Source organism: Bacteroidia bacterium, from assembly GCA_016218155.1.
Taxonomy (GTDB): domain Bacteria; phylum Bacteroidota; class Bacteroidia; order Bacteroidales; family GWA2-32-17; genus GWA2-32-17.
The window spans coordinates 57,672-115,342 of the sequence record JACREQ010000059.1 but is presented as its reverse complement, the minus strand read 5'-3'; the positions used below and the strand labels follow the sequence as shown (position 1 = coordinate 115,342).

Annotated in this window: 50 protein-coding genes (2 of these 50 cut by a window edge); 16 read left to right on the top strand and 34 right to left on the bottom strand. The window is 31.9% G+C overall.

Annotated features, from left to right (window positions below; translation table 11 throughout):
- Both HY951_11305 and HY951_11300 read left to right on the top strand, forming a co-directional pair.
- Nucleotides 1-3,986 carry the 3' portion of a gliding motility-associated C-terminal domain-containing protein gene (locus HY951_11305; GenBank protein MBI5540638.1) on the top strand. The gene continues 1,603 nt to the left of window position 1, outside the view, so 3,986 of the gene's 5,589 nt are visible here — the last part of the coding sequence; its start codon lies off the left edge, out of view; its stop codon occupies nt 3,984-3,986.
- Nucleotides 3,987-4,010: 24 nt separating this feature from the next.
- Nucleotides 4,011-4,907, top strand: coding sequence for a type IX secretion system membrane protein PorP/SprF (locus tag HY951_11300; protein ID MBI5540637.1), 897 nt, complete (start codon nt 4,011-4,013; stop codon nt 4,905-4,907).
- 246 nt (nt 4,908-5,153) lie between these two features.
- On the opposite strand, the gene HY951_11295 is transcribed toward HY951_11300, so the two are convergent.
- The 7 genes from HY951_11295 to prmC form a co-directional block, all read right to left on the bottom strand.
- Nucleotides 5,154-5,777, bottom strand: a complete 624-nt coding sequence (locus HY951_11295) for a hypothetical protein (protein ID MBI5540636.1) — start codon at nt 5,775-5,777, stop codon at nt 5,154-5,156.
- A gap of 23 nt (nt 5,778-5,800) precedes the next feature.
- Nucleotides 5,801-6,511, bottom strand: coding sequence for a DUF2807 domain-containing protein (locus tag HY951_11290; GenBank protein ID MBI5540635.1), 711 nt, complete (start codon nt 6,509-6,511; stop codon nt 5,801-5,803).
- A gap of 192 nt (nt 6,512-6,703) precedes the next feature.
- Nucleotides 6,704-7,810: a hypothetical protein gene (locus tag HY951_11285; GenBank protein MBI5540634.1), complete on the bottom strand. Its 1,107-nt coding sequence runs from the start codon at nt 7,808-7,810 to the stop codon at nt 6,704-6,706.
- Nucleotides 7,788-8,507: a hypothetical protein gene (locus HY951_11280; protein MBI5540633.1), complete on the bottom strand. Its 720-nt coding sequence runs from the start codon at nt 8,505-8,507 to the stop codon at nt 7,788-7,790. The genes HY951_11285 and HY951_11280 overlap by 23 nt, the downstream gene beginning before the upstream one ends.
- Nucleotides 8,494-8,949: an RNA polymerase sigma factor gene (locus HY951_11275; GenBank protein ID MBI5540632.1), complete on the bottom strand. Its 456-nt coding sequence runs from the start codon at nt 8,947-8,949 to the stop codon at nt 8,494-8,496. Before HY951_11275 ends, HY951_11280 begins: the two co-directional genes overlap by 14 nt.
- A 168-nt stretch (nt 8,950-9,117) precedes the next feature.
- Complete coding sequence (locus HY951_11270; protein ID MBI5540631.1) at nt 9,118-9,549, bottom strand: RecX family transcriptional regulator; 432 nt, start codon at nt 9,547-9,549, stop codon at nt 9,118-9,120.
- 34 nt (nt 9,550-9,583) lie between these two features.
- On the bottom strand, nt 9,584-10,438 hold the full coding sequence (prmC, locus tag HY951_11265) for a peptide chain release factor N(5)-glutamine methyltransferase (GenBank protein ID MBI5540630.1): 855 nt from the start codon (nt 10,436-10,438) through the stop codon (nt 9,584-9,586).
- A gap of 24 nt (nt 10,439-10,462) precedes the next feature.
- Between prmC and ribD the strand changes: the two genes are divergently transcribed.
- Nucleotides 10,463-11,509: a bifunctional diaminohydroxyphosphoribosylaminopyrimidine deaminase/5-amino-6-(5-phosphoribosylamino)uracil reductase RibD gene (ribD, locus tag HY951_11260; protein ID MBI5540629.1), complete on the top strand. Its 1,047-nt coding sequence runs from the start codon at nt 10,463-10,465 to the stop codon at nt 11,507-11,509.
- Between the two features lie 76 nt (nt 11,510-11,585).
- On the opposite strand, the gene HY951_11255 is transcribed toward ribD, so the two are convergent.
- The 15 genes from HY951_11255 to HY951_11185 all read right to left on the bottom strand — a co-directional run bounded on the left by HY951_11255 (nt 11,586) and on the right by HY951_11185 (nt 25,211).
- Complete coding sequence (locus tag HY951_11255) at nt 11,586-13,049, bottom strand: DUF1566 domain-containing protein (protein MBI5540628.1); 1,464 nt, start codon at nt 13,047-13,049, stop codon at nt 11,586-11,588.
- Between the two features lie 3 nt (nt 13,050-13,052).
- Nucleotides 13,053-13,550 carry a T9SS type A sorting domain-containing protein gene (locus HY951_11250; protein ID MBI5540627.1) on the bottom strand — a complete coding sequence of 166 codons (498 nt, stop codon included), beginning with the start codon at nt 13,548-13,550 and terminating at the stop codon, nt 13,053-13,055.
- A gap of 15 nt (nt 13,551-13,565) precedes the next feature.
- Nucleotides 13,566-14,039 (bottom strand): VOC family protein, encoded by a 474-nt coding sequence (locus HY951_11245; GenBank protein ID MBI5540626.1) that lies wholly within the window; start codon nt 14,037-14,039, stop codon nt 13,566-13,568.
- Nucleotides 14,040-14,056: 17 nt separating this feature from the next.
- Entirely contained in the window at nt 14,057-14,482 is a 426-nt protein-coding gene (locus HY951_11240) for an SRPBCC family protein (protein ID MBI5540625.1), read from the bottom strand.
- 8 nt (nt 14,483-14,490) lie between these two features.
- The gene (locus HY951_11235) at nt 14,491-14,928 is read right to left on the bottom strand and encodes a VOC family protein (GenBank protein MBI5540624.1); all 438 of its coding nucleotides are present in this window, start codon (nt 14,926-14,928) and stop codon (nt 14,491-14,493) included.
- Between the two features lie 337 nt (nt 14,929-15,265).
- Nucleotides 15,266-15,763, bottom strand: a complete 498-nt coding sequence (locus HY951_11230; protein ID MBI5540623.1) for a hypothetical protein — start codon at nt 15,761-15,763, stop codon at nt 15,266-15,268.
- Nucleotides 15,764-15,829: 66 nt separating this feature from the next.
- On the bottom strand, nt 15,830-16,291 hold the full coding sequence (locus HY951_11225; GenBank protein ID MBI5540622.1) for a hypothetical protein: 462 nt from the start codon (nt 16,289-16,291) through the stop codon (nt 15,830-15,832).
- A 14-nt stretch (nt 16,292-16,305) separates the two neighbouring features.
- Nucleotides 16,306-17,448, bottom strand: coding sequence for a methyltransferase domain-containing protein (locus HY951_11220; protein ID MBI5540621.1), 1,143 nt, complete (start codon nt 17,446-17,448; stop codon nt 16,306-16,308).
- A 106-nt stretch (nt 17,449-17,554) separates the two neighbouring features.
- On the bottom strand, nt 17,555-18,031 hold the full coding sequence (locus HY951_11215; GenBank protein ID MBI5540620.1) for a DUF1801 domain-containing protein: 477 nt from the start codon (nt 18,029-18,031) through the stop codon (nt 17,555-17,557).
- A 68-nt stretch (nt 18,032-18,099) separates the two neighbouring features.
- Nucleotides 18,100-18,918, bottom strand: coding sequence for a hypothetical protein (locus tag HY951_11210; GenBank protein MBI5540619.1), 819 nt, complete (start codon nt 18,916-18,918; stop codon nt 18,100-18,102).
- Between the two features lie 281 nt (nt 18,919-19,199).
- The gene (locus HY951_11205) at nt 19,200-21,140 is read right to left on the bottom strand and encodes a right-handed parallel beta-helix repeat-containing protein (protein MBI5540618.1); all 1,941 of its coding nucleotides are present in this window, start codon (nt 21,138-21,140) and stop codon (nt 19,200-19,202) included.
- A 246-nt stretch (nt 21,141-21,386) separates the two neighbouring features.
- On the bottom strand, nt 21,387-21,812 hold the full coding sequence (locus tag HY951_11200; protein MBI5540617.1) for a hypothetical protein: 426 nt from the start codon (nt 21,810-21,812) through the stop codon (nt 21,387-21,389).
- Nucleotides 21,813-22,004: 192 nt separating this feature from the next.
- Complete coding sequence (locus HY951_11195) at nt 22,005-22,499, bottom strand: hypothetical protein (protein ID MBI5540616.1); 495 nt, start codon at nt 22,497-22,499, stop codon at nt 22,005-22,007.
- 178 nt (nt 22,500-22,677) lie between these two features.
- Nucleotides 22,678-23,754, bottom strand: coding sequence for a hypothetical protein (locus tag HY951_11190; protein ID MBI5540615.1), 1,077 nt, complete (start codon nt 23,752-23,754; stop codon nt 22,678-22,680).
- A 488-nt stretch (nt 23,755-24,242) separates the two neighbouring features.
- A complete protein-coding gene (locus HY951_11185) occupies nt 24,243-25,211 on the bottom strand; it encodes a T9SS type A sorting domain-containing protein (GenBank protein ID MBI5540614.1) in 969 nt (322 codons plus the stop codon).
- Between the two features lie 189 nt (nt 25,212-25,400).
- Between HY951_11185 and HY951_11180 the strand changes: the two genes are divergently transcribed.
- Both HY951_11180 and HY951_11175 read left to right on the top strand, forming a co-directional pair.
- Nucleotides 25,401-26,963 carry a HAMP domain-containing histidine kinase gene (locus HY951_11180; protein MBI5540613.1) on the top strand — a complete coding sequence of 521 codons (1,563 nt, stop codon included), beginning with the start codon at nt 25,401-25,403 and terminating at the stop codon, nt 26,961-26,963.
- Complete coding sequence (locus HY951_11175) at nt 26,953-27,648, top strand: response regulator transcription factor (GenBank protein ID MBI5540612.1); 696 nt, start codon at nt 26,953-26,955, stop codon at nt 27,646-27,648. The genes HY951_11180 and HY951_11175 overlap by 11 nt, the downstream gene beginning before the upstream one ends.
- A 39-nt stretch (nt 27,649-27,687) precedes the next feature.
- Here HY951_11175 and HY951_11170 read toward each other — a convergent pair whose 3' ends face one another.
- From HY951_11170 to lgt, 3 genes are all read right to left on the bottom strand, one after another.
- Entirely contained in the window at nt 27,688-28,596 is a 909-nt protein-coding gene (locus tag HY951_11170) for a hypothetical protein (protein MBI5540611.1), read from the bottom strand.
- Nucleotides 28,597-28,672: 76 nt separating this feature from the next.
- On the bottom strand, nt 28,673-29,572 hold the full coding sequence (locus HY951_11165) for a peptidoglycan DD-metalloendopeptidase family protein (GenBank protein MBI5540610.1): 900 nt from the start codon (nt 29,570-29,572) through the stop codon (nt 28,673-28,675).
- A 95-nt stretch (nt 29,573-29,667) separates the two neighbouring features.
- Nucleotides 29,668-30,456: a prolipoprotein diacylglyceryl transferase gene (lgt, locus tag HY951_11160; protein MBI5540609.1), complete on the bottom strand. Its 789-nt coding sequence runs from the start codon at nt 30,454-30,456 to the stop codon at nt 29,668-29,670.
- A 121-nt stretch (nt 30,457-30,577) separates the two neighbouring features.
- On the opposite strand from lgt, the gene HY951_11155 reads away from it, so the two are divergent.
- On the top strand, nt 30,578-32,293 hold the full coding sequence (locus HY951_11155; protein MBI5540608.1) for an Ig-like domain-containing protein: 1,716 nt from the start codon (nt 30,578-30,580) through the stop codon (nt 32,291-32,293).
- A 91-nt stretch (nt 32,294-32,384) separates the two neighbouring features.
- On the opposite strand, the gene HY951_11150 is transcribed toward HY951_11155, so the two are convergent.
- From HY951_11150 to HY951_11125, 6 genes are all read right to left on the bottom strand, one after another.
- Nucleotides 32,385-33,257, bottom strand: coding sequence for a hypothetical protein (locus tag HY951_11150; GenBank protein ID MBI5540607.1), 873 nt, complete (start codon nt 33,255-33,257; stop codon nt 32,385-32,387).
- 3 nt (nt 33,258-33,260) lie between these two features.
- Entirely contained in the window at nt 33,261-34,421 is a 1,161-nt protein-coding gene (locus HY951_11145; protein MBI5540606.1) for a T9SS type A sorting domain-containing protein, read from the bottom strand.
- Between the two features lie 149 nt (nt 34,422-34,570).
- Nucleotides 34,571-35,866 carry a TAXI family TRAP transporter solute-binding subunit gene (locus tag HY951_11140; GenBank protein ID MBI5540605.1) on the bottom strand — a complete coding sequence of 432 codons (1,296 nt, stop codon included), beginning with the start codon at nt 35,864-35,866 and terminating at the stop codon, nt 34,571-34,573.
- 28 nt (nt 35,867-35,894) lie between these two features.
- Nucleotides 35,895-36,548 (bottom strand): CoA transferase subunit B, encoded by a 654-nt coding sequence (locus HY951_11135; GenBank protein MBI5540604.1) that lies wholly within the window; start codon nt 36,546-36,548, stop codon nt 35,895-35,897.
- A 52-nt stretch (nt 36,549-36,600) separates the two neighbouring features.
- The gene (locus HY951_11130) at nt 36,601-37,305 is read right to left on the bottom strand and encodes a CoA transferase subunit A (GenBank protein MBI5540603.1); all 705 of its coding nucleotides are present in this window, start codon (nt 37,303-37,305) and stop codon (nt 36,601-36,603) included.
- 81 nt (nt 37,306-37,386) lie between these two features.
- Nucleotides 37,387-38,238: a hydroxymethylglutaryl-CoA lyase gene (locus tag HY951_11125; GenBank protein ID MBI5540602.1), complete on the bottom strand. Its 852-nt coding sequence runs from the start codon at nt 38,236-38,238 to the stop codon at nt 37,387-37,389.
- 124 nt (nt 38,239-38,362) lie between these two features.
- Here HY951_11125 and HY951_11120 point away from each other — a divergent pair, with 124 nt between their 5' ends.
- The 3 genes from HY951_11120 to HY951_11110 all read left to right on the top strand — a co-directional run bounded on the left by HY951_11120 (nt 38,363) and on the right by HY951_11110 (nt 46,845).
- Nucleotides 38,363-41,329, top strand: coding sequence for a right-handed parallel beta-helix repeat-containing protein (locus HY951_11120; GenBank protein MBI5540601.1), 2,967 nt, complete (start codon nt 38,363-38,365; stop codon nt 41,327-41,329).
- Nucleotides 41,326-43,359, top strand: coding sequence for a T9SS type A sorting domain-containing protein (locus HY951_11115; protein MBI5540600.1), 2,034 nt, complete (start codon nt 41,326-41,328; stop codon nt 43,357-43,359). The genes HY951_11120 and HY951_11115 overlap by 4 nt, the downstream gene beginning before the upstream one ends.
- 165 nt (nt 43,360-43,524) lie before the next feature.
- Entirely contained in the window at nt 43,525-46,845 is a 3,321-nt protein-coding gene (locus HY951_11110) for a T9SS type A sorting domain-containing protein (protein MBI5540599.1), read from the top strand.
- Between the two features lie 119 nt (nt 46,846-46,964).
- Here HY951_11110 and HY951_11105 read toward each other — a convergent pair whose 3' ends face one another.
- The gene (locus HY951_11105) at nt 46,965-48,497 is read right to left on the bottom strand and encodes a hypothetical protein (protein ID MBI5540598.1); all 1,533 of its coding nucleotides are present in this window, start codon (nt 48,495-48,497) and stop codon (nt 46,965-46,967) included.
- A gap of 245 nt (nt 48,498-48,742) precedes the next feature.
- On the opposite strand from HY951_11105, the gene amrB reads away from it, so the two are divergent.
- The 7 genes from amrB to HY951_11070 all read left to right on the top strand — a co-directional run bounded on the left by amrB (nt 48,743) and on the right by HY951_11070 (nt 56,434).
- The gene (amrB, locus tag HY951_11100; protein ID MBI5540597.1) at nt 48,743-50,158 is read left to right on the top strand and encodes an AmmeMemoRadiSam system protein B; all 1,416 of its coding nucleotides are present in this window, start codon (nt 48,743-48,745) and stop codon (nt 50,156-50,158) included.
- 89 nt (nt 50,159-50,247) lie between these two features.
- Complete coding sequence (locus tag HY951_11095; protein MBI5540596.1) at nt 50,248-51,402, top strand: peptide deformylase; 1,155 nt, start codon at nt 50,248-50,250, stop codon at nt 51,400-51,402.
- A gap of 32 nt (nt 51,403-51,434) precedes the next feature.
- Complete coding sequence (locus HY951_11090; GenBank protein MBI5540595.1) at nt 51,435-52,565, top strand: SPFH domain-containing protein; 1,131 nt, start codon at nt 51,435-51,437, stop codon at nt 52,563-52,565.
- 87 nt (nt 52,566-52,652) lie between these two features.
- Entirely contained in the window at nt 52,653-53,771 is a 1,119-nt protein-coding gene (locus HY951_11085; GenBank protein ID MBI5540594.1) for a hypothetical protein, read from the top strand.
- A gap of 8 nt (nt 53,772-53,779) precedes the next feature.
- On the top strand, nt 53,780-54,115 hold the full coding sequence (locus HY951_11080) for a hypothetical protein (protein MBI5540593.1): 336 nt from the start codon (nt 53,780-53,782) through the stop codon (nt 54,113-54,115).
- A gap of 60 nt (nt 54,116-54,175) precedes the next feature.
- Nucleotides 54,176-55,459 carry a phosphoribosylamine--glycine ligase gene (purD, locus tag HY951_11075; protein ID MBI5540592.1) on the top strand — a complete coding sequence of 428 codons (1,284 nt, stop codon included), beginning with the start codon at nt 54,176-54,178 and terminating at the stop codon, nt 55,457-55,459.
- A 3-nt stretch (nt 55,460-55,462) separates the two neighbouring features.
- Nucleotides 55,463-56,434, top strand: a complete 972-nt coding sequence (locus HY951_11070; protein MBI5540591.1) for a hypothetical protein — start codon at nt 55,463-55,465, stop codon at nt 56,432-56,434.
- Between the two features lie 134 nt (nt 56,435-56,568).
- Here HY951_11070 and HY951_11065 read toward each other — a convergent pair whose 3' ends face one another.
- Both HY951_11065 and HY951_11060 read right to left on the bottom strand, forming a co-directional pair.
- Entirely contained in the window at nt 56,569-57,231 is a 663-nt protein-coding gene (locus HY951_11065) for a response regulator transcription factor (protein ID MBI5540590.1), read from the bottom strand.
- An 11-nt stretch (nt 57,232-57,242) separates the two neighbouring features.
- On the bottom strand, nt 57,243-57,671 hold the 3' portion of the coding sequence (locus HY951_11060; protein ID MBI5540589.1) for a sensor histidine kinase. Its footprint extends 1,518 nt past the window's final position; only the last 429 of its 1,947 coding nucleotides appear in the window; the start codon falls outside the window, past its right edge; it ends in the stop codon at nt 57,243-57,245.

Sequence of the window (57,671 nt, the reverse complement as noted above, 5' to 3'; positions counted from 1 at the left end):
GAACAACTACTGTAACAGAGCCATCGGCGATTGCATTAGTTTTTGCAGTAACAGATACAAAATGTCCCTCTTCTACTGATGGAGCAATTGATTTAACTGTTGTAGGCGGAACCTCACCTTTTACTTATTTATGGACAGGTGGATTAACAACTGAAGACCTTTCTGCACTTGCTGCAGGAATATATGATGTTACTGTAACTGATGCAAATTTATGTGTTAAAACAGGAACTGCAACTATTGCAAACCCGGCAACAATGATCTTAACAGAAGTTACAACTCCTCCAACATGTGTTCCTGGCGGAGATGGTGCCATTGATCTAACGGTTATTAATGGAGCGGTTCCATATACATATGCTTGGTCAAACTTGGCATTAACACAAGATATTTCAACTTTGGTATCAGGGACATTTTCAGTAACTGTAACTGATGCAAATTTGTGTACTGTTACTGATAGTTACGATGTTGTAAACTCTAGTGCTCCTCAGGTAATTTCTTCAAAAACTGATTTGACTTGTGTTCCCGGAAATGACGGAGCAATTGATGTATTAGTAAGCGGAGGAACAATTCCTTACACTTATGTTTGGAGTGACGGACCAATTACAACTCAGGATAGAACAAATTTACCAGCAGGTAATTATATTGTTACTGTTACAGATGCTGCAAGCTGTTCTGCAACTACTGCTGCTATTGTACTTACAGTACCAACTTCACCAACTATTTCGTTTATTAATACTAACCCAACCTGTGCTCCGGGCAATGACGGCGCCATTGATTTAATTGTTTATTCTGGAAATCCACCATATACATATAACTGGACAGGTGCTATAACAACACAGGACCTTACTTCTTTATCTGAAGGGACTTACGATGTTACAGTAACTGACTCTAAAGGATGCTTTGTTACAGGTAGTTCTACAATTACGAGACAATTTCCTGCTGCAACTATTACCGCATCTGGCGCAACTACTATTTGTAGTGGAAGTTCTGTTCAGTTAAATGCAAATACAGGAACGGGACTTTCCTATCAATGGCAATTAGGAGGTGTTGATATTGCTGGCGCAATTGCAGGAAGTTATACTGCATCAATTGCAGGAAGCTATACTCTTGTTGTTACTGGTGAAAATGGCTGTGTAACAACTTCTGCAGCAACAATTGTAACTGTGAATCCTTTACCAACAGCAATAATAACACCTGCTGGACCTACCACTTTCTGTACAGGCGGAACAGTTCAGTTAGATGCAACTGCTGGTGTGGGCTACACATATCAATGGCAGTTAAATGGTGTTGATATAGTAGGTGAAACAGCAGTTTCTTATATTGCAAATGCTAGTGGTAATTATACAGTTGTTGTAACTAATGCAGGTTGTAGCGCTACATCTTCAACAACAACTGTAACAGTTATGGCAGCACCTTTAGCAGTTATAACTGCTTCTGGCGCAACTACATTTTGTCAGGGAACTTCAGTTACTTTGATGGCAACTGTTGGCGGTGGAAATGTTTATCAGTGGCAGGAATCAGGAACAGACATCCCAGGTGCTGTAAGTTCTGCATATAGTACTTTGGTAAGTGGGAATTATACCGTTGTTGTAACAAACATCAATGGTTGTGCAACTACTTCACTTCCTACAGTTGTAACTGTTAATTCATATCCTACTTTAACATTTGCAGTAACTAATGAATCTTGTGCAGGTACAAATGGAGCAGTTGATTTAACTGTATCAAATGGAACTTTACCATATACATTTTTATGGGACGATTTAGCAGCAAGTACAACTGAAGATTTAATAAATCTTGTTTCGGGAACTTATAATGTTACAGTTACTGCTGCAGGATGTTCTACAACTGGGTCTGCAACTGTATCATTAATTCCTGCATTAACTGCAAGTTTAGATAATCATGAATTAATTATTTTCTGTTCGTCAAATAATAATGGAGAAGCCACTTTAAATATTCAAAATGGAGTTGCTCCATTTACATATACATGGGCAGGTTCAGCAAGCACCACCGCATTTGCAAATGATTTGAGTGTTGGTAAGAGCTATGTTACAGTAACTGATTTCTGTGGAACAAGCATTGTTGATTCAATTACAATAACAAGTTTACCTTCAATGGAAATTTCCGTTGCATCATTAACTCCGGCAAACTGTGTTGCATCTAATGATGGTTCTGCTGTTGTAACAGCGGTTAGTGGAATTGCTCCTTATACATACAATTGGTCTGGTTCAGCAAGTGTTATAGATACTGCAAACGATTTGTCGGCTGGATGGCATTATGTAACTGTTACCGACTACTGTGGATCTTTAATAGATTCTGTTGAAATCACAAGCATACCAGCTTTAACACTTACTACAAATTTAATTTCTCCGGTTTCATGTATAGGTGGAAGTAATGGAAATGCAAATGTTGTAGCTGCAAATGGAGTTTCACCATTTACATATAATTGGTCATCATTAGAATTAAATGATACAGCAATTGCTTTAATTGAAGGATGGAATTATGTTACCGTTACAGATTTCTGTGGTTCAATAGTTGATTCAGTATTAATGACTGTTTCTGCACCTTTAAGTATTGCCATTACCTCTTCTTCACCGACTTCATGTGCCGGTGGAAATAATGGAGGCGCTACAGTAACTGTTACTAATGGAGCATCGCCAATAACTTATCAATGGTCTTCCAATAATTTATTTAGCGATACATTAAATACAAATGGTTTTGCGAATAATTTATTAAATGCCTGGAATTATATTAGAGTAACAGATGCATGTACTTCATTAATAGACTCTGTTCAAATATCTTCTTTACCTCCGGTAACCGCAAATATTACTTTTAGTGTTCTTGCTTCTTGTCCAACAACTGCAGATGGAAAAGCAACTGTTACTGCATCTGCAGGAACTGGAGTTTATACTTATGCATGGGGAGCACCTTCAACAAGTACAAGCTTTGTAGCAATGGATTTATTGCCTGGATGGAACTATGTTACAGTTTCTGATGGTTGCGGTATTGCTGTTGATTCAGTTAATATTTCAAATCAACCGGCATTGTCAATTCAGATGTCTTCTTTAAGTCTTATTACTTGCCAAGGTTTAACAAATGGTTCGGCAATAGTAACAACAACTGATGGTGGTGCACCATTTACTTTCCTATGGTCAACAACAGAAGTAAACGATACAGCATTAGCTTTAGTTGAAGGCTGGAATTATGTTACAGTTACTGATGTATGTGGATCATTAGTTGATTCAATAAATGTATTAGTTACTCCGGTTGTTACCGCGACTTATGAAAAACCAGATGGAATTTTATGTTTTGGACAGGCAACTGCAACTATTGAGGTAACACCATTAAATGGTATATCTCCTTATACTTATACTTGGGGCGACACAACTTTAACAACATACAACAGGGATTCATTATCTGCAGGTAAATATTACTTTACAGTAACAGATGGGTGTAATTCAACATTTGTAGATTCTGTTACGGTAAATCAACCTGGTGCATTATCTCTTTCGATGATAACAACAAATGTTTCGTTTACAGGTTTATCAGATGGTGCAATTGACTTATTAATGTCTGGTGGAACACAGCCTTATTATTTTGATTGGTCAAACGGTATAACACTTGAGGATCAAAAAGACATTCCGGCTGATGTGTATTATATTACAGTTACCGATAACAATGGATGTGTAATTTCAGATAGTTCTAATATAATTACAGATTCATGGCATATTGAAGTATACAAAGCCTTTACACCTAATGGCGATGGTAAAAATGACGTATGGAATATTAAATATATTTCTGCTTATCCTGAATGTAGTGTAATAATATTTGATGAGTGGGGAATAAAGGTGTTTGAATCTACCGGTTATACTGAGGCTTGGGATGGTACAAACAAAAAAGGTCATAAACTTCCTGCTGCTACATACTATTATATTATCGATTTAAAAGATGGATCGAAAGTATACACAGGATCAGTTGCTTTAATTAAATAATTTAGAAAAGATAATATCAATAATATGAAAAGGATATTTTTCTCAATCGCAGTAATGGTTTTATTTCAGGGTGCATTTGCTCAGCAACTCACTTCTGTAAGCCAGTACATGGAAAACAAATATGTGTTTAATCCTGCAGTTGTCGGTACTTTACCTTACAGCCCGCTAGCATTATCATATAAACGTATGTGGACAGGAGTTGACGATGCTCCAACAATGCAAATGATTAGTTCGCATTTTCAGGCTGCTGATAATATGGGTCTTGGAGGTAAGATTTTTAATTATTCAACAGGTGCATTATCGAAAATGGGAATAGAAGCAACATATGCATATCAACTTCCAGTTGGTACTTCAGGTGCAAAATTATCACTTGGGCTATCAGCTCAATTGTATCAGTTTTATTTAAATAAAAGTAAATTAACACTTGAACAACAAGATGATGATGTTATGTTGTTTGGTTCAGAGAAACTGATTTCTCCCGATGCAGCTTTTGGTGCATATTATTATACAGACAAGTATTTTGCAGGACTGTCTGTTTATCAGTTATTTAATCGCAAAGTTGATATGATGACGGATAACATTATAGAAAACAGACAGGTTAGACATTATTTCTTAAGTGGTGGTTATAATTTTGATATCAATTCTAATTTTTCTATTGAACCATCAATACTCGCAAAAGTTATTGAAGCAGGAATAGCACAGGTTGATATTAATGCAAAAGTTACTTACAAGCAAATGGTGTGGATGGGATTATCATATAGAACCCAGGATGCTATAGCTGTAAATTTAGGTATTCGTAAAGACCGTTTTATATTTGGATACTCTTATGATTACTCATTGACAGACATTAGAAAATATAATGTTGGGTCTCACGAATTATTCTTTATTGTTAAGTTTAACAGATCAAAACCTAAATTGTAGAAGAGATAGCAACGCTGATTAAACGGATTTAGCGGATTAATGCGGAGATATATTAACGTCATGGCGGGGCTTAGGCTCGCCATCTCTTTTTTAATTATTGTGGTTTCTGTCACAAGTTAGAAACTTGCGCAAACTGTTTAAGTATAGACGTTATAAATAATTTAAAATAAGAAACCTCACAATTTTTAATTATGAGGTTTTTTATTTGCAGAAACTGTTGGTTTTAATTAAAACAATTGCAAATTGTTAAAATTTTCCAAACTTAAGAGTAACTCTACCAGACAAACCGTTTAAAGCAGATGGTGAGAAATTTTCAAAACGAACGTCAGAAGTATATCTATAACTTACTCCAGCTGCAATTCTGAAACATTTAAGCATATTTAATTCTAAAGCTACTCCGGGTTCAACAAAAACAAATGCATCTTCGCTCGTAGTGTATGTTTCCCATGGATCTGCACCTGTATAATATGATTGATTTAACTGTGCGTCGCCGGCACCAATTGTTACAGGAAATGTAATATGAATGGGTAGTTTTGAACCAATCACAGGCTCAAAAAACAAACCACCATAACCTCCGGTTAGATAGTAATCATGTCCATTTTCAATAGAGTTATAACTAACATTATTTGCAAATCCACTTCCTGCAAATCCAATAACAAATGAATGATTTATTATCCAACCTAGTCTTGCCCCTCCAATTACTGCGTCATTTCCGTTTACCTGTGAGTATCCAAGCGATAAGCCAAAATACCCGCCATGTGAAATATTTTTTCCTAGAAGTGTTTTAATTTCATATCCTTCTTTTTGTTCCTGAGAAAATAATGAAGAAGAAATAAAAAGTGCTAAAAGTAAAAAAGTTAAATTTTTCATATAAGTTGTTATTAAATTTATTTTTATTGATGAATTACTTTTCCTGAACCAGATATCTGTGTGTTTACAATAGGATTGCCAATATAAAATATTTTACCACTGCCTGTAATCTCTGCGTTTAAATAGTCAATAACCTGTAACTTCATAGAGCCTGACCCCGAAATACTTGCAAAGCACGTATCTTGAATAATGTTATACCCGCTAATTTCGCCTGAGCCTGAAATATTGCACTCTCCTGATGAAGTATGCCCTGAAAGATAAAGATCGCCAGAGCCTGTGATGGTTGCTTTTAATAGTCGGGTATATGATTCTGTGGTTATGTTTCCAGAACCTTGTAGAACAATTGTTAAGTCTTGTGTGTTTATGCTATCAGCAGTTATTGAACCTGACCCGGATAAAATAACATTAGTCAAATCTGGTGAGCTTACATAAACCTTAATCGGAAAATGTGTTTCAAGTCTTCTGAAATGATCATTTTTTATAACTAAACTATTTCCGTGAATTTCTGTTTCAATATAAGGTATAATATTTTCTTCAGCCTTAATGGTAACTCTATTTATAGAATCGTTGGAATAATATACATCAAAACTTCCTTCAGAAACAATTTCAGAAAAATTAGAAAGTGGTCGATCAATGCTAACAACATGGTAGTTCCCTTCAATTTTTGGACGAATACAAGATATTGTTGCTATGGAAAGACACACAAAAGCGAAAAAATAAAAAATGTTTTTCATATAAATTGAGTTTAATTTTCAAAAATAAAAGACAAGAAAAATAATCTAGGGTTGCAAAAAATAGAAAAGATTTTAAAATAAAAACGCTATCTCTATATTGCCATGCATCTCCGCCGCGGCGGCAATGTCATTGACTTATGCTAAAACTCCCTGTAGTTCTCGATTAAACTCGAACTAATAGTGAGAAAAGTATTACTTTACTCCACAAGATAAAATGCCAGAACTAAAATTAAGTTTTATTTCAGATGCATCTGCTTTTTGCTCACCTATAAATCCAGTCATTTTAAATTGCTGCAATTTTTCATCTAACAATACTTTTGTAAAGGAATCGAAAGCAGAGGGCAATACCAGTGTCGCTTTTCTATATGTTGACTCGAATTTACAGCAATATGTGTTATCGTAATTAAGATATAAATCGGTACTTACAGAAGTAATAAATATGCTTTTAGTTGAATTATTTATCATATTAAAATAAGCACTACCATATTTTAAGTTAAGCATTGTGTTCTTAGTTGCTTTGTTTACCTTAATTAACGAAAAACTTGCTTCACCTTTTAAAACCATAACACTATCTACATATATTTTGTCATGACGAGAATTAATTTCAAGATTACTTACAAACGGTAAGGTTAAGGTTGTCGATCTGCTATATAAATCAAGGTTTTGAGCAGATGTGATTTCACCTTCAACATATGATAATTCAAGTTTTCCTGCGGTAATATTTTTGATACTTACATTACCAAACTCCACTTTAATATTTGATTTTCCGGTTAAATTATGTGCCTGAAAGTCACCATTAGATAAATTTATGTTAATGCCAGAACTATGGTTAGTCGTATATATATTTCCAAATTTATTGTCAATTTTTAATTCAACATTTTCCGGAATAGTTACAGTCCAGTTTATTTCAATATTAGCGGCTCCGTTTATTGCAGTATTGGCAATGTCAGAGATATTTGACCATACGCTTCCTTTATATTCATTGAAATTTGTTTTTGCAATAACATAGAACAAAGAAGCATCAAATTGCACATCAACGTTGTTAAAAATTTTTGTTGCTTTAATAGTATCTTTATCAGAAGCTTTAATTTCTACAGAAAACACAACAGAATCAGAAGTTGATTTAACAATGTGTATATTTCCATATTTATTGCTAATCTGAACACTTGTTTCGGGAGTAATCTTAAAAGATTTTTTTATGCTTTTATGAAATTCTACCTGCTGTGCCTGACTTATAATAGCTATACAAAATGTACAAGCTAAAAATAATAATTTATTACATGTCATATTTAGTTTCATTTTTGTCGTTTTTTTCTGTTACTTCAATACTAACCTGTCGTTTAATAAACTCTAACATTTCCATTTTCAGTTTATAATTCTCAATCATTGCTTCAATAACCTGTTCATTGTTAATATTTTCTTTCAAATCGTTTTTTAGTTCTTTGTATGCTTTGTCAAGTTTGCCAAATTCGTCATTAATCTCTTTTTTAACCTCAGGATTATTTGCAGTTAGAATGAAAAGATCATTTTTTTCTTTATTTATTTTTGAAGTGTAATAAATGCTTAGTTCATTAAGCTCAGAATAGTATCCGTTTTCATTCTTTTGATTATTTGTTTGCTTAATTTGTGAATTATTTGCAATTTGTTTTTCCTCTTTTGAAATTACATTTACATCATTTTTGTTTGGTTTGCTGTGGTTAATTGTTTTTAAAACATCAGGATTTTTTGCTTGCTTAGCAATAAAGCTTACATTTTTAATTTGTTTTGTAGTATTTGCATAATATACCTTGTTATCATTTACATAATCGTGAAAATAATATGAAGCAACGAAAATTGCTATAGCAGCAGCAATCTGCCAAGAAATCTTAATAAAAAGATTCGGCTTTTTGGGCTTAATACTTTTATCTATTTGTTCCCAAATTTGCATTGATGGTTCAAGCTCATCAAATGCCTGTTTGTTTTCAGAAACAAATCTTTCCAGCTTATCTTGTTTCATATAACTGTGGTTTTAAAAGTTCTTTTACTTTTTGTTTGGCTCTCATATATTGAGTTTTGGAGGTAGATTCGCTTATGTTTAAAATCTGACTTATCTCTTCGTGGTCATACCCTTCAAGTAAATAAAGTGAAAAAATAATTCGGCTTCCATTTGGTAATTGTTCCATTGCGTTTTTTACATTGTCCACCGATAATGGAATGTTTTCTTCTTCATCATTTACGCCCTTATCAAAAACTGAAATATCTTCAACAAAATTTAAATTAGTTTTTTTGCGGTTAATTTCATTAATGCATTTATTAACTGTAATACGCTTTATCCAGGCTCCAATAGTTGAGTCGAATCTAAATGTGTGTATACGGGTAAAAATATCTGTAAATACTTCCTGAAGCATGTCCTCGGCATCGCTTTTATTATTTAACATTCTGTAGGAAATATTGAACATAGCTTTTGAATAAAGTTTATATAACTCAAACTGTGCTTTCCGCTCTCCACGGATACACCTTTCTACTAATTTTTTATGAATATCTTCCTGCACTATTCCTTTTCAGGATTTAATTTCAAAACTAAAGACAAGAAAAAAATATCTGGGTTGCAATTTTGTTGCAATATTTTATTTTTTTGATTTAATAATATTAATTATTTTAAATGCATCATCTGCCGAAACTCCTTTAGATGCTAAAAAGCGCAATAGTTTCTGATCTCGTAAAAAATCATTTTCGGCTTTAATAAATTTTAATTTATGCAATGCGATTTCTGTAAGTTTTTTGAGATAAGCTTCTTTATCTAATCCCGAAATTGCTTCAGAAATTAGTTCTGCCGGAATATTTTTAAGATATAATGCATTTTTAATTTTAGCCAGACCCCACTTTTGGTATTCTAATTTGTCATGTATAAATGCCTTAACAAAACGTTCTTCGTTTATGAAGTTTTCCTCAATAAGCTTAGCAATAATTTTTTTAATAGAGGTTTCGTCAACCTCTGCTTTTTGCAAACGTAGTTTAACTTCACTGCAACACATTTCGCGGCGGCTGCACCAAAACATTGCCCGGTTAATATAGAATTCGTAGTTTGTCAAATTATAATTTTGCTTTTGCAATTCTTGCTTTTTCGTTTATGTCATTAATAATAGTTATATTGTTAAATCCGGTGTTTTTAAATAACTCAGACACTTCATTTGCAAACTTTTCATGTATCTCAACATATAAAGTTCCATTTATTTCCAAATGGACTTTCGAAAATTCTGCAATATGTTTGTAAAATATCAATGGATCATCGTCAGGTGAGAAAAGTGCTAAATGTGGTTCAAAATCCTTAACATTATTGTGCATTATTTCTACGTCTTTATTGGGAATATAAGGAGGATTACTGACTATCACATTAAATTTATATTCAGAATTAAATGAGTTTGAATTACAAATATCATCTTGCAGTAAGGTTATTTCTGCATTATTTATTTTAGCATTTTCTGTTGCAATTTTCAGAGCACCTTTTGAAATATCTATTGCATAAATATCCCAGTTTTTTCTGTTCTTTTTTAAAGAAACCGGAATACAACCACTCCCTGTTCCAATGTCGAGTAATTTTATTTTCTCAATTTTATGTTCTGTTAAAATTAATTGCACAAGTTCTTCAGTTTCCTGTCGTGGAATAAGTACATTATTATCAACCTTGAACTTTAAGCCGAAAAAATCTGCTTCACCTAAAACATATTGTATGGGTTCTGAATTTAATAATCTTATTTCTATTGCTTTCCATATTTCTTTTTTTGTTTCCGGAAAAGGTTGCGAACGATTTTCTGAGTATCTGAATTTTGAGTAATTTAGCACATGTTCAACTGTCATAAAAGCAATATTTTCAGATTCGCAATCCGAATAAATTGTTTTTAACTTGTTTACCAGTTGATTAAAGTATGAATTTATTGTTTCAGACATAGAGTCAAAGATAAAAAATTAAGCATGAACATCGACCAAAAATTTATGCAACGTTGCATTGAACTTGCAGAAATGGGTTTAGGGAATACTGCTCCAAATCCATTGGTTGGTTGTGTAATTGTTCATGAACATAAAATTATTGGTGAAGGTTTTCATCAGCAATTTGGTGGACCGCATGCAGAGGTAAATGCAATTAATTCAGTTAAAAACAAAGAATTACTTAAAAACTCTACACTTTACGTTACGCTTGAGCCGTGCTCACATTATGGAAAAACTCCGCCATGTGCCGATTTAATTGTAAAAATGGGAATTCCGCGAGTGGTAATTTCTGCAGAAGATCCTTTTCCAAAAGTAGCAGGTAAAGGAATTGAAATTTTAAAAAATGCAGGAATAAATGTTCAAACAGGAGTTTTAAAAGAAGAATATGAATTTGTGAATCGAAGATTTTTCACTTTTTTAAAAAAACAACGGCCATATATTATTTTAAAGTGGGCACAAACTAAAGATGGATTTATTGATGTTGAAAGAACTGATGAGAAGCCGAAAATAACATGGATTACAAATGATACCTGTAGAACATTAGTTCACAAATGGCGGTCGGAAGAGCAGGCAATATTAATTGGAACTAATACTGCAATTAATGATAACCCCGAATTAACAGTAAGGTCGTGGACAGGTAAAAATCCATTGCGAATTGTTATTGATCAGAATAATATTCTTTCAAAAAATCTTAAGGTTTTTAACAATAAAGCTCAAACGCTAATTATTACTGAAAATATTCAGACAAATAAATCTGAAAAAAACATTGAAAATGTAAGAATGTCTTTTAACGAAAATCTTGTCGAAAGCATTTTAAACGAGCTCTATAAAAGAAATATACAGTCGGTAATTATCGAAGGAGGAGCGCAGACTTTAAACACTTTTATTTGTAAAAATATTTGGGATGAAGCCAGAGTTTTTACTGGTGATATAACATTTGGCAAGGGATTATCTGCACCAATTCTTAACAAAGAGCCTATTTCTACAGAAATGATACTGGAAAGTAAGCTGCAGGTATATAAAAATATATAATAACTGTATTAGTAAAAAATAATGGTTGACAGAGATTTATTTCTATCAACCATTAAAACATAATAATTAAATAGTGTTAAAAAGAACGAATAGCGCGAAATCGTGTTGCATTCGACTTAGTACGGTTAGTTTGCCCGCCAGTGTTAAAATCCACAACTTTTGCATCTGTAGCTGAAGTTTCTGTAGAACTCCAATAGAAGTTGAATGATCCAACATAAAAACCTCCAATTAGATTTTGATTTAGATAAAGTTTATTTAATTCATCACTACTTGGCAAATACCAATCACTATAACTTCCTATTGTTAAGTTAGCACAAACTTCGGCAGCAATTCCAGCTGTTGGGCAACCGGTCACGATATCAATAGTGTTTTGATTTCCTGTTCCTAAAATTATTCCTCCTGCTCCGGTTATATCTGTTCCAAAACAACCCCATTCTGTAGCAGATTCATCGCTTATTGCAGCAATAATACCGTGACGAATGTTAACATCGTAACCAGGATCGCCAGGTTGTAAAAAATATGCAATTATTCCACCTTGATAACTATCACCAATATTCAAATCTTTAATGTTACCATCAGACCATGTTGGAATTCCATTTTTATATTTTAATATTTGTCCGTTTAAACCAGAAGTAATATATACCCATGCAGTTCCATTCCAATAAAGCATTTGGCCCGGTGCAGTTCCAACTGGTGTGTTAATTAAGTCGTTATAATCGCCACTTGTTGCAACTTGTGAAAATGTTGGAGTTCCGCCAATGTTATTCCATTCGATAAAGCTTGAATTAATAGCATTCGCAACCATTTCAAATTTATTGCGAGGCGTCATTGCCGGATCAGCATTAATTGAAAATTCATAAAAAACCTGATTGTTAATTAAAGATGCTTCAATATTTGATCCACTTGAGGTTAAATCTATATTGAAAACTCCATTAATAACCGGAACAGAATAAGTATGCTGCCATATGGGAGTTCCGCCTATCTGTGTAAGATATACTCTGGTTGTAAAACTAAATATCCCATTTAAAGGTTGATAATTATTATCGTATAACTTTCCTCTATATATTAATGATGGAGAAATTGGTTGAATTCTGTAATTTGTTGAAATTAATTCGCCCAAGCCAACACCTTGTTTCTCAATTATGGTGCCCGAAATATTTTCAGCAGTTTTAGCATGTAATGCATATGGAACACTCATTATCTGGGTAGTTCCAGTAATCGAGTATGTTGTTCCACCCAAAGGATCGGTTTCTGTTTTTATAAAATATGGACCGTAAGCCCAGCTAATAGTATCGAACCCGAAACCAGTGCCTATTTCAATACTTACTAATCCATTTGCATTAGTAGTTGGGGTTTGTGTTTCACTGTAAATAGGTGTTGTTCCTTGCAAAATACTTATTTGCATGCCTACTTGTGTGTTTGTTACTAGAGTGTTACTGCTATTTCTGATTACTGCCTGATAGCTTATTTTTTGAGGCGCTTGTGCAAAAACATTAAATGTAAATATAATTGCTGCTATAATTGTAAATAGTTTTTTCATTTGTTATTTGTTTTTAATTATTTTAAATGTTTTGGTTTCTTTATTATTGATAAAAACAGTTAGAAAATAATTTGCTGGAGTTAAATTTTCCATAACAATATTTGTAATATTATTTTCTATTTTTTTCGTTTCTATTAATTTTCCGTTAACGTCTGTTAATTGATAAATTATGTTTTCATTGTTATAATTTGAAGTTTTAAGTTGTAAAAAATTTGTAGTTGGATTTGGGTATGCTAACATTTCAAGTATAATCTCATTATTATCATTAAGATTTGTTACAGTTGAAATTTCGAATGGTTGTTGTATCCCTTGAGCGATAGAACCCGTTATTCCATTATTTGTAGTATATGTAGTCTGACCAAATGAATAACTAACAGATCCTCCTGAACCAATGGCTTCTCCGCCAGAGCAATTTAACGATTGATGAATTTCTTGAGCTTGTAAGCTTTCTGAAATCAATAATGTGACTATTATTGCTCTTAAAAGTATTCTTATTTTCATATTTTGGTTAAAAATTTAAGCTTGCATTAATTTATTGATATCAAATTTCTTCATTTGCAAAAAAGCATTTGTTACCCTGCCTGCTTTTGCAGGATCACTCAAAAGCTTTGAAAGTATAGTTGGAATAATTTGCCATGATAACCCGTATTTATCTTTTAGCCATCCGCAATTACTCTCTTCTCCACCGTCTTTTGTAAGCATTTCCCAGTAATGGTCAATTTCTTCCTGGGTATCACAAAATACCTGAAACGATACAGCTTCGGTAAATTTAAAAAGAGGTCCACCATTTAATGCAACAAATGATTGCCCGTTTATTTGAAAATTTGCAGTTAAAACAGTTCCTTCTTTTTGTCTGTGAATTTCAAAACCTTCTTTTCCGTAACGACTTATGCTTTCAATTTTAGAATTTTTAAAAACTGAAACATAAAAATTTACTGCTTCCTCCGCCTGGTTGTCAAACCAAAGGCATGGTATTATTGGATTTCCCATTGTCTCTATGTATAATGTTATTTTGTTTCTGTATGCTTTCTGAAATTATTAAGAATTGTTTGCCAGCCTATTTTTTGTAATTCATATGAATTTTCGTTTTCTGCTTCAAAGTCTTCAATAACCTCTACTTTGTTATTTGTTTCTTTAAAAATAACTGTTGCTTTTCTTCCATCGCCCAAAGTGTATTCTATTAATTTATGAGTAATCACTTTGTTGTATACTCCGAAAAAATCGAAACCCATACTTCTGTCTTTAGATTCCATCCTGTAATTGAAATTACCACCGACACGCAAATCATTTTCTGCATGTGGAGAATGCCAATCCTCCGAAGCGGTATTCCATATTACAATATCTTCAGGACTAGTCCAACATTTCCACACTTTTTCTATAGGTGCATTTATTGTTGTTTGAACCGTAATTATTACTTTGTTATTTTCTTCCATGTATATTGTTATTTTTCATTACAATTAAACATCCATTGAATTCCAAACTTATCGGTACAACTGCCATAATATGCTCCCCAGAACATCATTTGTAAATCCATTGTAACTTTACCATCTTTTGATAATGCATCAAATAATTTTTTGGTTTCTGTTTTTGTGTCAGGTTCCAGCATAATGTTATAATTATTCCCGGCATTAACTACAAAACCCATTGATTCCGGAGCATCTGTTGCCATTAAAACATGTCCCCCAAGTATTGGTAATTCAATATGCATAATCAGGTTTTCGTCTTCTTTAGCTAATGGTGGCATTCCTTCTTGTGCCGGAATGTCTTTAAACCTGGCAACGCCACCGCCACCAAATTCTCCGCCAAAAATTGATTTATAATAGTTGAAAGCTTCCTCGGTATTGCGAGAAAAATTTAAGTATGTACTAACCCTTGCCATGATATTTTATTTTAAAATTATTTATTGTTTCATGAGATAAAGTTAATATAGAATTTGATTAATTGTTCGCAAAATAATGCTAAATAACATAAATAATCTTAAATTTTAAAAAGATAATTGTAGCCGAGCGAATTTATTTAACTGATATACAGGAGATAAGATGCTTTTTATGCAACTAGTTTTTGTTGATTACATTTAGCTTATTTGAAATTATATCTGTTATTTAGCACTAATGCCTTCTGCTTTTATACAAAGAATTGTGTTTTTTCAAAAATTTGTAATACTTTGTAAATCACATATATGGGAAGCGAGGATAAGCCAGAAGGAATTTTCCTAATTAAAATACAATTCCAAAGTGTAGTCCAATACTAAGATGAATATCTTCAGCATCAAAAGCACATTCCACAACAGGTCCGATGCAAAAAGGATCAATGTCAAATTCGTATTCAGTTTCTAAATGCAGTGCAAAATTTATTTTTTTTAAATTTTCGTCTTCTAACATTATACCTGGTGAAATATTAAATGATAATTCATCAATTACCATATATTTAGCTACAAGACCAAATGTATTATGTTTATGTTCGTCAAATATTCTTTCGAAACCAAACCCAAATCCAAACCTGGAATCGCTAATGTTTCTTAAGTAGTGAATGTGAAGTCCGTAACAAAAATTCTTTTCGTGTAATAAGTAAACGGGTGAATTTGCTATCCCAAGTTCATTTTTATGACTTCCGTGATCATGCTCGTTATGTAACGAGTCGGTTACATGGTTTTGTGCATAAATGTTATTAAAAGCAAAAAATAAAAATATGTAAAAAAGCGATTTAAGTCTCATGTAAAAATTTTTGAACAGCGAAGATAGATAATTAGACTGAATAGCTAATAAAACAGCTATCCATGATTATTCGATTTTTGTTTTTTCAATTTTGTCATGAAATTTCAAATATTCCGAAATGGCTGCAGAACCATACCATTTATATAATTCAACATCAAAAACTTTTGCTTTTACAGCAGGATCCGTTTGAAGCAGTTCATTCGCTTCATCTATTGTTTTTACATTTAGAATAAATAAGCCGCGATATGTTTTATCGTTTTTTCCAAAAGGACCGGCAATTATTAGTTTTCCCAAGTCTGCTAAACGATTAATGTTAGCCATATGACCGGCAAACAGGCTGTCGCGCTTAACTTTGTCTTCAATATTATTACTACCGGTTTTCAGAATAACAAATACGTACCATTTCATTCCGTATTCATCTGCCCCCAGAGTTTTGGCTAAAGTTGAGTCGTAACCAGGGGTTATGTTTTGACCGATTGCTGAAATTGAAAACAGGCAGATTGTAGTAAAGATTATTATTGATTTCATGTGTGATTTGTTATTTAATATTTAGATGGATTATTATAAACAAAAACTAAAAAGGATTTTTTCTCGTTAAGCTGAATTTCCTTTTTTTGAATAAGTTTTAAATGTAGTTTTTTGCAAATTATAGCGACCGTATTTTCGCTTATTTCCTTTGCTATTGACGATAAACTCTCAAGTGATGTGTATTTTGTTTTCGATACAAATGAAGTGTTTTTATTCTTTTGTATAATCAAAACAATCTTTCCGTTTTTATTAAGAGTCTTTGTTATTTTCTTTAATAATATTTCAGGATCTACATATTCTAATATTAGACCGCAGAAAGCCAAATCTATGTTTGATAAGTTAAGCTCTTCGTTTTGCAAATCAATACAGCACGTTGTTATATTATTAATTTTATTTTCAAAACGTATTTTTGTTTGCTTTAAATAATCGGGGTTTATGTCGATTGCGAATACTTTTTTTGTGATATTATTATCAATATGCTCTAATCCGTTTCCGGTTGAACACCCTATTAATGCAAAGTATTCTGGCTTGTATTCTTTTAAATATTCTTCAGTTAAATTATTTAAAACCTGTGCCTGACCAACCTCTAGCATATGATTTTCATATTCGGAAAATTTAATATTTAACCAGGGATTTTCATTTTGTGTTTCGGTTTTAATGATGATTCCAATTTCAGAAGTTAATTCATTAATGTTTTTACTGTTGTTATTTATTATATGATCAGTAATAATGTTTTTAGCCTGAACCTGTTTATTTAAAAGATTTACCTGGTCGTCAGAAACATTAATATGAATTGATTGATCTCTTGTTTTTACTCTTTTTAAACAAAGTGCAATGTCTGCCTGAATTTTTATAGTTACAACTTTAAAATCTTCCCTAAATCTGGATAGCATTTGGTCAAAATATACTGTTAACCCAGTCGATTCGAAAACAATTTTTGAATTATGATTAAGAACAGTTCTAACACTGTTTTCAATGCATTTGAAAGCGTCACTCAAATAAGTTTCGTCGTCAATTTGCCTGCCCTTCTTTACCTTTTTAACCCAATCTTCAACTCTTACAAATTTAATATCGAATTGTTTTTCCATTAATGAACCAATGTATGATTTCCCGCTTCCTTTAGGTCCAATTAAGAGATATATAATTTTGTTTTTCAATATAGGTATTTTGTTAGCTTTAATTGGGCAAATATAAAATGCGAAAAAGCGTAATTGTATTTAAATATGCCTGAATTTAGTACTACTATTAATTGTTCTGGTTGTTTTATTTTCCGGTTTTTGCCTTTGAATTAACAAAATTTATTTCATACAAATTTATCCAATCTTCAACAGATATTTTTTGCATTAGCTGACCTATTAAATCATAGGGTATTTCATCGGTTTTTTTAAAACGGATACAGCTTTTACCCATATCTAATTTTGATTTGCAATGCTTTGGAAATTCACTTACAAACCAGTCAAGCAATTTCGGACTGGCATAAATTCCCATATGGTACAAGGCGATAAAATTCTTTTGTGATGCAATATTTACTAAAGGTAACGGAAGTTTTGTGTTACAATGATATCCCTTAGGATACAAGCTATGTGGAACTACATATCCTATCATTCCATAACTTAATTCCTCTACAAATCCCTTTGGTAAATTTGCAAGAATAGTATTTCTTAATTTTAAGAAAGAATCAATTCTGTCAGCTGAAATAGTGTCCAGATATTCTTTAATATTTTGAGGTTTTGATATCATAAACAAATAATTTAATTATAATGAATTTTGTTTAACATTTTAATATGTTGTGCAATTTGTTGTAATAACTAATACAATCGTTTAGCAACAGTCGGAGCTACTAAGCTTATCCAAAATATATGAATAGGTTCTTTTTTATCAATTGTGCCATTATTGTTAAGATCAAGTTTGGCAAAAATATACATCACATCGTTTTGAGAATCGTATTGTGATTGTGTTACAGAATAATTTGCCGGTATAAGTTGTGTTTTAACAGTACAACTTGAATCAAAACAGTAAAATCTTCTAAGGTCTTTTTTGTTTATGAGTGTATCTTTATTGGTGTCTTCATCATAAACTGAAACTAAAAAATAATTACGATTAATAGGTTTTTTGTTTAATGAATCTTGTGTAAAACATGGGTAATACAAAGTTTTAATTAATGACGGACTATTAAATAAAAAATTAAGCTTTTCGGTTTTTAAATCATAATGTGCAATATTTAAAAGATTATAGCCGTATAGAATGTCTATGCCGGGCATGTAATGTTCCTGCTCATCGCTTGCGTCATCATAGTCATTATATGAATAACTGGAGTACCTGGAATAACTTTCAGTTACAGATCTGGGTTCTCCGTTTTTCTTTGACTTATAAACAGTAACTAATCTATGTTCTGGAAGTCCGGTGAGAATAACTGAATTTGGATTTGTTGCAATCTGATTTAATGTAACGTTTCCCTGAATGGAATTAATAGTATCGGTTATATTTGTAGATTCTGAACCAATAATACTTATTTGCTCTTCTTTTTGTTCTCCTTTTTTGTGAATACAAGAGGCAAGAAGGGTTATCAAAATCAGATTACCTAATATAATCTTTACGGAAAATGAATGTGTTGATTTGTTTAGCATATTTTTAATTCTTTGGTATACAAAAATAACATTTCTGAGAGAATTACCGCATTAAATATTTTTGAATTATTTTAATCAAAAGAATTCCTTGAGGTTTGCTACTTGATTAACGTTTTTGTTTTCTACAACAGATTATAGAGATAATTTTTTAGTAACAGTATAGAATATAAACCTTGGAGTAGATAATAGTGAGGATTACAACTTTTCTCAGCGTAGCTAAATCCTTACTTATTACCGTCGGGATTACAAATCCCGACGAGCTGCAGTTTTATTTTTAGCAACTACAATTTAACAATTTTCTCAATATTATATTTCTCTTTATTATATACTTTTACAAAATAGATTCCATCTATAGTTGATGAAATGTCCAGATAATAGGTAGCCTGTTTAGTGTCGAAGATTTTTGAATAAATTACTTCACCAAGCATATTCAAAATTTCAATTTCCATATTTCCTTCATTACTATTTTGATCTAGTATTTTGATCACAAATTTTCCGTTTGTGGGGTTAGGATAAACAGCAAATTCAGTTTGAGAATAAGAAACTGTTAAAGAAGTTGGACTTTGATATTCATATGCACCAATATCTATTGTACCAGCGACTACACGAGGATTTCCTGCTATATCAGATGTAGGATAAGAACCTACTGGATCTCCTGCGTTGATACAAGGAGATGTACTTTGCAAAGACCAATTAGCTGTTACTCCATTATAACCTGTTCCACTACCACCTGAAGGCAAGACAAAAAGAGGGTTCATGTTTATATTGTTTGAATAATTACCAGTAAAGAAATTACCGTTAAGTTCAAAACTAGCTGTACCACCCTGTACGTTAGAATAATAAATATTGGGATCGCAGTCCTCGTCACTTAAATACAATTGCTGCCCGCTTATACTGGCAGTATTGCCCCATAATATTGTATTGAGTAAAATAGGGTTAGTTGCGTTTGTGCAATAAATTGCACCGCCATTAACAGCACTGTTGTTTGCAATGGTAGAGTTTGTAATAATTAAATTGCTGTTATAAAAACAATAAATTCCACCACCTTTATTAGCGGTGTTGTTTGAAATAGTGTTATTTGAAATAGTTGGAATGCTATTAACACAATAAATTCCGCCGCCATTGTCAGCTAAGTTATTACAAATTTTATTGTTAATAATATTAGGGTTGAAATTGCTGCAATAAATTCCACCTCCTTCATTAGCAATATTGTTTGAAATGGTGTTGTTTATAATTGTAGGATTGAAGTAATAACAATAAATTCCGCCACCATAAAAAGAAGCCGTGTTATTTGAAATAGCGTTGTTTGAAATAGTTGGATCGCTATATTCACAATAAATTCCACTGCCATAATCAGCTGTATTGCTTAAGATTGTGTTATGTGAAATATTCGGGTTGCTGTAAAAACTGTAAATTCCACCACCATAACTTGTTATGTTGCCTGAAATAGTGTTGTTTGAGATAGTCGGATTGCTTTGTTCGCAGTAAATTCCACCACCATAGCCATTATTAGCAGCCGTATTATTTGAAATTGTGTTATTTAAAATCGTCGGGTTGCTGTTATCGTAGCAATAAATTCCACCGCCATAATTATCTGCTTGATTATTTGAAATAGTATTATTTGAAATAGTTGGACTACTTAGAAAACAACAAATTCCACCTCCAGAAGCATTGTTGGCCGTGTTGTTTAAAATTGTGTTATTTGTTATAATCGGATTGCATTTGTTATCGCAACAAATTCCACCTCCAGACCCATTTGCCATGCAGTCAGTTATATTGCAGTTTGAAATAAGTACTTTAGAAAAATTATTAAAGTAAAATGCTCCACCATTCACATCCGTTGCAGTGCCTGTGGCTTTACCATATTGCAATTTGCAACAGATAAATTTTGAGGTGTCATTTGTTGATGGTGTATTATCAAAGCGTATTCCACGCCAGCCGTTAGCAGTGTTGGCAGCAGTAAAAATAATGGTATCAGTTGAAGTGCCAATAGCAATAATCCTTCCTTGCACAAACAACTTGTAAGTTCCTTGAAAATTTATTGTTACACCAGGTTCAATTGAAAGGGTGGAGTCGTTTGGTACTTGAATACTTCCTTGTATTAAATAAGGTGAGCCAACAAGTGTCCAAGTTCCGCTAATATTTCCACCAGGAATAATAGTTTGAGCAAAACAACTTAATGTTGTTATAAATAATAAAGCAGATAAAATTATTGTTTTCATATAGTTTTTTTACAAAATTAGATTTTCCTTGCTGTAGACTGTTTATAAACTAGCATATAACGATTGAAGCGACCCAACACCGTGCGTTTACTTGCAGTTGTGCTTGCCCCTTCGGGGTCACACCACTAAAAATTTTATTTAATGTTATATTTGTCAAGTTGTCCATATATGCACGTTGTTTTAGTAGATAGTGTTAGGCACTTTATTACTTTTATTGTAATCTGTTTCAAGTTATTAATATTTGTTTTACTGCCCACCTATTACAACTACTTTAAATTTTTTCATGCCCGGATTTTCAACTAAACTTGAGTCAACAAACATACAATTTACAGTTACCATATCTACATAATAATTAAAATAAAATGATTGATATGAAGTTGAATAGGGTACTGCACACCAACCGTAATTACTACCAGAAGAATTTGCACCTCCAATCCAGAGAAATACTTGAACTGTTCCATTGTTCATGATTTCTGTCGTAATATCTGGCACTTGTAATACCGTTTCAAATGTATTATTCTGTGGCGAGGCGTCCCATTGACCTGCCTCTATAATTGTTGTTTTTACATTGGCATTTCCCTGAGCACCAGTTTCGCCTTTTGGTCCAGTTTCTTTACGACAAGAAACCAAAATTACAACAAGTAAGAGTCCAACAATAATTTTATTTTTCATAATTTATATTTTAATAATCATTCATGTCAACGCAATGGACTTTATAATATTGCGCAGAACGTTTGAGGCTACGGAACAACCTACATTTACTTGCAGTTGTGCTTGCCCCTTCGGGGTCAAACCACTAAGAATTTTATTTGATGTTATATTTGTCAAGTTGCCCATAGCTGCTCGTTGTTATCGTAGGTGGTGTTATAGCCGGGTGTTCTTTTTTAATTCCATCTGCAATAAATATTTGCTCTTAGGAGCTGTATAGAAAACTATTTCCCCGCCATTTTCACAGTTTTCGAATAATTCTTTGTCAACGCGATATCGTGTATTTTCAATGATTAAATCATAACGATAAAACTCATTCATTTCTTGTCCAATATAAATTGTTGCGCTACCAGCTTCGAAATCTTTTGTTTTTTCTTTTAATTGAATAATTTTAACTTCATAATTTTTTTCACCATTCTTTATATCAGAAATATATTTTCTATTCATAAAAATATTCAATAATATCGAAATAGTCACGAATGTAGCAATTGAAATTAAAACTATAATATTTGAAAAGTCAAATTTATTTACGAAAACTATTGAAACAATTACAATAATTGAAATAGTCAATAACAAGAAGGGTAAAATTATTCCCATTCTGCATTGGTATTTTAAATCTTTAATGTCTTTGTCAGTTAGTAGATGTCTCATTTTATACTTGGCTATAACAGTTGAAGCTACGGAACGACGAGCTTTTACTTGCAGCCGGTATCAAACCGTTAATGATTTTATGTAATGTTAAATGTGTCAAGTTGTCCATAACAGCCTGCTAAATTTTAACCGTGCGTTAGCGTTACGTTGGTTTTATATTGTTTTATTAAATTAACTATTACTTCTTTGGTATCCAGCTTATACTTAGGTTATATGTTGTAAAATTGCCAGGTTGAAATCGATTGTCGGAATAGTGTGACTTTTGTGGTAATGAAGTATAATCAAACTTAATATTTAATGGAAGCTTAGTTATTTTATTCAATGGCAATTGGAATCCAAATCCATAGGTGAAAATATTTATTCTTTTTTTCACTTCATCCTCAGGTGCATTATAAGTGTCTATGCTTTCATTATAATATCCTGCACGTAGGCAAATCATTTCTAGAAATAATACTTCTATACCTGAATGTGGTCCAGATAAATATTTGTAATTAAATAATTTCTGATATTCACCTAAAATAGTGATTTTTAAAGTGCGAAGTGAATCGTTTAATAAGGGCTTATTAATATAGATTTGGTAACTAGCACCAAACCTAGAAATTACTGGTAAATAAAAAGTGTAATTGTTGTCAGTAAATTTAACGTTGCTAAAATTTGTCAAAGATGCCCCTATGTTTAAGGAATGTTTTATGTTGTAGTTTTTGCATAAATTGAATTTTTTAATAGCTCCAAAATCGAAATAAAATATAGGTTTCAAGTCGGAAAGGCTACTATAATTGTAAAAATTATAATAGTTTGTATTTAACCCTATAAATAAATTTTTAATAGGCTCAGAAGCAAGAGTGAATGTAATATTAGTTGTATGTAATCTAACACTTTCTACTATATTACCATTTAAATCTACAATATCTATATCTTGACCATATGTGAACCTTCTTCTTGTCATAGCCATTGTAAGATATTTGTTATACTTATATCCAATGTTAGTGAATATGTCCTTTGCTTTAGGTAAAAAATAAAGATTTGCCATTGAAAGTGTACCATTAATTTCAATCTTATTTATTGTAGAAATTCCGGCAGGATTATAGAAAACAGATGATAAATCTCCTTCTAGTGAACAATATCCTCTTCCCATTGCTTCAGCTCTTGCACTTGGTTGTCTTAAGAAGAAATTTTCATATAGGGTATTTCCATTATACTGACTAAAGCTTAGTATTGGGAATAGAATTATCAGAATTATAATTATTGATTTCATCGTTTGTTTATTTAGTGATTTATTTTACCAATGAACGCTAACTATCTTATATGTATAACTTATAATAAATACTCATCAACTGTTTGCCTACTTTTAGAATAATTGTTTACAAGCATTTTAATGATTATTCAAAAATACAAAATAATCTATAACAATCTAATTTCTTGCCTTATTTACATTTCTTAAATCCCGGGCAATTTTTATCGTTACCGGTTTTAACCCTTTCTGTTTTTGCTTTCTTTGTTTTTTTTGTTCCGTAGGTATGGGAGAGTGTTGGGTCTGTTGTTTTACATGAAAACAAAAAAATAAGTATTATAAAAAAATACTTTATGTTAGAATTTATTTTCATGCTAATTAATTAAACAGAAGGTGTAATATTATGCAAGTTACAAAATAAAGGAGAAGAATACAATTTTAGGGCTATTTGCATTTAATAAAAAAGCCGTCCCGGTTTGGAACAGCTTTTTAAAACAAACTAACCAACTTGTTTACTGTATTACCAGTTTCTTATTTAAAATTTTATTATTTTGCTCAACATTCAGAAAATACAAGCCTTTTCCTTCACTCGAAATATCAATTGTTTTGTTATAACCTCCTGTAAAATCTTTTAATACTTCTTTGTAAACTGCTTTACCATTAGCATCGAATACTGTTATTTTTGTATTCCCTTTATCGGGCAGGTTAAAAGATAAATTAAATTTACCGTTGTTAGGATTCGGGTAAAAATCCAGTTTTTCAATTTTTAAATTGTTCTTTGTTGTAGAGGTTACCACATCTGCTTTTTCGAGCTTTTTTAAGTCGCTTTCGTTAAGGTCGTCAATATTAACTCTGGCTTTAATAATTATTACCTTTTTGCCACCTTTGGAATTAATAACCTGTACATCGGTTTCAACATTTTCTGTATTCACTTCTTCGCCGTTAATAGTTATTGTTTTAACGGTTCCATCTTCAGAAACTTCAACTTTCACATCTTTTTCAAGGTCAGAATTTGAGCCATTGCACGATTTTACAATAACCTTTTTATGTTTACTGCCACCTTTATCGTCACAAATTACAGTACATGTTTGCTTGGTGTTACAAATCTTTACAGAATCACCAGATAAATTGCAGCATTTAATAATGTCTGTAAATGATGTGTCGCCTTTAATACAAACCATTTTCATGTGTTTGTCGTTGCCTTCTTCATTTGTGTTTACAATAATCTGTTTAATTATTTTTTCGCCATTCGAGCCGGATTCATTAATTCCATAAGAGTTTAATAAACCGCTAATCATGTTTTCGTTAAATTCTCCCGTAAACGAGAGTGTAGTGTCAATTACAGTGGTTACACCGTTTTTTTCTGTTACAATCTTAATAGTAACTGTTCCGTTTTTTTCGGGTTCGTTATCCGGAATTAAGAAACTAAATCCGAAAGTAACTCCCAATACCAAACAAATTGCAATAATAGATGTTTTCATAATAAATCCTCCTTTTTTATTTTATTGTTAATGCAAAATTATGTTTGATTTTGCCTGCTTATGGTTAAGGTCTGGTTAAGAAAGGTTAAGGAAACGTTAAAGTTTAAAATCGAATATTTTATAGTTGTATATTTGAATCAAAATTGATATTAAGTGAAGCCAAAAGCTATAAGATATATAATTTTGTTAATGAGCATTTCCCTTATCGGGATTGTGTTTGTGCAGATTTTCTGGATTATGAATGCCGTTAAAATTAACGAGGAACAATTCGGGCGCAAGGTGAATGAAGCAATGAACGAGCTTGTAAGTAAAATTGAAACAGACGAGACAAGTCATATAATAACAAGTAATATTTGCTCTATTAATGTTGATAATTTACCGGAAAATGCAGACTGTATGCCGGAATCTTTGATTAATCATAAAAACAAACATAAAACTCAGTTCAAAAAGATTATCATTTCCAAAGATTCTAATGGTTGCTCGGGGCTTCAGATAAACCAGGATTGTAAAACCATAAAAATTGATTCAAAATTAACGGGTGATTTTGATGAGTTTGTAAAGTCTTCGGTAAAAGTAACAAATGACAGTTCTAAAGATGTTTGCATTACTGTGATTAAAAACAACAATAAAATAAATGTAAAAACAGATAAATTCAGAAATGTGGTTGAGAAAATGTTGGTAGAGTATGAATTTAAAAATATTACTTTAGATAAAAGGCTTCAGAAAATAAATTTCTCTCAACTGCTTAAATCAGTTTTAAAAAATAATGCTATTGATTTGCCTTACGAGTATATTGTTAATGGAAAAAATAAAATTGATTCGGCTTTAATTTCCAAAGGATATAAAGAAGATTCCAAAGCATATGTTTATTCGGTTAACTTGTTCCCAAATGATTTGGTTGCAAAGTCGGATTATTTAAAAATGTATTTTCCCGAAAGAAACAGTTATATATATCGGTCATTATCATTTATGATAATAGGATCGATTGTTTTTACATTAATTATACTTATGACTTTTATAATTACAATTTTTGCTATACTGCGCCAGAAGAAAATTTCCGAGATTAAAAACGATTTTATTAATAACATGACTCATGAGTTTAAAACTCCAATTGCTACCATTTCATTAGCTACGGACGCAATAAATAACCCGGTTGTGCTTGAAGATAAAAATCAGATTTTAAATTTTAACAGAATTATTAAAGAAGAGGCGTTACGAATGAATTCTCAGGTACAGAAGGTTCTTCAGATGTCGTTGTTTGATAAAAAAGATGTTGAGTTTCATATTACAACATTAAATGCTCACGAACAAATTGAAAAAGCGGTTGAAAGAATTAAACTTCAGTTAGAACAAAAAAACGGGAATATTTCGCTGGAGTTAAACGCAAAAAAATATTTTATTGAAGCGGATCTGGTACACCTTAATGGTGCTTTGCTAAACATACTTGATAATGCTGTTAAGTATTCTAAAGATTTACCATCCATAAAAATTTCAACTTATAACAAAGAGAATAATATTTGTTTTGCAATTTCTGATAATGGAATTGGAATGGAAAAAGATGATGCTAAAAGGGTTTTCGATAGGTTTTACAGGGTTCACACCGGCGATGTTCATAATGTAAAGGGATTTGGTTTGGGTTTAAGTTATGTTAAGGAAGTTGTAACAGCTTTTAAAGGAAACATTACCGTTCAGAGCGAAAAAGGAGTTGGCAGCACATTCACATTTTGTTTACCAATAAAAAATGACGAATAAACAAAAAATATTTCTGGTTGAAGATGACAAGAACTTTGGTATGGTTCTTAAATCCTATCTTGAGATACAGGGATTTCATGTAAGTTTATTTGAGGATGGTGCAAAGGCAATTCATTATTTTCGTAACAACGAATACGATATTTGCATACTTGATGTAATGTTACCAAATTTTGACGGTTATGCAGTGGCTCGAGAAATAAGATTAGTAAACGAAACAATTCCGCTATTCTTTCTGACCGCTAAAACATTAAAGGAAGATATATTAAAAGGATTTTCGCTTGGAGCCGATGATTATATTACAAAACCATTCGATTCGGAAGTATTGTTATTAAAAATAAAAGCAATATTAAAAAGGCATTGCGTTCAAAAAGAAAATAACGAACAGGAAGAATTTAATATTGGAATTTACATATACAACAGTCGTTTCAGAACATTGGCAAATGGAAATGAAGTCCATAAGTTGTCGCCAAAAGAGTCATGCCTTTTACAATTAATGTGTAAAAATCTGAATAATATTACACCTCGCGAAACGGCGTTAAAAACAATCTGGGGCGACGACAACTATTTTACTACCCGAAGCATGGATGTGTTTGTAACAAAGCTCAGAAAATATTTAAAAGATGATGCCCGGGTTGAAATTACAAACTTACACGGTAATGGTTATATTCTAAGTGTGAAGGAATAAACCAGACAATTATTTCTGTAATAATTAATCGAACTGGAATTATTTAAGCGCAAAAGTTGCGGTACCAATTTGTTTGCCTTCGCTAAAAAGATCAACTGTGTAAACACCTTCAGTTAAATCGCCTGTATTTGCCCAAAAGATACACATATCAACATCTTTATTCTCATAATCGATTTCTCTTTTTGCAGAATAAAGTATTTGATTTCCCTCATAATCAAACATTCCACCTTCGGTATTTGGTAAAATTTCTTTGTCGGGACGAGCAATTCTTAAATAAACTATTCTGTTTCCCGATTTTGCAATTGCATTTTCTGTAAGGGTAAAACAAACTTTTATTCTTGTAACTTTTTTGGCTTTTGTTACTTCTTTCCCTTTTTCGTTTACAGGCAATGGCGAAATACTTATAGCTCTTAACGCAGAAGCAACATCTACTTTCTGTGACAAATCATCGGTTTTAACCTGAAGAGTTTCTTTTTCGGATTTTACTTTCTGAAAGTCGGTTTTAACCTGTTTGTTTTCTTCAACCAGTAATTTATTTCTTGTATTTAGTGAATCGATTTGAACAATATAGCTTCGCATAATTTCACGAAGTGTTCCCAATTCCTTTTTATACTGACTGATTTGATAATAATTTGCAGATTTTAAATTTTTAATCTCATCAAGCATTTCTTTAATCTTTGTTTTCTCCTCTTCTAGCTCACTTGATATTTTAGAGTTATCAGTTTTTAATGCATCATATTGAGCAAGCATATCGTTGAATTCTTTTTCAAGATTGGCTTTTTCTGCACCTGTATCTTTTAGTTCTACCTCAACAAAAACTTTTTCTTTTCGCATAGTGTAAAACTTATATGCAAAAAACCCATTGGATACCAATAAAATAAGTATCACAATAAAATAAACAAGATCCATTTTTTTGCGTGGCGCGCCAGTTGTATTTAACTCGTCCATATTCTGCACAATTTTGCTACAAAGTTAATTTAAAACGTTTGCCGAAAAAATTCATTGTCTGAACAAAAGTTAAAAATTATGTATATCTCAAACGGCGACCAATTCGTAAAGTCGTTTTTCTTGTAATTCCATTAAGTTTACATAATCTGGAAATAGATACTCCGTTTCTTTTTGCTATTCTTCCAAGTGTATCACCTTTTCTAATAGTATAATATCTGGCTTTTTGAACATCGTCAAGATATTCGAAACGACAACGATCTACAATTAAAGTATCGCTTACAAGAGTAAAATTATTAAAATCAATTATTTCACTAGGGTTAATCGGGCCTCCCAGATATCTGATTTCAAAATGTAAATGTGGTCCTGTTGAATGTCCTGTGTTTCCTCCAAGTGCAATAAGTTCCCCGGCTCTTACCTCCTGATTTGGTTTTACTAATGCTTTTGAAAGATGAGCATAAAGAGTTTCAAGTCCATTATTATGCCTTATAACAACAACATTACCATACGATTTACTCTTTCTAACAACTCGAACCATTCCATCAAATGTCGAAACAATACTATCGCCAACATTTAACCCTAAATCAATTCCATAATGATATTTCCATTTTCTCCATCCAAAATTTGAATTTATGGGTTTACGATTCATTGGCATTGCAAAAACCGAATTACTATCTAAAAGCGATAAAATTCTTGTTTCTGTAAATTTATTCATCTTGGACTGATAGGGATGAATATCTAAAGTATCCCAAAAAAAGTACTGATTATATGCAGGAACATCTAAATTATTATCCTTAATAATTTTAAAATACTCGTTGGTTGCTGTTACGGCATCTACCGGATCGAGCTCATCATCTTCCTGTGGACCAACACTATTTGTATCGGGAACTTCTTTAATTACATTTGGCGAAGATTGAGAAAACGCATAAAAATTAACAGTAAAAAAAATTAAAAAAAGAATTGCGTGTAATCTCTTCAAAACAGTTGATTTTTTTGGTAGTTCAGACAACAAAAATAGCAGTATTAGCGAAACAGCCAAATTTATTACTATAAAAGTTACTTTTTAGTAAAAATTTAACTTTTTGCTTTCTTTAGTGAAAACGCTATAAGAATGATTCCCAAAACAATAACTGGAATACTTAACCATTGACCCATATTTAAAGTCATTGATTTTTCGAAATCAACTTGCACGTCTTTGTAAAACTCAACAAAAAAGCGGAATCCAAAAACCAATACCATAAATAGTCCGGTAAGCAAAAAAGGTTTCGTTCCTGCATTCTTCTTAAAAAACAGCCAGAGCAATAGTATAAATATCAGCAAATAAGCAAGCAATTCATATACCTGTGTTGGGTGACGCGGAATCAAATCAACTTGAGGAAAAATAAATGCCCATGAAACAGTTGTTGGCGAACCTATAATTTCTGAATTAAGTAAATTTCCACTACGTATAAAAAAGCCTGAAAGAGCTACTACGATTACTATTCTGTCAACTATCCAGGCATAGCTTCTTTTCTGTAGATATGAAAACAAAGCTAAAGAAGCTAATATACCAATCGCTGCACCATGACTTGCTAATCCACCTTGCCTGATATTTAATATTTCCCATGGATTTGCAAAATAATATTCCGGTTCATAAAAAAGACAATGTCCCAGTCGAGCACCTATTACAGTTCCCAACAACATATAAATCGTTAATCTGTCAAGAACTTTTGCAGGAATATTTTCTTTTTTAAAAATTCTCTGCATTATTATATAGCCAAAAAAGAATCCGGCAGCAAATAATAAACCATACCAACGAACAGCAAATCCGCCAATATTAAACATTTCGGGAGATGGATTCCAGTTAATATACAATGTTGTCATGCTTTAAAATTTTATTTTTCAAAGTTAATTTATTTTTGAATTGAAGTTAATAAAACCTAATGCACCTTTTTACCAAAAGATAAGTTGTTATTTTTGTATTTTTGCAGCGAAACAATAATAAATGAAGAATCTATTTCTTTTAATCTCAATATTATCAGCGTTTATAGGATTACTATACTCCTGTGCGAGTCAGTCTGCTTTAGAGGGCGGACCAAGAGATGAAAAGCCCCCTGTACTAATAAAAAGCACTCCTTTAAATCAATCAATAAACTTTACAGAGAAAAAAATATATCTTGATTTTGACGAGTTTGTTCAGCTAAAATCAATACAGGAGAAATTAGTGGTTTCTCCACCCATGAAAGAAAAACCAAAGATTATCTGTAAAACAAAATCTGTAATTATTACTTTTGAAGATAGTTTGATTCCTAACACAACCTACAACCTTAACTTTTCAGATGCAATTGCCGACTTAAACGAAAATAATTCGATTGATAATTTTCATTTTTGTTTTTCTACAGGACCGTATATTGATTCACTAAAAGTTTCAGGAAAAGTTCTTGAATCTTATACCCATAAACCGGAAGTCGGAATGTTTATTTTGTTATATAATGAGACTTTTGATTCTGTTCCCTTAAAAAATCCTCCGTTTTATATTGGAAAAACAAATGCAAGCGGAATATTTAATTTAGAAAATTTAAGAAGCGGGAAATACAAAATATTTGGCTTAAAAGATGCCAACAGTAACTTATTGTTCGATTTACCAAACGAAAGAATAGCTTTTTCAGACACATTAATTGTGCCTGATGCAATAAACAAAACTCTCACAGACACCATAAAAGAAGACTCAATTGTTACATTTGTAAGAACCGAATACAGTCCATCAAATTTGATTTTTTATTCGTTTGAGGAAGATCGTGTCAAACAGTTCATAAAAAAAACAGGGCGACCGGAAAAAAATAAATGCCAGATTTATTTTAATAGAAAAGGATTTAAAAATTTAACAGTAGACCCAATAACAACTAACAAATATATTGTTGACAAAAACAGCCGTCTCGATTCACTTACAATTTGGATTATCGATTCGGTAGATTATAGCAAAGACAGCCTTAAATTTAAAATAACATATTTTAAAAAAGACAGTGTAAATCAGCTATACAAAGCAATTGATACGGTGACCTTTGTTTATAACGAAAACACTAAAAAACCAAGTATTCTTAAAAAACCAAGTATTTTAACTACTCTTCAAAACAATCAGCAAATAAGCTATAATGAAAGCCCAAGATTAAAATTCTCTAATCCTGTGTTACAATTAACAACAGATAAAATAATTTTAGAAGAATCTAAAGATACTGTTTTTTATAAGGTTAATCCTCAAATTTTAATTGATAGTCTTTCTTCCTCGATTTATTATTTAAGTTACAAATGGAAAGATGAAATGAACTATCGTTTTAGTTTTAATAAAAATAAAATTAAAGATGTTTATGGTCTTGCATGCGATACTATTGTTAGAACATTTAAATCTGCTTCAGCTGATTATTATAGTACCATTAAGTTTGAAGCCACAGGACCAGTAAATTCATATGTTTTTCAATTAATAGATTCAAAAGAATCAGTATTTGCCGAGTGGAAAGGACAACTTCCGTTAATTAAAAAACTAGACAGGCTTAATCCTGGCAAATATAAATTAAGAGTATTTGTCGACTCAAATAAAAACGGAAAATGGGATACAGGTTGTTATCTGGAACATACACAGCCAGAAAAATTTTATTTTTATCCCGAAGAAATTAACCTACGCTCAAACTGGGAAATTGAAATTAAGTGGGAATTGAAAGAGTAGTTGTAAATTTCTTCTCCAGAGAAAGTACAACAATTTTCATTTTATGGTTATATATAAGTATTTAACATATAAAAACTAACCTCATCTTTTTTTAATTATTTGTTACTTCTTTTCTTATTTTTTCAATCGCTCCAGTCATAGAATCTAATTTTGATCTGTCAAAATTTATACGTACAATTTTATTGGTTTTGGGGTGAGTAGCATAACTAATCTTTAATGTATCAAAAGAAGTTTTTAACGTTGTTAACTTATCAATAATTTTTGAAGATTCAGGATCGTTTTTATCTTTCCATAAATCTAACAAATTGTTCAATTGAGTTTCTTCCTGTAGTAATAATTGTGCAAACCTGTCATCGTGAAGATTTATGCTTGGTTTGGATTTAATAATATTCTTATAACTACCCAGAGTTAAATAAAGTCCCTCGACATACATCCCGGAAAGAACATATAATCCAAGCGGTTCCATATCTTCATCAATATAATAATTACCCAATTTGGTCTGGTAGTCATTAACTATTTCTTTTACCGAATCGGAGTTGTTAATGTTTTCGCGCAAACGAACAAGTGCTAAGTGTATTTCTGGACTTTGCATATTTAAATTAATCATTATCTTTTCCATTTTTGAAAGATAATTTAAAGACAATTGCCTCTGATCAAAAATATAACTATAGTTAAAATCAATAATATAAACACCAAGCTTTAAAGTCTGTCCCGAACTAATACCTATCTGCGGTTCAATTGATTTTGTATCGTCTAACAGCTTGCTATCGTACACGTTGTTGCCATATGTTTTTAATAATGCAGAAACAACAGTTGGAGCAGGAACAGAGTACAAAAGCGCTTCATTTGGTCCAAGCATTTGATTTTTATCGGAACCCGACTGCTCATCTACTTGTTTTTCTGATTCGGTATTGCAACCAACAAAACAAATGACGCAGAATAAAATAAAATATATTGTTTTCATTTTCTAATTTGTTATTACGGCTTTATTTTCAATGTTTTTATTTCCCGACCTACCCCTTACTATATATACTCCGGACTTCATAGAACTGTTTACATCAATTGCAAACATCGATTTGCCTTCTTCAACAAGTTCTGTTTGCGTATTCACAACATTACCAAGTGCATCATACATTGAAAATGTCATTTTATTTCCATTTTGTTCAGCACAATCCTCAAGATAAACAAAGCATTTTCCAATACATGGATTAGGCTTCACTACAAGATTACACGAACTCTCAGAGGTAACAGTACTTACCGCAATAAGATTTGAATAAGCAAACTTCCCATCATAATCAACCTGTTTAAGGCGATAATACGATGTACCTTTTAATGGCTCATAATCTGTAGCGTTATAACTAATTTTATTATTACTGTTTCCTGAACCCTGAACGATTGTTACAGTTTTAAAATTTTCACCATCTGTACTTCTCTCAAGTTCAAAATGAGAATTATTAATTTCAGCCATTGTTTCCCAAAACAAATTAATTTTATTATTCTCGACCAAGCCATAAAATGTGACCAGTGTTACAGGTAAATTTCCCGGTTTATATGCCACATTACTTCCTGCAAAAAACGGTGTTCCAATCATTAATGTCTCATCTTCTATACCATGACCATGCTCGTTTTTTGAAATAAGTGTTATTTTTTCACTATTTTGATTTGTACAAAATATTATTCTAAATTGTATGTCTGCTCCGGCAGGAATGTTTTCTGCTCTAAAACCAGAAGATGTATGACCTGTTGGAATTTCAGTTCCAATAATTTCTGCAACCTGCACCCAGTCTGAACCAATAGAATATTCAATTACAACCTTATCTGGATCCTCTAAATTACCAGAACCTGAAATTGTTGCATTAAAAGGAACATCCATATCCGGATCAACTCCTGCCTCTCCGGGCATATTAATAATGGATGTTGTTAGTGTACAACAGCTATTTTTAACTACCCACTTTTCATCACTTAACTCATCATAGCAATCTACAGAATATGTAGAATTATCGCTCAGATCCAGTTGATAATAACTTCCGTCGTTTAATGAAGGATCAGAGGTTGACTGGGTAAATAATAATACTATAAATGAAAGTAATATTATTCCAATAATTTTTGAAAAGGCACTGTGTTTCATATTTTTTGCTTTTATGAAAAAAATTATACGAATATAATAATATTTTGTTATAAAATGCTGTTTGTCAGAATTGATAACTTAAATTAGTCCTATTATTAGTAGAATAAACGAACAATACAGAAATAGGCAGCCAACAAAGAATAAAAATTCTATAATTCTTCCAACTTTTTCTCAAGCCGTGTAATTATGGTATCTGTTAAGCCAAGAAAAATATTAAAACTTTCATTTGCTAAAAGTTTTTCTTCAATTAATGCCTTAAATGCATCCTGTTTAATTAAATGAAGACGATTTAATGATAATTTTATTTCTGCAACAGAATTAATATTACTCATTTCTTTTTCTATTGTTAAGACTTTCTCATAGTATTCATCAATCCTATCCTTTTTAGCTGCTTTTATTTTTCTTAAAAAGGCAAGTAATACCCCTGAACCAGCCATCAATATAGTTGTTAAAAATGCTATTATATCAATATGCTTCTCAATAAAAGAAGGTTCGTCACGCTCAAGATAACGAATAGTGCCATCGTGCAAAGGAAAATTCAATGTCCCCTGATCAAACTTTGAGTTAATTGAAGAAAGCAAAGGGTTTTTATCTACTAATATTTTTGAGTTTTTAATTAACTCATCAACAATTGTATAAACATCATTGGCATCAACATCTTTGTTACAAAGCAAAACAGCATCTACGGCAAGTGTCAGAACAGGCTCCTTCGGACCATAGGAATAAGTCTGCATTGGAATAATAAAAGGTCGTGCGGTTGTGTAATTCATGCAAAAGCCTTCTACAGGAGAACCTTTTCCATACAAACGATAATCGCCAAGACTGAAAATTTTGCACTTTCTTGAATTAAGCATTTCCACAACAGCAGATGCATTGTAACCTCCAACATTCACACTAATATCAATTTTATCTGACACAATATTTTCTGCCCATGAAGTATGAACAAATTTATATGCTGAGGAATCAACTCCGCAATGTTTTAAATATGCTTCAAAAAAACGATGTGTTCCACTGTTAAAAGGTCCAACACCTATACGTCTTCCGGTCACAAGTTCTTTTATATCATTTGCAACTATTGTGTCAGCATAAACAACGAACAAAATTTCAGGATAAAGAGGAATAACAGTTCTTATTTTTGAATCAACAACAGAACCTTCACCATCAAGAAATCCGGATACCTTTGTGTCATTTTGTGCTATAGCAAAATCAACTTCGTTGCGATATATTTTTTTACAATTTACAAAAGAACCAAGCTCACTCCCCTCTAACATTGTAAAATTAATATTATCATTTTTGTTAATAAGCTCGGTAATTAATCCTCCAACCTCATTATAAGAAGTACCTTTTGATGTAGTTGCAAATTTATATTCTTTCTTATTGTTACAGCTGGTAAATACCAGAATAATTAATAAAAATCCAACAAAAAAGAATATTTTATTTTTCATGTTTTTTCATTTAACAAAATGAAAAAGACTATAGTTTCATTTCTGGTATTTCTCCTTCAACAATTAATTTCCCTTCTGTTGCAGCTATAATTTCATTAACTGTAACACCCGGCGCTCTTTCTAATAATTTAAATCCATCTGGAGTAACATCCATAACAGCTAAATCTGTTACTATTCTTTTTACACATTTAACTCCTGTTAATGGCAAGGTACATTTTTTCAAAATTTTTGATTGCCCTTTGTTTGAATGCTGCATTGCAACAATAATATTTTTTGCCGAAGCTACTAAATCCATTGCCCCACCCATTCCTTTAACAAGTTTTCCGGGAACTTTCCAACTTGCAATATCACCTTCTTCTGAAACTTCAAAAGCGCCAAGAATTGTTAAGTCAACATGTCCGCCGCGAATCATTGCAAAGCTGGTTGCAGAATCGAAAAATGAAGCACCGTCAACATATGTTACAGTTTGTTTTCCTGCATTGATAAGATCTGCCTGCACATTATCAGGAGTTGGAAAAGGACCAATTCCTAACAATCCATTCTCAGATTGCAGTGTTACTTCAATATTTTCGGGAACATAATTAGCAACTAATGTTGGAATTCCAATACCAAGATTTACATAATATCCGTCTTTTAATTCCTGTGCTATACGTTTTGCTATTTGATTTTTATCTAAGCCCATTTTAATTTAAGATTAAGGATTTTCGAATTAGGATTTGAATTTTGGAATTTGTTTATTGAGTTTTGGGATTTGATGTAGTCACTTGTTCAATACGTTTTTCATAATCCACTCCCTGAAAAATTCTTTGAACAAAAATTCCTGGAGTATGAATAAAATTTGGATCTAATTCGCCAGCAGGAACAAGCTCTTCAACTTCTGCAATTGTTATCTTTCCAGCCATTGCCATCATATTATTAAAATTTGAGGCGGTATATCTGTAAATTAAATTTCCATGAGTATCGCCTTTCCATGCCTTAACAATAGCAAAATCGGCAGTCAGTGCATGTTCCAGAATATGCATTTTTCCATTGAATTCGCGTTCTTCTTTACCTATTGCAACTTCGGTACCATAACCGGCAGGCACAAAAAATGCAGGAATACCAGCACCACCTGCTCTTATTCGTTCAGCTAAAGTTCCTTGTGGATTAAGCTCAACTTCAAGTTCACCAGATAGCATTTGTCTTTCAAATTCAGCGTTTTCACCAACATACGATGCTACCATTTTTCGAATCTGCTTATTTTTTAACAAAAAGCCCAATCCAAAATCATCTACACCGCAATTATTAGAAATACAAACAAGGTTTTTAATCTGAGTTTTTGCAAGAACTCTTATAACATTTTCAGGAATACCACAAAGTCCAAAACCACCAAACATAACAGTCATGTTATCTGTCATTCCTTTTATTGCCTCTTCTGCGTTTTTTACAACTTTATTCATATATTATTTTTTTTACCACAAAGACACTAAATCTTACAAAATCTTTTTATATTTTAACGAGACTAAAATAATTAAAAAAAATTAATCAAACTGAAAAACTTCCATTGCTTTTATAACCGCATCTTCAAGTCTGTCTTTTTTTAACGGAACTTCCAAATTGTTATATTCCAGATACTCCATTAACTGCTCTGTGCTTAGATTTCCAACCATATCATGAGCTGACATTGGGCAACCACCCATACCCAGCATAGCAACGTCAAAATATCTGCAACCGGCCTTATATGCAGCATCAATCTTTCCATTTGCTTCTTCAAGTGAAACATGTAAGTGCATCCCAAGTTCAATTTTTGGGAATTCTCTTTTTACTCGGGCAAAAGAATTTGCAATAACCGCATTATCGCCAACACCTAAAGTGTCTGCAAGACTAATTGTTTTAATTCCGATATTTTGAAGTTTATCAATCGCATTTATTACCAAATCATCGTTATGCTCATCCCCATAAGGGTTTCCGAATGCCATTGAAAAATAAATTACAAGTTCTTTATTTGATTTTGAAACTAGATTTTGCATTTCCTCAATAGTCCCCAATGCACCATCAACATTAGAATTAATGTTTAATTTTAAAAAGGTGTTTGATATAGAAAAAGGGTATCCAAAATAACTTATCTCATCAAAAGCAGAACCTATTTGCGCTCCTTTTAAATTTCCAACAATTGCCAAAAGTTTTGTTTTAGTAGCAGATAAATCTAACATTTTCAAAACTTCAACAGTATCACTTAACTGAGGAATTGCTTTAGGTGAAACAAAACTACCAAAATCAATTGTATCAAAACCAACTTTTAATAAACAATTTATATATTCCGCCTTTAGTTTTGTAGGAATAAAATTCTTTTTACCCTGCATTGCATCTCTTGGTGTCGCAACAATTCTCATAGCGTGTTTTATTACAAAGATATAAAATTCAATGATTTTAAAAATGATCTTTTAGTTCATTTTTTAAAATTTTTTTGTCTATTAAATTAAATTCTCTTAGTTTTGAGTCAAATAGCGAATAAATATGAAAAAAATAATCTTAATTCTGATTACATTCTCAACTTTTATTAATTCCAATGCCGCTACATTTACTGTAACAAATACCAATGATGCCGGTGCAGGCTCATTACGTCAGGCAATAACATCTGCAAATGCAAGTCCACTCGATGCGGATAATATTGTTTTTAACATTCCCACATCAGATCCAAATTATAATGCGGCAACAGGAGTTTACACTATTACCCTAGCATCGCTTCTACCATACATAACGAGTGTAAGTGTTAGCATAGATGGAACAACTCAGCCTGGAAACACAAATCCAAACGGCCCTGAAATCTGTTTAAAAAGCACTACTAATTTATTATTTGGATTATGTTTTCCTCTTTCGGGTGGTATTGCTAAAGAAATGATAGTTAATGGATTTCAAATTGGAATACTTATTACAAAATACGGAATGTATCCAAGTGGTTCATGCCTTGTATCCGACTGCTATTTAGGTGTAAATTATAACGGAACTATTGCTGTTCCTAATGATATTGGAGTAGCTTGTTATGGGGGTGTTGCTGGAAATACAATTTCTAATAATCTGATTTCGGGTAACACAACAGCAGGAGTAGGATTAAGATCTTCTAATTCAAACATAGTACAGGGAAATAAAATTGGTACAGACAGAACAGGTATGTTTAGAGTACCTAACTACTATGGAGTAGCAATAGATTCGTCAGCATCAAATACTGTCGGGGGAACACTAACCTCACAACGAAATATTATTTCAGGAAATTCGTATGCCGGAGTAGCAATAAATACAAATATCTCGCATAATAACATTGTGAAAGGAAATTTTATTGGTGTAAATGTTAACGCAATAACAAGTGCAGATACAATTTGTAATTATTACGGAATTGCAATAAACGAATCTTATAACAATGTTATCGGAGGTAGTACTACAGGAGAAAGAAATATTATTTCGGGAAATACCGATGCAGGAATTGCTATACTTGGACTCGCTTCAACAGCAAACTCAATAAAGGGAAATTTTATTGGTGCAAATATGAATGGAACCGATTCTATTGCAAATGGTAATGGAATTTTATTAAGTGGAGCAAATAACACTATAATCGGAGGAACAACCTTTGGCGAAAAAAATGTTATCTCAGGTAATCATCTTTCGGGAATAACAATGGCATATTTTGGTACTCGTAACAATGTAGTAAAAGGAAATTATATTGGAACTGATAAAACCGGAATGAATCCTTTAAGTAATCATACTGGCATATATATTTTCAGTAATGCACATTCCAATATTATTGGTGGCTCCAGCGCAGGAGAAAGAAATATTATTTCTGCAAATTACGAAATGGGAATTTCAATGGAAGCAGCCGACAGCAACATTGTTAAAGGAAATTATATTGGTCCTGATTCTACTGGTTTAAACACTTTTAAATTTTCAAATGATACATTAATTCAAGGAAACGGATTATATTTTAATTCTAATGCTGCACACAATATTGCAGGTGGAAACAATGCCGGTGAAGGAAATATTATTTCTGGAAATCGTGTATATGGTCTGATTTATTATGGTAATTCACCATATAACTCATGCATTGGTAATTATATTGGAGTTGACAAAACTGGGAATAACAAATTGCCAAATGCAACTGGCATTTGTGTTGACGGTGGTGCAAGTCATAATCCTATTGTAAATAATGTGCTTTCAGGAAATATTGCATATGGAATTTTTATTGTAACAACTGGCACATATTACAACGAGTTAAGAGGCAATAAGATAGGAACAAATGCAGCAGGAACAGATTCTGTACCAAACCAGATCGGAGTGATTTTAGGTGGTGGAACAAAGTACAATGTTATTGGCGGAGCAACAACTGCCGATCGTAACATTATATCCGGAAATCGTTTTAACGGAATAGAAGTAGCAGATTCCAGCACAATGTTCAACAATATAATTGGTAATTATATCGGAACAAATGCGGCAGGAAATGCAGCAATACCAAATCATAACGGAATTGGCTTTGCTACTCTCCCATCAAAAAATAATATTGAAAACAACCTAGTAAGCGGAAATAAATATATTGGTATTTTACTATACGAAAGAAGTGACAGTAACACTGTTTACAACAATAAAGTAGGAACAGCTGCCGATGGTATTTCCCCGCTTGGTAATGGTGCTGCGGGAATTGTTATTGACATAAATTCTAAATATAATAAACTTGGCGAACCCGGACGTGGAAATTTAGTAGCATTTAACGATACAGCGGGTATTGTACTAAACAATACAAACGCTTTGTTTAATACACTTTCGGCAAATGTTGTATACGGAAATCCAATGATGGGAATTGACATTTTCCCATTTGGTGTAAATCCAAATGATGCTGGTGACACAGACAATGGATGCAATGGTTTAATGAATTATCCTGTTATTGTTTCTGCTATAAATAATAACGGAACTACTACTATTACAGGAACAATTGATTATACAATAAATGGAGGTCCGACAGGAATAAAAATTGAACTTTTTAAATCAGATAATGCAAATATGTTTGCTCACGGCGATGCAACAGAATACCTTGGCTCAACTATAGCTGACGCCTCAGGTAACTGGACTTTTACAAACAATACTTTATCGCTTTCGGATAATGTTACAGCAACCGCTACCGACTTATTGGGTAATTCTTCAGAATTTGCGTTAAACTCAGGTATTATTACTTCAATTGAAGAAAATAATAATAAAATAAATAATACTGGTTTAATCATATTCCCAAATCCAACAACCGACTTAATTTCTGTTTCAGGTCTTTCTGATAAATCAAAATTAGTTTTAACAGATTATACAGGTCGTGAAATACTTACCCAATACTCAATTATTGGTATGGAAACAATTATTAATCTAATAAATTTACCTAAAGGGTTATATTTATTAACCGTTATTTCAGATAATAATTTGACTATGAAACAAAAACTTATTAAACTATGAAATTAAGCTATTCTCTTCTATTTGTTATTGTTTTATCCTTTTCTTCTTTTGCTAACACATTTATTGTTAATAACACCAATGATGCAGGCACTGGTTCGTTAAGACTTGCTATTCAAAATGCAAATATTTATCCCGGAGGTCACACAATAAATTTTAATATTCCGAATACAGATCCAGGTTATAATTCCACACAAGGGACATGGAAAATTTCACTAACATCAACATTGCCAATGATAACACATAGCAGTGTTTTTATTGATGGAACATCACAAACCACATTTGCAGGAAATCCAAATCCTTACGGACCAGAAATAATGATTGATGGCGGCAATAATGCATGGGCAGATTTTGCATTTCATGTATATAATGCTTCAAACGTTACAATAAAGGGATTTATAATTGGGAGATTTGTTGTGGGGGTACAAATTTCTGGAGTGAATGCACAAAACAATACCATATGCAGTAATTACATTGGGTGCAATTATAACGCTACTGACACACTTGGAAACACTTTTGGAATATATATTTTAAGTGGTCCACACAATAATATTGTTGGCGGAAATTTATATAATTTAAGAAACATTGTCTCGGGAAATAACCATGTTGGTATCCGTGTTGTAAGTGCAAATAATAACATTATTCAAGGAAATTTTGTTGGCTTAAACAGAACCGGGAATGCTGCATTACGAAACTATGATGGGATAAGCATTGAAGGAACTTCAAAATACAATTTAATTGGCGGTTATACCCCTGCAGAAAGAAATTATGTGTCAGGAAATGTTGCCTACGGAATTCCGGTATTTGGTGCCGGATGTAATTACAATATAGTAGCAGGGAACTACGTAGGAACAGACACAACAGGTAGTTTTGCTGTTCAGAATACTTACGGTGTTTTATTTGATGATGGTGCAAGCTACAACACATTAGGCGGTAGAACACCAGGTGCAGGCAATTTATTGTCCGGTAATTCAGGATATGGCGTTTTTCTATACAATTTTGGAACATTAAAAGACACTGTAGTTGGAAACTTAATTGGAACCGATCATACAGGTTCATTAGCTTTACCAAATGCAAACGGAATAGTAATTGACGGACCATCATTTTTGCATACTATTGAGAATAATGTTATATCCGGGAATCTTCAAATGGGTATTGATATTCATATTGCCGGAAGCGACAGTAATATTATAATTAACAATAAAATAGGAACTGACATTTCAGGTTTAATTTCTATCGGAAATCAACTTGATGGAATCAGAATTGGCGAAGGACCCAAGCACAATATAATTGGTCAACCCGGTAAAGGAAATACAATTGCAAATAACGGAGGTAATGGAATTACAATTATGACAGTTGCTGAATTATACAACTCTCTCTCTTCTAATTCAATTTACAACAACGCAGGAATGGGTATAGATTTATTTCCAGCAGGACCAACAGCAAATGATGCAGGTGATAATGACACCGGTCCAAATAATCTTATGAATTATCCAAATATTGTATCTTTTGTTAATTATTCAGGAAATGACTGGATTATCAGCGGAACATTGGATAATACAACTTCGTTGGGTTGCAAGATAGAACTTTACAAAGCACACATAAATAGTTCAGGAAATGCTCAGGGAGAAATATTTTTGGGTTCCTGTATAACAAATGCTTCAGGAAACTGGACTGACACTATTTCAGGCTTAACCATTGCCGATAATATTGTAGCAACGGCAACAGATTTAAGCGGTAATACTTCTGAGTTTTCTATAAATACTGCATTATCGGTTAATTCAAATTTTGAAAATAATTTTGACATTCAGGTTTTTCCTAATCCGGCAAATGATTTTATAACTGTATTAACAAATAATACAGATATTAATTATCTTGAGCTGTTTGACATTTCAGGTAAGCTAGTAAAATCTTTTAAAACAAAATCATTGTTAACAATTTATACTGGAGATCTTGAACAAGGGGTTTATTTTCTTAAAATAATTTGCAACTCACAAGAAAAGTATAAATTAACTAAACTTTTTGTTCAATAAATCTTTTCTATAACACTATTCTTATATGACATTAGAGGTCTCTATTTTCTTAAGGTAAAAAACATGCGATATTATTTTGATATTCTGCAAGAATAAAGTACTTTGCACTTTGTAAATTATTCAAAACATTTTTTATATTTAATAAATATTATAAAATTATTAGTCATGAATAAATTTAAAATTCTACTCTTGAATGTAGTATTCATTACATTTTTATTTTTCTCACTAAACTCTTTTTCACAACAAAAAATATGGAATGCAAAAATTAACACTGTTCAGTCTATTATTGAAAATAACGGTCAGTTTCCGGATATTAACGGAACAAAAGTTTTATATGCTTTTCTTGGCAATAAAGAAAAATTTTATTTCACTAACAAAGGTTTAATAATTAGACTTGATACGGTTTTATTTAAGAGATCTATTGGCACAAGATTAAAAGAAATATTTAGTAACAAAGAAAGCGAAGAAAAAGATAATGCGATTGAAAAATTTTATCTGTTATATTCTGAATGGCAAAACATTAACACTGATATAAAAATTGAAACTTCTGATAAAACTGAAGGATATTTTACTTTTGGAATACATAAAAACATTTGTAACGGGTACAAAAGAGTAATATATAAAAACATTTATCCGAATATAGACATAGAGTATTTTATACCTGAAGAAAAAACCGGAATTAAATATAACATTATTCTCCATCCAGGAGCAGATATCTCAAATATTTCATTAAAATATAGCGGAGATGTTAACCAAATGACAATGGATAATAACGGTAATATTATCATTAAAACTCCTTTACACAATATTGTTGAGCATTCTCCAAAAAGTTTTTATTCAGCTGACCTGGGTGATGTTGCCTCGTCTTATTTATTACAAAATAATTTAATAACATTCTATATTTCAGATACAAATAGTGATAAAACAATAATTATTGATCCATGGGTTTCTGGATTATTGATGTCAGGCAACGATTGGGGTTACGATGTTGATTATGATTCAAATAACAATTTGTACGTATATGTTCACGATTATACAAATTCTGTTTTATGTATAAAGAAATATTCTTCATTAGGAAATTTAGAATGGACGCATTTAACTTCAACTTACATAGCTGATTACGAAGGTAATTTTATGGTTGAAAAATTATCTAACAAAGTTTATATTTCTGATGGATATTGTTCAGTAGGAGATAGAGCATATAGACTAGATGTTACAGGCATTGCCGACGGGTATTCTTCTCAGCAAAACCCAAATTTTGAGGAAATCTGGGATATTGCTTATGACAATAACTCCAACAGAATAATTGCTTTGGGCGGAGGTACAACATCTAATTTAAACGGAGGTATAATAAACCCAACAACAGGAACAGTTTGGACAGCAAATTTTACCGGACTACAAGGTGAGGGTCAGGATATTACCTGCAATACTATTGATGATAATGGAAATTTATTTGTTGTATATGCTTATTCTTCATTTGGTTCAAATGGACATTTAATTTCATTAGTTAATAGTACTCTTAATGGACATATTTGGCAGGTTAGCCATGGCATGTATGGTTTTCAGGAACTTTCTAATCATTGCCCAAATAATACCTGCGCCTTTCATTCAAATGCATATAATGGATTAGATGCTAACAACAGCTATTTGTATTACTATGACGGAGGTGGATTAGCTGCTTATAATAAATCTACAGGATCTCAAATTGCTGCCACATCTGTCGGCTTTTCAGGAACATGGTACACTCCTTTATATCAGGGGGGAATTGCTGTTGATGATTGTAATAATATATATTTAGGTGGAAATAATAGCAATATTCTGATTTATAACTTTAACGGCACTTCATTTACACAAACAGGAAATATTCCCTTAGGCTGGTCTGGCAACCAAACTGTATTTGATATAAAGCTGGATAAAACCACTAATTATTTATTTGTTTCGGGACATAGTAACGTAGGAGTTTATGCTGCACCTTTAAACTGTAACATTTTGCAATGTATTATTGACAATATTGTTATAGATAGTATTGGTTGCGTTCAAAATAATTTTTTTGACTTAGCCGGCAGCATATATATTTCAACACCACCAGATTCTTCTACCCTAACAATAACAGATCAATCAAGTGGAATTTCCCAGATAATACAACCACCATTTACAAATCAGATTAATTTCCAATTTAATAATTTGCCGTTTTCAACGCTGCAGCATGTAATTAAAACCTCTTTTTCAGGCTCATACAATTGTAATTATTCAGTAAATTATAATTTACCACAAGAAATTATGTTAAGTGGAAATATAATAAACTCTTCCTGTGGAAATAATAATGGTACTGCAATAGTAAATATAATTTCAGGAGGTATTCCCAGCTATTCATATCAATGGTCAACAGGCACTTCAACAATTAACACAACAAATACAACAAATTTAATTTCTGGATTAGCTGCTGGCGTTTATATAGTAACTGTTACAAATGGGAATGGATGTATTACAACTAAAATTTTTAATATAAATGATGGGACACATACCGTAGCAATTATTCAAAATCAACAACCAAGATGTAATGGATTATGTGATGGCATTTTAACTGCAAATGTTTCTGGTTCTGGTTTAATTTCACCTTATAATTACGTATGGTCTAATGGTCAAAGTCATTCTATAAGCAATTCGATTTCTGACACGTGCCTTAACCTTTGTGCCGGACTTGTTTCTGTTACCGTTACAGATAGCATAGGCTGCCATGCTGTGTCTTCTATTGTTTTAGAACAACCGAATGTTTTAACCTCAACAGTTACTTCATTTAATCCAAGTTGTATTGGCAATTCTAATGGAAGTTCTTTAATCAATGTAAATGGTGGTATAACACCATACACATATTTATGGTCAAATGGACAAACTTCACCATTAGCAATAAATCTAACCGACGGAAATTATTCTGTTACTGTTAATGATGCAAATAATTGTTCAATAACAAATAGTACAACTATTGTTAATCCACAAACAATTAATGCAGGATTTACATTTCTGTCAGATAGTTTATCTGTACAATTTACAAATACTTCATCTGCAAACAGTATTTATTTGTGGCATTTTGGTGATGGATCAACTTCAACATTACCTAACCCATATCATACTTTTCCAACAAATGGCACATACAATGTTTGCCTAACAGTTCAAAATCAATGCGATTCAATAGTAACATGCCAGAATATTACAGTTAATTTGTTAAATATAAATGAAATCGACATTAATGACTTCTCTGTTTATCCAAATCCTGCTCATGATAATATTACAATAAAGTTTGCAAAACCAGGATATTATAAATTAGAAATAATTGATGTCTTGGGCAAACCTGTAAAAACCTTTGAGGACAGTTTTTCTGGCGAAATACTATTAAATAAAATTAATCTTAGTACTGGTAATTACTTAATTAAGCTTACAAATATTAAGGAAAACACAAGCCTAACAAAAAGCTTAATTATTAAATAATTAATCTAAGGAATCCTATAAATAACTTAGCTAATCGGGATTTAAAATCCCGATTTACATATTTCCGGATTTCAAATCCTGAAAAGCAAAAAAGCTGTAAACACTAACTATTAATTAATTTATGGAATCAGATAAATCACATATTCACTGTTTTCCCCAACTCTTTCAAATGAAAGTTTTTGTGAAATATGTGTCAATACATGTGTAACTCCAAACTTCTTTAGTGCAATAAAACTCTGCTCGGTTAAATCATTGTAATTTTCATTTGCCTGACGTGTAACATCAAACCCCCTTAATTTTCCTCTGTAATCGATTTTATAAACACAGGTTACACGCTGCATCCACTCTACTATTCCGGCTTTAGAATGTACCGGTAATTTATAATCAACATAAGTACTTCGCTGACCGTGAAATTTTAATTCAGTAAAATCAATTGGAACAACAAAACAAGCATTAACAGGAGTTTTATTTTTTGCAATTCTTGAAATTTCTACTGCTGCATCAGTGGAGAGATAAGGCTCAAAATCATATTTCACTTTCCATGGCAACTTGTAGGGGAATAATGAAATAACAATGATTACAAATATTACAATACCTGCATTAATTAATCTCTTCCATTTAAATATTCTGGCTTCTATAATTTGTTTTACTGCTTTTTCTAAAATTGCAAACAAAGCAATTACCCCAAGCATCTCTACCCATATTGTTGATTTAAACCATTGGGTTGAAGCAACAGTTTGATTGTGTAAAATCTCAACAAAAAACGAATAAACAATACATCCCATTAGTACAACAAAAACAAAATACATTATTTCAGATATCTTATTTTTATAATACAACAATGCCACTCCAAATAATGGAATAAGTATCATATAATTTCTTAAAGGAAAATAAGATGGAATAAAATGATGCGGATTTCGGAAACTAAAAAAAACATCAAAAATATATTTGCCGGGAACATATACTTCATTATATTTTGTTATTGCAGGAATAATAAAAGGTAAAGAGATAACAGTTGAAGGTAATATCAGCAACATTAAATTTTTGAAAATTATTTTTTTATCTGATTTTACTGAAGTTAATAAAATAACCAGTGAACTAACTACTAATAACTGAATTCCAACTAAGGGCTGAAATAATAAAGAGCACGAAAATAATAATGAGGCTAAAAAATATTTTTTCTTAATGAAAAGCCAAAGACCCCAGACCCCAATTGCCTTTGCCGGCAAGCTAGGAATAAATGAATTATAATAAAGTTCATTGCTTCCTATATGAATATTATAAAAACCAATAAATAATGCCATTATTGCTAACCACCTAACCCATTCGCTTTGAATAAACTTAGAGGCAATTTTTCTAACTCCGAGCAATAACATTATTGAAAAAAGAAAATGAAAAACAAAGCTTAAAAAGGATAGATTTTTACCTGCTAAAGAAATAAAATATCCATAAAACGTTCTTTCGTTTGGTGTTTGATGAGCAAGAGATTGAATATAAAAATCATTTGCATAAAGCGAATTGTTATTTAGGTAAAAACCATAAGCTGCCTGAGCATGATCACTTCTTCCCAATTCGTAACCATGATGTAAAAACAATAAAACATAAACTGCAATTGCAGCAAATAAAGTAAACAATGATTTTTTAAAGTTCATAAACGAAGATAAGATGTTTTACATCTAATTTCCAAAAATATAAAAAGAAAGCGAATTAAACTATAATTTACACTCGATTCATCGATCAACACAGCTTACGTTATGAATGACAAAATTTATTATATTTGAACTTCATATAATTCTAAAGTAAAAACAGTTAAATGACCCTTAACCATTGCATAACTTTTATAATTTTATCAATTATAATAACTTTACAGTGCAATGGACAGAAAATAAATACAGATATGAAAAACCGTAAAGCATATGTAGCAGGTAAATTCTATCCCGAAGAGAAAACCGAACTACTGCAAGAATTAAAAAAACATTTTGCAAATGCAAAACCAAATTTAACAAATAACACAATTGCTGTTATTTCTCCTCATGCCGGCTATGTTTTTTCTGGGCAAGTTGCAGCATCAGCTTTTAATCAAATTGAAATAAATAATAATTATGAAAATGTGTTTATTCTGGCTTCTAGCCATGTAATGGCTTTTGATGGTGTTTCTGTATATTGCGACGGAAACTACGAAACTCCCTTAGGTGAAATAACTGTAAACACAACATTGGCAAAGAAACTTGTTCTGGAAAATAGCGAACTTATTCATAATTACCCTCAAGCACATTATACTGAGCATTCTATTGAAGTTCAGCTACCATTTTTACAATACAAATTAGAAAAAAAACTGCAAATTGTTCCGATAATTTTAGGAACCGATAATCCTGCTGATTGTAAAAAGCTTGCAGAAATTCTAAAACCATATTTTAATTCTAAAAATTTATTTATTGTTAGTAGTGATTTTTCACATTACCCATCATATAACGATGCACAAAAATCAGATATGGCAACAGCTTCGGCAATATTAACAAATAACCCTAATGAATTAGTAACAGCAATTGCAAATAACAGAAAAGCAAAAACAGGAGGATTGGTTACCAGTCTTTGTGGATGGACATCGGTACTTACGCTAATGTATATGACCGAAAATAATTCTGACTTTATTTATTCTGAAATTCAATATCAAAACAGTGGAGATTCTCCTTATGGCGACAAAGTAAAAGTTGTGGGTTATCATGCCATTGCTATTTCCAAACAAATTACAAATAAAAAAGATAAAATTACTTTTTCTCTTTCACAAAGTGAAAAAACCACATTACTAAAACTTGCAAGAAATACAATTAAAAATTATTTAGAAAACAGTAAAGATTCTACTATTTATGATTATACAGCCAATTTAAAAACCTCATGTGGTGCTTTTGTAACACTTCACAAAAACGGAAAATTAAGAGGATGTATCGGAAGTTTTTCTCAAGATTCTGCACTGTATAAAATTATACAGAATATGGCAATTTCATCGGCAATACACGATAGCCGATTCTCACAAGTTATTGCTTCCGAACTTGACAGTATAAAAATTGAAATTTCTGTTTTAACCCCACTTAAAAAAATTAATTCATTAGATGAATTCGAGCTTGGCAGGCATGGCATTTATATAAAACAAGGCAGAAATTCAGGAACTTTCCTACCTCAGGTTGCATCAGAAACAAATTGGACCAAGGAAGAGTTTATAGGGCATTGTTCAAGAGATAAAGCAGGAATTGGCTGGGATGGCTGGAAAAACGCAGAACTATATGTATATGAGGCAATTATTTTTGCAGAGTAATATAAATGTGAAAAGAACTTAAAATAATATATTTAGATATTAGACTTTTCTAAAAAATCGTAAATTTACATTCTAATTATTTTAAATAAATGAAATTGTTTGTTTATACTTTGATATTTATAACTACCTGGATTACTGTTATTCAGGGGTGTAAAAAGCATAATGAGATTATCCCTGTTGAAGATAGCTTATTATATACCACAGAAGAAGTTTTAAATATTTATTATGCAGATTCAACTCAACCATTTCAAATTCTTTCAGCTTTTAATACTGCACATGCAGAAATTTTAAAGAAACATTCTCACAATGTTAAAATTTCAAGCGACACAACTAAGTATTTAGTTAACCGAATGTTTCGCACAATTTCGAATTATCAGGGAAACATTAACGGAATAACCGCACCTGAGATAGGAATTAACAGAAATATAATTATTCTCAAAAGAAAAGATAAAACAGGTAATCCATTCGAGGTTTTTATTAATCCTAAAATTACACAGCATTCTAATGCCTCAACAGAAATACAGGATAGCTGTATTACTTCACCCGGCGTTTTTCCATCATACATTACACGATATAATTTAATCTCTGTTGAGTATTATTCAATGGACGGCAGACATCATTCAGAAATGATTGAGATGGAAACTGCTGCTATTCTTCAACACGAAATGGCTCATTTAAACGGCGGAGTACTTGCATTTACAGTTGATCCGCTTGCATTTACGGGATCAGAAATTGATACAATTATGGCTGATACTTTAGCCATGAGAATTTATCTTACTACAAATCTTGCCGATTCAATGGTTCTAAGAAAAACCTCTGTTAATGTTCGACCCGATTCGACAAATGCTGTATTGATTAGAATTATTAGCAGAATGAGAAAAGCTTTAGCCTCAACCTCTGGTGGTGTTGGAATTGCAGCTCCTCAAGTTGGTATAAACAGAAATATAATTTTAGTAAAACGACTTGATAAAATTGGAAAACCAGTGGAAGTGTATCTAAACCCTAAAATCGTAAATACTACAACAAAAATGATAAATTTTGCCGGCGATGGCTGTCTTTCTATACCTAATGTTACAAAAACTACAGTAAGATTTGCAGCTGTTGGAATTGAATACGATTTACCTGACGGAACACATCACTCTGAAATTGTTGAAGGCTTTTCGGGAGCAAATTTTACCGCAGTAATCTTTCAACATGAGATTGATCACTTAAATGGAATTTTATTTATAGACAGAGCATTATAATAATTAACAATAAACCTTAAAAAACAGAAAAAATGGGACTATTTGATAAATTGAAAGCGGAATTCATAGACATTGTAGAATGGCTGGATCCAACAAATAACGTAATGGTTCATCGTTTCGACCGTCGTAACAACGAGTTGAAAAATGGAGCTAAACTAACAGTAAGAGAGACTCAGGTTGCAGTTTTTATTAACGAAGGTCAGTTAGCCGACGTTTTTAAACCAGGCATGTACACTTTAACTACAGAAAACTTACCAATTTTAGCAACTTTAAAAGGATGGAAATATGGTTTTAACTCACCATTTAAGGCTGAAGTTTATTTTTTAAATACCAAAACTTTTACCGATTTAAAATGGGGAACTCCAAACCCAATAATGCTTCGCGACGCAGAATTCGGTCCTATCCGTATTCGTGCTTTTGGTAGTTATACAATGAAAATTGGTGATCCTGTAAAATTCATTAAAGAAATTGTAGGAACCGACGGTGAATTTACTACCGAAAAAATAACAGAGCAAATTAAAAACGTAGCTATAACAAGGTTTACTGATGCAATTGCAGAAAGTAAGATTCCTGTATTAGATATGGCTGCAAATTATAACGAAGTTTCTAAATTCTGTGAAGATAAAATAAAACCAGAGATTCAGGAATATGGTATTGACATGACAAAATTCCTTATTTCTAATATCTCATTACCACCTAATGTTGAAGCTGCTTTAGACAAACGCTCAAGCATGGGTATTATTGGTGATATGGGTAAATTCACACAATTTTCGGCTGCTGAAGCTATGACTGCTGCTGCAAATAATCCTGCAGGTGGCGGAGCTGCTGCCGGTATGGGAATGGGAATGGGTTTTGGAATGGCAAATCAAATGATGGGTGCAATGAATCAGGCACAACAACCACAACAAAATGCACCAGCACCTCCCCCAATGCCACCAGCTTTAGCATTTCATGCTGTAATTAACGGACAACAAGCCGGTCCATATGATTTAAATGCTTTAAAACAAATGGTAATGCAAAACCAACTGACAAAAGAAACATTAGTATGGCGTCAGGGAATGGCCGGTTGGGAAGCAGCAGGTAATGTTGGTGAACTTATTCCTGTTTTTGGAGCGGTTCCACCTCCAATGCCACCAGTACCACCAATTCCACCACAACAATAATTTAATTAATACCGGTTGAAGTTTTCTTCAACCGGTTATTTTTTGCACATTATTATAATTCAAATTTTTTTTTGAACTTTATTTTTTATGGAAGAAGAAGTAAAACTGTCAACAACAAATCAGGCCGAAGTTACCTGTAAAAACTGTGCAGCAAAATTGACTTTTGCACCAGGAACAACTTCATTAAAGTGCGAATACTGTGGAGCAGAAAACGAAATAGAAGTTAAAAATGACGCTGTTCAGGAAGTAGATTTTGAATCATTTATATCTGAGAAATATGCTAACATTCAGAAACAGGAAATTAGTACTGTACGTTGCGAAGGATGTGGTGCTCAAACCACTTTCGACCCAAACGTTGTTTCTGAACTTTGTCCTTTTTGCGGAAGTGTGCTAGTTGTTAAGAATCCAACTTCTCAATCCATTGTAAAACCAGGCTCTCTACTTCCATTCAAAATTGACACTAATAAAGCATTTGGTCAGTTTCAAACATGGTTAAGAAAATTATGGTTTGCTCCTTCCGATTTAAAAAAGTTTGCAACTCAACAGGAAAAGTTAAAAGGAATGTATATTCCTTACTGGACTTACGACTCTAAAACTTATTCGAGATATACCGGTGAACGTGGAGATGATTATCAGGCAACTGAAACCTATACGACAACCGAAAACGGAAAATCTGTAACAAAAACCAGAACAGTAACAAAAACCCGCTGGCATTCTGTTAGTGGCAGTGTTAACAATACATTTGACGATGTTCTAGTTTTAGCAAGTAAGTCACTTCCAAAAACCCATACAGAAAAACTGGAACCGTGGGATTTAAAAGAATTAATAAACTATGATGAAAAATTCTTAAGCGGTTTTAGAACTGAAACTTATCAGATTGACATGAAAGACGGTTTTACTGAAGCAAAAACTAAAATGGAACCTGTTATTCGTAATACTGTTAACAAAGATATTGGTGGCGATCATCAAAGAATTTCAACATTAAGCACATCATATAACGATATTACATTTAAACATATTCTTTTACCTGTTTGGATTAGCGCTTATCGTTATAATGATAAAATATATAGATTCCTTGTGAATGGACGTACCGGTGAAGTACAGGGAGAACGACCATGGAGCTGGATTAAGATTAGTCTTGCTATACTAGCAGGATTAGTAATTATTGGTGGAGTTATTTGGCTATATAATACTTACGGCAAATAACAAAGTACATGAATGGACTTAAGCTATTGCCTGTTTTTGTTTCGTTTTTGCTTATTGCAGCTCATTTTTTAAGAACAGGTCTATACTTTATAGTTATTTTAATTCTTGCTATTCCATTTATTTTATTTATTAAAAAAATGTGGATAGCAAGAACTATTCAGCTACTTCTTATTTTAGCTTCTTTAGAATGGATTAGAACGATCTTCGTTTCAATTGAAGAAAGACATGCTTATGGGGAACAATGGGTAAGGCTAGCTATTATATTGGGATCAGTAGCTCTTTTTACTGCAGGATCCTCACTTGTTTTTCTTTTCAGATCACTAAAAATAAGATATAAACTTTAAAATAAGTATAATTTCTTAATAATATTAATTGTACAGCATTGAAAATATAAAGAATACATAATGATTTCAAAATACAATGTCCTTATTATTGGCTCTGGAGCACGTGAACATGCATTTGCTTGGAAAATAAAACAAAGTTCAAGAATTAATAAACTTTTTGTTGCACCTGGCAATGCAGGAACTTCAGAAATTGCTGAAAACATTCTACTTTCTGTTAATGACTTTGAAGCAATTAAATCCGCTGTTTTAAAGAATGATATTAACATGGTTCTAGTCGGACCAGAAGATCCGATAGTAAATGGTATTACAGACTTTTTTGAAAATGATGACTTGCTAAAAGACGTTTTAATAATTGCTCCAGGAAAATCCGGTGCACGTTTAGAAGGAAGTAAATCATTCTCAAAGCAGTTTATGGTAAAATACAATATCCCTACTGCAAAATATCACATTGTAACCGAGCATAGTTTAGATGAAGGAATTGCATTTTTATCCACTTTTAACCCACCATACGTTTTAAAAGCTGATGGTTTAGCTTCTGGAAAAGGAGTTTTGATAATACATAAAAGAGATGAAGCAATAAATTCTTTAAAAGAAATTTTAGCAGGTAAGTTTGGCGAGGCCGGTAAGACTGTTGTAATAGAACAATTTCTGGAAGGTATTGAAATGTCAACGTTTGTATTAACTGATGGGCATAATTATGTTTTACTGCCAGAAGCTAAAGACTATAAACGCATTGGTGAGGGTGATACTGGTTTAAATACAGGTGGTATGGGAGCAGTTTCTCCAGTTCCTTTCCTTAATCCTGAATTACAAAAGAAAATTGATACTTTGGTAATACACAGAACAATTCATGGGTTAAGAGCGGAAAACATTAATTTTAAAGGATTTATTTTTATTGGATTAATGATTTCAAATAACAACCCCTATGTAATAGAATATAACATCAGAATGGGTGACCCTGAAACAGAGGTTGTTATACCGCGCATAGCAAATGATTTTGTGGATTTGCTTGAAGCAACTGCATTAAAAAAGCTAGATCAACAACACATTGAAATAAAAAAAGAAACTTTTGCAACAATTATTGCTGCTTCAAAAGGTTATCCTGAACATTTTGAAAAAGGAAAAATTATTTCTGGACTTAAAAATGAGACTGAGAGTTTAGTCTTTCATTCCGGAACAACGTTCAATAATAATGACATTTTAACAAATGGGGGAAGAGTATTGGCAGTAAGTTCCTCTGGTAAAGATATTCAATCTGCAGTTAATACTTCAGTTAACACCTTACAGAACATTAAATTTGATGGGATTTATTTCAGAAAAGATATAGGTTACGAATTTATATAATGTATGTTTTCAAAACTAATAAACACATCAGTTCCATCAAATTTCTTTATAATTCCACTTGTTGTTTTAGCTGGTTGGTGGTCGTTTTTTTTAGGAATAAACCCTGTAGTCTGGAATAACAGTAAAAGCATTATTTTCTCACAATTACCTCAGGAAATTTTCACATATCCATTTGGAGGATTAATTAATTTAATAACAATAATAATAATCTCATTAACATTAATTCCATTTACAACAAAGTATTTTCATGGAACAACAGGAAACGTTTTACCATCTATAATCTTCATTTCATTTTCTAGTCAGATTCAGTGGATCTCATCTCAGGGCACATCACTTATTGCAATGCTTCTTTTTATTTATATCGTTAGAAATTTATTTGAAGTTTATCATCAAAGCAGAGTGTTTGAGTTGGTTTTTAATGCCGGCTTTTTAACCGGATTATCAGCATTAATATATTTTCCTTCAGTCCTTTTATTGATATTCTGTTGGGCAACTATAGTGTTATTGCGCCCATTTAGTTTCAGAGAATTTTTTACAGTTTTAATTGGTTTTTTATTGCCTTTTATTTTTACACATGCAATCTTTTTATTATTAAATCAAGAACAATCTTTTTTGGATTTTTTTAATAACGTATTTGCACTAACTTATATTAAGTTAAGCGGCATAAAAGAATTTTCTTGGTGGCTGTTTTTGGGACTTTTTTCTTTTTGGGGAATTACAAAAACACTCTTCTCGGGTAGCCTTAAAAAAATTGTGATAAGAAGATATTTCTTTTCATTTCTTATTGCTTTTATTCTATTTGCAGTATTGCTTTTAAGTCCATATTCGGATATGGGATTACTTTCTTTTCTAATAATTCCACTTTCCTTTTTTGTGTCAATTTCAATGGCCTCAATAAGAAAACATTATTATGCTGACTTTTTTATTGTTTTGATCATTGTTATCCAAGTATTATTACAAATTCAGGGGATTTAATATGCTTTAATAATTGTTTTATTAAATTATTTATAACCTAAAAAGGGTTACCAGCCCCTTATTTGATAAAAACATCGCTTTGCAATCTGATTAGAATTGATAAATAATAACTATTAAATCTCATTGAAACCAAGTTAAAACTCGCTTGTAACCGCTAACAATTCTTTATTTTCAGCAATCCAAAGCAATAAACTATTGTTCCGGGGTGGTAATTGTAATTTCTGGCATATTCGTGAACGATAATTCTCAATTGTTTTTTCTGAAAGAAAAAGTAATTCGGCTATTTCTTTTGAAGTTTTATTCTGACTGACAAGTTTAAGAGTTTTTAACTCTGCCTGTGAAAGCGATTTAAGTAATCCAATAATGTCCTTTTTAATTTTATCCTCGTGTAAATATGCAGTATAGTGTTTGTCGAGACCTGGACCAATATATCTTATCCCTTTAAGAACATGGTCAATGCATTCTATTATTTCTTTTGTTGCAAAATCTTTTAACAAGTAACCAAAAGCTCCTAAATGAAAAGCTTTTTTAAGCATCTCACTATCTCTATACATTGTTAATATTACCACTTTTGTAGAAAGCGACTCTTGAATAACACAACTACACAGTTCTAATCCATCCATCTCGGGCATATTAATATCAAGTATTGAAACATCCGGATTTTCTCTTTTTATACCCTCAAGAGCTTCAACTCCATTCTTACATTCAATAATTATAACGTTATTAAAATTTTCTTGCAAAATACTTTTTAACCCACTTCTGAAAATAGGATGATCGTCTGCAATAAGTAATTTCATTGTTCGAATTATTATTGTTTAAATTTAAGTGTTAACCTGAATCCCTTTTCGTTTTTTTCTTCTATTTCAACGTTTCCGTTTATAATCTTTGCCCTTTCCTGAATTGACAAGATACCCATCCCTCCTATATTTCTTTTGTTTTTTAACCCTATTCCGTTATCCATATATGTAAAAACAAATTCATCATTAATTTTTTTAATTGAAGCCTTTAAACCCGATGCACCTGAATGTTTGATCGTATTATTAACACATTCCTGAACTATCCTAAAAATATTTGTTTGTATATCTATGGACAATGAGAGTACCGATTCATCAATATCATAGCTACATTCCAATGTTTTTAATGATTGAAGGTCTTGCATTAAAGAGGCAATAGCTCTAATTAATCCAATTTTTTCAAGATTTGAAGGATATAAATTTCTTGAAATTTCTCTGGTTTG

Coding starts and splice junctions, on each gene's coding strand:
- HY951_11105 (MBI5540598.1), bottom strand. CDS start 48,497: ATGAACTTTAAAAAATCATTGTTTACTTTATTTGCTGCAATTGCAGTT.
- HY951_11130 (MBI5540603.1), bottom strand. CDS start 37,305: ATGAATAAAGTTGTAAAAAACGCAGAAGAGGCAATAAAAGGAATGACA.
- HY951_11125 (MBI5540602.1), bottom strand. CDS start 38,238: ATGAGAATTGTTGCGACACCAAGAGATGCAATGCAGGGTAAAAAGAAT.
- HY951_11250 (MBI5540627.1), bottom strand. CDS start 13,550: ATGAAAATAAGAATACTTTTAAGAGCAATAATAGTCACATTATTGATT.
- HY951_11070 (MBI5540591.1), top strand. CDS start 55,463: ATGTTTTCAAAACTAATAAACACATCAGTTCCATCAAATTTCTTTATA.
- HY951_11270 (MBI5540631.1), bottom strand. CDS start 9,549: ATGTTTTGGTGCAGCCGCCGCGAAATGTGTTGCAGTGAAGTTAAACTA.
- HY951_11235 (MBI5540624.1), bottom strand. CDS start 14,928: ATGGCAAGGGTTAGTACATACTTAAATTTTTCTCGCAATACCGAGGAA.
- HY951_11210 (MBI5540619.1), bottom strand. CDS start 18,918: ATGCTAAACAAATCAACACATTCATTTTCCGTAAAGATTATATTAGGT.
- HY951_11290 (MBI5540635.1), bottom strand. CDS start 6,511: ATGAAAAACATTTTTTATTTTTTCGCTTTTGTGTGTCTTTCCATAGCA.
- HY951_11225 (MBI5540622.1), bottom strand. CDS start 16,291: ATGAAATCAATAATAATCTTTACTACAATCTGCCTGTTTTCAATTTCA.
- HY951_11205 (MBI5540618.1), bottom strand. CDS start 21,140: ATGAAAACAATAATTTTATCTGCTTTATTATTTATAACAACATTAAGT.
- ribD (MBI5540629.1), top strand. CDS start 10,463: ATGAACATCGACCAAAAATTTATGCAACGTTGCATTGAACTTGCAGAA.
- HY951_11140 (MBI5540605.1), bottom strand. CDS start 35,866: ATGAAAAATAAAATATTCTTTTTTGTTGGATTTTTATTAATTATTCTG.
- HY951_11195 (MBI5540616.1), bottom strand. CDS start 22,499: ATGAGACATCTACTAACTGACAAAGACATTAAAGATTTAAAATACCAA.
- HY951_11240 (MBI5540625.1), bottom strand. CDS start 14,482: ATGGAAGAAAATAACAAAGTAATAATTACGGTTCAAACAACAATAAAT.
- HY951_11200 (MBI5540617.1), bottom strand. CDS start 21,812: ATGAAAAATAAAATTATTGTTGGACTCTTACTTGTTGTAATTTTGGTT.
- HY951_11170 (MBI5540611.1), bottom strand. CDS start 28,596: ATGGACGAGTTAAATACAACTGGCGCGCCACGCAAAAAAATGGATCTT.
- HY951_11230 (MBI5540623.1), bottom strand. CDS start 15,763: ATGAGACTTAAATCGCTTTTTTACATATTTTTATTTTTTGCTTTTAAT.
- purD (MBI5540592.1), top strand. CDS start 54,176: ATGATTTCAAAATACAATGTCCTTATTATTGGCTCTGGAGCACGTGAA.
- HY951_11155 (MBI5540608.1), top strand. CDS start 30,578: ATGAAGAATCTATTTCTTTTAATCTCAATATTATCAGCGTTTATAGGA.
- HY951_11255 (MBI5540628.1), bottom strand. CDS start 13,049: ATGAAAAAACTATTTACAATTATAGCAGCAATTATATTTACATTTAAT.
- HY951_11120 (MBI5540601.1), top strand. CDS start 38,363: ATGAAAAAAATAATCTTAATTCTGATTACATTCTCAACTTTTATTAAT.
- HY951_11295 (MBI5540636.1), bottom strand. CDS start 5,777: ATGAAAAATTTAACTTTTTTACTTTTAGCACTTTTTATTTCTTCTTCA.
- HY951_11090 (MBI5540595.1), top strand. CDS start 51,435: ATGGGACTATTTGATAAATTGAAAGCGGAATTCATAGACATTGTAGAA.
- HY951_11080 (MBI5540593.1), top strand. CDS start 53,780: ATGAATGGACTTAAGCTATTGCCTGTTTTTGTTTCGTTTTTGCTTATT.
- HY951_11095 (MBI5540596.1), top strand. CDS start 50,248: ATGAAATTGTTTGTTTATACTTTGATATTTATAACTACCTGGATTACT.
- HY951_11065 (MBI5540590.1), bottom strand. CDS start 57,231: ATGAAATTACTTATTGCAGACGATCATCCTATTTTCAGAAGTGGGTTA.
- amrB (MBI5540597.1), top strand. CDS start 48,743: ATGAAAAACCGTAAAGCATATGTAGCAGGTAAATTCTATCCCGAAGAG.
- HY951_11145 (MBI5540606.1), bottom strand. CDS start 34,421: ATGAAACACAGTGCCTTTTCAAAAATTATTGGAATAATATTACTTTCA.
- HY951_11115 (MBI5540600.1), top strand. CDS start 41,326: ATGAAATTAAGCTATTCTCTTCTATTTGTTATTGTTTTATCCTTTTCT.
- HY951_11285 (MBI5540634.1), bottom strand. CDS start 7,810: ATGAAACTAAATATGACATGTAATAAATTATTATTTTTAGCTTGTACA.
- HY951_11275 (MBI5540632.1), bottom strand. CDS start 8,949: ATGTTCAATATTTCCTACAGAATGTTAAATAATAAAAGCGATGCCGAG.
- HY951_11180 (MBI5540613.1), top strand. CDS start 25,401: ATGAGCATTTCCCTTATCGGGATTGTGTTTGTGCAGATTTTCTGGATT.
- HY951_11135 (MBI5540604.1), bottom strand. CDS start 36,548: ATGGGCTTAGATAAAAATCAAATAGCAAAACGTATAGCACAGGAATTA.
- HY951_11175 (MBI5540612.1), top strand. CDS start 26,953: ATGACGAATAAACAAAAAATATTTCTGGTTGAAGATGACAAGAACTTT.
- prmC (MBI5540630.1), bottom strand. CDS start 10,438: ATGTCTGAAACAATAAATTCATACTTTAATCAACTGGTAAACAAGTTA.
- HY951_11280 (MBI5540633.1), bottom strand. CDS start 8,507: ATGAAACAAGATAAGCTGGAAAGATTTGTTTCTGAAAACAAACAGGCA.
- lgt (MBI5540609.1), bottom strand. CDS start 30,456: ATGACAACATTGTATATTAACTGGAATCCATCTCCCGAAATGTTTAAT.
- HY951_11215 (MBI5540620.1), bottom strand. CDS start 18,031: ATGATATCAAAACCTCAAAATATTAAAGAATATCTGGACACTATTTCA.
- HY951_11150 (MBI5540607.1), bottom strand. CDS start 33,257: ATGAAAACAATATATTTTATTTTATTCTGCGTCATTTGTTTTGTTGGT.
- HY951_11245 (MBI5540626.1), bottom strand. CDS start 14,039: ATGGGAAATCCAATAATACCATGCCTTTGGTTTGACAACCAGGCGGAG.
- HY951_11110 (MBI5540599.1), top strand. CDS start 43,525: ATGAATAAATTTAAAATTCTACTCTTGAATGTAGTATTCATTACATTT.
- HY951_11300 (MBI5540637.1), top strand. CDS start 4,011: ATGAAAAGGATATTTTTCTCAATCGCAGTAATGGTTTTATTTCAGGGT.
- HY951_11085 (MBI5540594.1), top strand. CDS start 52,653: ATGGAAGAAGAAGTAAAACTGTCAACAACAAATCAGGCCGAAGTTACC.
- HY951_11185 (MBI5540614.1), bottom strand. CDS start 25,211: ATGAAAACATCTATTATTGCAATTTGTTTGGTATTGGGAGTTACTTTC.
- HY951_11190 (MBI5540615.1), bottom strand. CDS start 23,754: ATGAAATCAATAATTATAATTCTGATAATTCTATTCCCAATACTAAGC.